46 protein-coding genes, 1 pseudogene and 1 other annotated feature (1 of these 48 running past the window's edge) are annotated in these 57,671 nt (G+C 28.1%); of the genes and pseudogenes, 1 reads left to right on the top strand and 46 read right to left on the bottom strand.

The genetic code is table 11. The features are described 5' to 3' along the window. Nucleotides 1-120: 120 nt before the first annotated feature. The 35 genes and pseudogenes from KGF45_RS17710 to KGF45_RS17880 form a co-directional block, all read right to left on the bottom strand. Nucleotides 121-414 (bottom strand): annotated as a pseudogene (locus tag KGF45_RS17710) (fumarate hydratase C-terminal domain-containing protein); the annotation flags it as partial. Between the two features lie 13 nt (nt 415-427). Then, nucleotides 428-1,267 carry a fumarate hydratase gene (locus tag KGF45_RS17715; protein WP_227829822.1) on the bottom strand — a complete coding sequence of 280 codons (840 nt, stop codon included), beginning with the start codon at nt 1,265-1,267 and terminating at the stop codon, nt 428-430. Between the two features lie 184 nt (nt 1,268-1,451). After that, nucleotides 1,452-1,931: a Cys-tRNA(Pro) deacylase gene (ybaK, locus tag KGF45_RS17720; RefSeq protein ID WP_227829823.1), complete on the bottom strand. Its 480-nt coding sequence runs from the start codon at nt 1,929-1,931 to the stop codon at nt 1,452-1,454. A 120-nt stretch (nt 1,932-2,051) separates the two neighbouring features. Beyond that, entirely contained in the window at nt 2,052-2,750 is a 699-nt protein-coding gene (locus KGF45_RS17725) for an ABC transporter ATP-binding protein (protein ID WP_227842966.1), read from the bottom strand. Then, entirely contained in the window at nt 2,738-3,523 is a 786-nt protein-coding gene (locus KGF45_RS17730) for an ABC transporter permease (protein ID WP_227842967.1), read from the bottom strand. Before KGF45_RS17730 ends, KGF45_RS17725 begins: the two co-directional genes overlap by 13 nt. Further along, nucleotides 3,495-4,490: an ABC transporter substrate-binding protein gene (locus KGF45_RS17735; protein WP_227842968.1), complete on the bottom strand. Its 996-nt coding sequence runs from the start codon at nt 4,488-4,490 to the stop codon at nt 3,495-3,497. Before KGF45_RS17735 ends, KGF45_RS17730 begins: the two co-directional genes overlap by 29 nt. Before the next feature lie 115 nt (nt 4,491-4,605). Beyond that, nucleotides 4,606-6,540 carry a YgiQ family radical SAM protein gene (locus KGF45_RS17740; protein WP_227829827.1) on the bottom strand — a complete coding sequence of 645 codons (1,935 nt, stop codon included), beginning with the start codon at nt 6,538-6,540 and terminating at the stop codon, nt 4,606-4,608. 233 nt (nt 6,541-6,773) lie between these two features. Then, nucleotides 6,774-10,319, bottom strand: coding sequence for a diguanylate cyclase domain-containing protein (locus KGF45_RS17745; RefSeq protein ID WP_227842969.1), 3,546 nt, complete (start codon nt 10,317-10,319; stop codon nt 6,774-6,776). 719 nt (nt 10,320-11,038) lie between these two features. Further along, complete coding sequence (locus tag KGF45_RS17750; protein ID WP_227829829.1) at nt 11,039-12,289, bottom strand: DUF1015 domain-containing protein; 1,251 nt, start codon at nt 12,287-12,289, stop codon at nt 11,039-11,041. Between the two features lie 31 nt (nt 12,290-12,320). Next, nucleotides 12,321-13,262, bottom strand: coding sequence for a D-2-hydroxyacid dehydrogenase (locus KGF45_RS17755; RefSeq protein WP_227829830.1), 942 nt, complete (start codon nt 13,260-13,262; stop codon nt 12,321-12,323). A gap of 239 nt (nt 13,263-13,501) precedes the next feature. After that, nucleotides 13,502-14,578: a pyridoxal-phosphate-dependent aminotransferase family protein gene (locus KGF45_RS17760; RefSeq protein ID WP_227829831.1), complete on the bottom strand. Its 1,077-nt coding sequence runs from the start codon at nt 14,576-14,578 to the stop codon at nt 13,502-13,504. A gap of 354 nt (nt 14,579-14,932) precedes the next feature. Then, nucleotides 14,933-15,448: a PaaI family thioesterase gene (locus KGF45_RS17765; protein WP_227829832.1), complete on the bottom strand. Its 516-nt coding sequence runs from the start codon at nt 15,446-15,448 to the stop codon at nt 14,933-14,935. Nucleotides 15,449-15,756: 308 nt separating this feature from the next. Next, the gene (gene leuB, locus KGF45_RS17770) at nt 15,757-16,827 is read right to left on the bottom strand and encodes a 3-isopropylmalate dehydrogenase (protein ID WP_227829833.1); all 1,071 of its coding nucleotides are present in this window, start codon (nt 16,825-16,827) and stop codon (nt 15,757-15,759) included. Nucleotides 16,828-16,833: 6 nt separating this feature from the next. Then, on the bottom strand, nt 16,834-17,325 hold the full coding sequence (gene leuD, locus KGF45_RS17775; RefSeq protein ID WP_227829834.1) for a 3-isopropylmalate dehydratase small subunit: 492 nt from the start codon (nt 17,323-17,325) through the stop codon (nt 16,834-16,836). 14 nt (nt 17,326-17,339) lie between these two features. After that, nucleotides 17,340-18,617: a 3-isopropylmalate dehydratase large subunit gene (gene leuC, locus KGF45_RS17780; RefSeq protein WP_227842970.1), complete on the bottom strand. Its 1,278-nt coding sequence runs from the start codon at nt 18,615-18,617 to the stop codon at nt 17,340-17,342. Further along, on the bottom strand, nt 18,574-20,316 hold the full coding sequence (gene leuA, locus KGF45_RS17785) for a 2-isopropylmalate synthase (RefSeq protein WP_227829836.1): 1,743 nt from the start codon (nt 20,314-20,316) through the stop codon (nt 18,574-18,576). Before leuA ends, leuC begins: the two co-directional genes overlap by 44 nt. 129 nt (nt 20,317-20,445) lie before the next feature. Next, nucleotides 20,446-20,690: a binding site (T-box leader), on the bottom strand. 156 nt (nt 20,691-20,846) lie between these two features. Further along, nucleotides 20,847-21,293 carry a hypothetical protein gene (locus KGF45_RS17790; RefSeq protein ID WP_227842971.1) on the bottom strand — a complete coding sequence of 149 codons (447 nt, stop codon included), beginning with the start codon at nt 21,291-21,293 and terminating at the stop codon, nt 20,847-20,849. A 20-nt stretch (nt 21,294-21,313) separates the two neighbouring features. Then, nucleotides 21,314-22,033 (bottom strand): phosphatase, encoded by a 720-nt coding sequence (locus KGF45_RS17795; protein ID WP_227842972.1) that lies wholly within the window; start codon nt 22,031-22,033, stop codon nt 21,314-21,316. A gap of 117 nt (nt 22,034-22,150) precedes the next feature. After that, nucleotides 22,151-23,416 (bottom strand): 30S ribosomal protein S1, encoded by a 1,266-nt coding sequence (locus KGF45_RS17800; RefSeq protein ID WP_227829839.1) that lies wholly within the window; start codon nt 23,414-23,416, stop codon nt 22,151-22,153. Between the two features lie 212 nt (nt 23,417-23,628). Beyond that, nucleotides 23,629-24,996 carry an MATE family efflux transporter gene (locus KGF45_RS17805; protein WP_227829840.1) on the bottom strand — a complete coding sequence of 456 codons (1,368 nt, stop codon included), beginning with the start codon at nt 24,994-24,996 and terminating at the stop codon, nt 23,629-23,631. A gap of 242 nt (nt 24,997-25,238) precedes the next feature. Then, on the bottom strand, nt 25,239-25,676 hold the full coding sequence (locus tag KGF45_RS17810; protein WP_227829841.1) for a COG2426 family protein: 438 nt from the start codon (nt 25,674-25,676) through the stop codon (nt 25,239-25,241). A 31-nt stretch (nt 25,677-25,707) separates the two neighbouring features. Next, nucleotides 25,708-26,337: an HAD family hydrolase gene (locus tag KGF45_RS17815; RefSeq protein WP_227829842.1), complete on the bottom strand. Its 630-nt coding sequence runs from the start codon at nt 26,335-26,337 to the stop codon at nt 25,708-25,710. Between the two features lie 21 nt (nt 26,338-26,358). Next, on the bottom strand, nt 26,359-27,246 hold the full coding sequence (locus KGF45_RS17820; protein ID WP_227829843.1) for a decaprenyl-phosphate phosphoribosyltransferase: 888 nt from the start codon (nt 27,244-27,246) through the stop codon (nt 26,359-26,361). Nucleotides 27,247-27,274: 28 nt separating this feature from the next. Beyond that, a complete protein-coding gene (locus KGF45_RS17825; RefSeq protein WP_227842973.1) occupies nt 27,275-28,498 on the bottom strand; it encodes a DUF6080 domain-containing protein in 1,224 nt (407 codons plus the stop codon). A 488-nt stretch (nt 28,499-28,986) separates the two neighbouring features. After that, nucleotides 28,987-30,129, bottom strand: coding sequence for an aldo/keto reductase (locus KGF45_RS17830; protein ID WP_227829845.1), 1,143 nt, complete (start codon nt 30,127-30,129; stop codon nt 28,987-28,989). A 139-nt stretch (nt 30,130-30,268) separates the two neighbouring features. Continuing rightward, the gene (locus KGF45_RS17835) at nt 30,269-31,135 is read right to left on the bottom strand and encodes a cation diffusion facilitator family transporter (RefSeq protein WP_227829846.1); all 867 of its coding nucleotides are present in this window, start codon (nt 31,133-31,135) and stop codon (nt 30,269-30,271) included. Between the two features lie 253 nt (nt 31,136-31,388). Further along, on the bottom strand, nt 31,389-32,936 hold the full coding sequence (locus tag KGF45_RS17840) for a glycine betaine ABC transporter substrate-binding protein (RefSeq protein ID WP_227829847.1): 1,548 nt from the start codon (nt 32,934-32,936) through the stop codon (nt 31,389-31,391). Then, nucleotides 32,929-34,065, bottom strand: a complete 1,137-nt coding sequence (locus KGF45_RS17845) for an ABC transporter ATP-binding protein (protein ID WP_227829848.1) — start codon at nt 34,063-34,065, stop codon at nt 32,929-32,931. Before KGF45_RS17845 ends, KGF45_RS17840 begins: the two co-directional genes overlap by 8 nt. Before the next feature lie 271 nt (nt 34,066-34,336). After that, nucleotides 34,337-35,434, bottom strand: coding sequence for a DNA polymerase IV (gene dinB, locus KGF45_RS17850; RefSeq protein ID WP_227829849.1), 1,098 nt, complete (start codon nt 35,432-35,434; stop codon nt 34,337-34,339). A 396-nt stretch (nt 35,435-35,830) separates the two neighbouring features. Then, complete coding sequence (locus KGF45_RS17855) at nt 35,831-37,336, bottom strand: DUF1846 domain-containing protein (protein ID WP_227842974.1); 1,506 nt, start codon at nt 37,334-37,336, stop codon at nt 35,831-35,833. A gap of 261 nt (nt 37,337-37,597) precedes the next feature. Continuing rightward, nucleotides 37,598-37,948, bottom strand: coding sequence for a DUF6483 family protein (locus KGF45_RS17860; protein WP_227842975.1), 351 nt, complete (start codon nt 37,946-37,948; stop codon nt 37,598-37,600). A gap of 222 nt (nt 37,949-38,170) precedes the next feature. Beyond that, complete coding sequence (locus KGF45_RS17865; protein ID WP_003418667.1) at nt 38,171-38,362, bottom strand: hypothetical protein; 192 nt, start codon at nt 38,360-38,362, stop codon at nt 38,171-38,173. Nucleotides 38,363-38,482: 120 nt separating this feature from the next. Then, the gene (locus tag KGF45_RS17870) at nt 38,483-39,397 is read right to left on the bottom strand and encodes an MBL fold metallo-hydrolase (RefSeq protein WP_227842976.1); all 915 of its coding nucleotides are present in this window, start codon (nt 39,395-39,397) and stop codon (nt 38,483-38,485) included. A gap of 170 nt (nt 39,398-39,567) precedes the next feature. Then, the gene (locus KGF45_RS17875; RefSeq protein ID WP_227841404.1) at nt 39,568-41,064 is read right to left on the bottom strand and encodes a 4Fe-4S dicluster domain-containing protein; all 1,497 of its coding nucleotides are present in this window, start codon (nt 41,062-41,064) and stop codon (nt 39,568-39,570) included. 262 nt (nt 41,065-41,326) lie between these two features. Beyond that, nucleotides 41,327-42,817, bottom strand: coding sequence for a 4Fe-4S dicluster domain-containing protein (locus KGF45_RS17880; protein ID WP_227842977.1), 1,491 nt, complete (start codon nt 42,815-42,817; stop codon nt 41,327-41,329). 466 nt (nt 42,818-43,283) lie between these two features. Between KGF45_RS17880 and KGF45_RS17885 the strand changes: the two genes are divergently transcribed. Continuing rightward, on the top strand, nt 43,284-43,484 hold the full coding sequence (locus KGF45_RS17885) for a cold-shock protein (RefSeq protein ID WP_227436749.1): 201 nt from the start codon (nt 43,284-43,286) through the stop codon (nt 43,482-43,484). Nucleotides 43,485-43,645: 161 nt separating this feature from the next. Here the strand turns inward: KGF45_RS17885 and speB are convergent, their stop codons facing one another. The 11 genes from speB to glgD all read right to left on the bottom strand — a co-directional run. Next, nucleotides 43,646-44,524, bottom strand: a complete 879-nt coding sequence (gene speB / locus KGF45_RS17890) for an agmatinase (protein WP_227829855.1) — start codon at nt 44,522-44,524, stop codon at nt 43,646-43,648. After that, nucleotides 44,514-45,365, bottom strand: coding sequence for a polyamine aminopropyltransferase (gene speE / locus KGF45_RS17895; RefSeq protein WP_227842978.1), 852 nt, complete (start codon nt 45,363-45,365; stop codon nt 44,514-44,516). The genes speB and speE overlap by 11 nt, the downstream gene beginning before the upstream one ends. A gap of 35 nt (nt 45,366-45,400) precedes the next feature. After that, the gene (gene speD, locus KGF45_RS17900) at nt 45,401-45,814 is read right to left on the bottom strand and encodes an adenosylmethionine decarboxylase (RefSeq protein WP_227436754.1); all 414 of its coding nucleotides are present in this window, start codon (nt 45,812-45,814) and stop codon (nt 45,401-45,403) included. A gap of 60 nt (nt 45,815-45,874) precedes the next feature. Continuing rightward, entirely contained in the window at nt 45,875-47,350 is a 1,476-nt protein-coding gene (locus KGF45_RS17905) for an aminotransferase class I/II-fold pyridoxal phosphate-dependent enzyme (protein WP_227842980.1), read from the bottom strand. A 533-nt stretch (nt 47,351-47,883) separates the two neighbouring features. Beyond that, on the bottom strand, nt 47,884-49,188 hold the full coding sequence (locus tag KGF45_RS17910) for an MATE family efflux transporter (RefSeq protein ID WP_227842981.1): 1,305 nt from the start codon (nt 49,186-49,188) through the stop codon (nt 47,884-47,886). Between the two features lie 97 nt (nt 49,189-49,285). Further along, a complete protein-coding gene (locus tag KGF45_RS17915) occupies nt 49,286-50,098 on the bottom strand; it encodes a MerR family transcriptional regulator (protein ID WP_227829867.1) in 813 nt (270 codons plus the stop codon). A 170-nt stretch (nt 50,099-50,268) separates the two neighbouring features. After that, complete coding sequence (locus tag KGF45_RS17920) at nt 50,269-50,907, bottom strand: GntR family transcriptional regulator (protein ID WP_227829859.1); 639 nt, start codon at nt 50,905-50,907, stop codon at nt 50,269-50,271. Nucleotides 50,908-51,141: 234 nt separating this feature from the next. Next, nucleotides 51,142-53,007 carry a glycoside hydrolase family 13 protein gene (locus tag KGF45_RS17925; RefSeq protein WP_227842982.1) on the bottom strand — a complete coding sequence of 622 codons (1,866 nt, stop codon included), beginning with the start codon at nt 53,005-53,007 and terminating at the stop codon, nt 51,142-51,144. A gap of 6 nt (nt 53,008-53,013) precedes the next feature. Beyond that, nucleotides 53,014-55,434 carry a glycogen/starch/alpha-glucan phosphorylase gene (locus KGF45_RS17930; protein WP_227842983.1) on the bottom strand — a complete coding sequence of 807 codons (2,421 nt, stop codon included), beginning with the start codon at nt 55,432-55,434 and terminating at the stop codon, nt 53,014-53,016. A 13-nt stretch (nt 55,435-55,447) separates the two neighbouring features. Continuing rightward, nucleotides 55,448-56,890, bottom strand: coding sequence for a glycogen synthase GlgA (glgA, locus tag KGF45_RS17935; protein WP_227829862.1), 1,443 nt, complete (start codon nt 56,888-56,890; stop codon nt 55,448-55,450). A gap of 28 nt (nt 56,891-56,918) precedes the next feature. After that, nucleotides 56,919-57,671 carry the 3' portion of a glucose-1-phosphate adenylyltransferase subunit GlgD gene (glgD, locus tag KGF45_RS17940; RefSeq protein ID WP_227842984.1) on the bottom strand. 378 nt of this gene lie beyond the right edge of the window, so 753 of the gene's 1,131 nt are visible here — the last part of the coding sequence; its start codon lies beyond the right edge, outside the window — the gene reads right to left on this strand; the stop codon is at nt 56,919-56,921.

Genomic DNA, 57,671 nt, shown 5'->3' on the forward strand with positions numbered 1-57,671 from the left:
CAGCAATTCAAGTAGTATTGGATAGGTTCTATCCTATCTCTACATATAAGTTTCCCTATATGCTGACTATTTTAGCTACTAACTCATGACTAAAGTCACGAGTGTGCGTAGCTATTTTTTAATCAATCTAAGACCTCTCTCTAAAAGAGGTATAGTTAAATCATCCATTCTATAACTCGTCGTTGGACCTGCTGCTCCTATAACTTCTCCTGGTTTTGTTGGAGTAGGACCTACATAGTATATACCTTGACCATTTACATCGAATGGTAACTCTTCACCTTTATTTATACAATCTATCAATCTTTTATGAGCTGCATCTCTTGCTGTATAAAGTATACCGCTTAGACTAATTGTATCTCCACAATTTAATTTAGCTATATCAATCTCACTTACAGGTGTAGTTATCTTTATCATTTTATTTTTCCTCCTAAATTACTACCTTTTTATGTCTCGATGCATGGCAGTTTATATTTACAACAACAGGAAGACCTGCTATATGTGTAGGAAAAGTCTCTATATTTAAACCTAAAGCTGTTGTAGTTCCTCCTAACCCCTGAGGTCCTATACCCAATTTATTAATAGAGGCTAATAATTCACTTTCTAATTTTGCAATATTTTCATCTTCATTAAATTCACCTAGTTCTCTAAAAAGTGCTTTTTTAGCTATTTGAGCACATTTATCTACCGTTCCACCTATACCAACTCCAATTACCATAGGAGGACATGGATTAGGTCCAGCTTCTGAAACTGTATCAATAATAAATTTTTTAATTCCTTCTAATCCATCTGATGGCTTTAACATCTTCATTTTACTCATATTTTCGCTTCCAAATCCCTTAGCAGCAAACTCTATTTTAATTTTATCACCTTTTACCATTTCATAATGAATAATGGCAGGAGTATTATCCTTTGTATTTATTCTACTAATTGGACTTACAACAGATTTTCTCAAGTATCCTTCCTCGTATCCTTGTCTTACTCCCTCATTTATAGCGTCAGTAATTGTATCTCCTTCAACTAAAACCTCTTGTCCTATCTCAACAAAAAATACAGCCATACCAGTATCTTGGCATATTGGTATATTTTTTTTCTTTGCTATTTCAGCATTTTCAACTAATATATTTAATATGTTTTTTCCAACTTCACTTTTTTCAGTTTTAGCTTTCTCTTTTATACAGCTTAAGACATCATCTCCTAAGTATAAACTAGCTTCTATGCAAAGTTTTTTTACTTGTTCAACAATTTGTTCAGATTTTATCTTTCTCAAGCGAACATCCCTCCATTACTTTATAAAAAATATTCGTAATCATATTTACACTTTACCATCATTTTTAAAATTTCTCAATATTTTTATGTCAATTACATAATAGTAGTTAAATGTTTATTTTTAAGTCATTATTTATTTTATTAATTATATAATTTTTTTGTCATTAATTTTCTATCTACAATACCTATTTTTTTATTAAATCTGCAAACTCTACTTTTATAAGTTTCTGTAAGTCAAGTGGTGATAATTCTATTTGGTATCCTATTTTACCAGCACTTACTATAATTGTATCTAATTGTTTTGCACTTTCATTTAAAAAAGTCTTATAAAGCTTCTTCATCCCTACAGGAGAACAACCACCTCTAATATATCCTGTAAGCTTATTTATATCTTTTACATGAATCATATCCACACTTTTTTCTTTAGCTACTTTTGCAGCTTTTTTTAAGTCTAAACTTTCATGTACTGGTATTACATATACATAAATATTCTTACTAACTCCTTGAGTTACTAGAGTCTTATATACTTCATTTACATCTCTTCCTATATCATGTGCTACCTCAACACCATCTACATGTTCACTTTTGACTTCATAAGATAGTACCTTATAATCAATTTTGTTTGAATCTAAAATTCTCATAGCATTAGTTTTTACTTTAATCATACATTCACTTCCTTTCTATAAAATACGAACATTATCTATATTTTCGAATATTCTGTACTATTTTAATAGAGTATTATAGTTAAAATAATTATATTTTAAAACAACAATATTATTATAACTCTATATTAACTTCAAAACTTCATTTTTTTCCAATTCTCTAGAATTTTTTAGTTCTTTTTTTATTATCATAGGAGAATCTCCTAAAATAAATATATTATCTGCTAAAAATAATGCTTCTTCAATATCATGAGTTACAAATAACACAGTTCTTTTTTCTTTTTTAAGTATATTTTTAAAATTATCAATTATTATTTGTTTATTCTTTGCATCAATTGATTTAAAAGGTTCATCCATTATAATAGTCTTTGATGGATAAATAAAAGCTCTAGCAATGTTTACTCTTTGTCTAATGCCCCCACTAAGCATCTGAGGATAAAATTTTTTATATTTAATAATTCCAACCAAATCTAAATATTCATCACAAATTTTATCTAGTTGAGTTTTACTGTAATATTTATTTACAACTATCTTTATGTTTTCTTCTACAGTTAGCCAATCTATTAGCCTGTCTTCTTGAAATATGTAACTTACCTCTAACTTACTCCCAATTTTATTTGAACTTTCTTTAATATTTAAATTACGAGTATCATTTTCTATAATACCACTTATTATATTTAAGAGAGTAGTTTTCCCACATCCAGACTTCCCAAGTATACAGTTAACATTATCTATGTAAAAATCAATATTAAAATTTTTAAATATAATATGATTATCATATTTTTTATTTATATTCTCAATACTTAACCTTATCTTTTCCATAAAAAAGCTCTCCTTGACAAAAATTTTTGAGCTACTTGTAAAATGGCTGAAATTAAAACTATTATAATTATCCATGCAAATATCCCAGATGTATTAAAATTAATTTTTTCAGTTTGTATCATAGTCCCAATACCATATGTAGGTTGACTATATACCTCTCCTGCTATAGCAACTTTTAAGCTTAGTGAAAATGTCGATACTAATATAGATATAATTTGAAATTTTATAGCTGGTAAATAAATTTTCAATACCTTATCTATAAACCTTATCTTATACACACTTGCCATTTCTAATAAATTCTTATCAATATTCAATATTGCTCCTAAAACACTATCGTATAAGATTGGAAAAACTATAGCAAACCCAACTATAAAAGGTGTACTATCTTTTTCAAACCAAATTAGTGCTAGTACTACTAATATCATCGTTGGTATTGAACGTGCTAGAGCATTAATTGGCTTTAATAAATTTCTAAAAATCCTGCTTAAATATGCTATTATTGACAATATGATAGCAAAAATCAAAGCAAATAAAAAACTAAAAAAACATCTACCTATTGAATAAAGTATGTCTATATAGAAATTAGAATTTAATACGATTTCTTTAATACTATCAAAGACTTGATTTATTGTTGGTAAGAATATATCATTGTTAATTTTTAAAGCAATAATTTGCCACAAAAATAAGAGGATAACACAAGAAAGTGTTACCTCTAATTTGTCTATAAATTGTTCTTTAATTTTCTTATTTTTCAACAAAGTATATTGCTTCATCTGGTACTTTGCCTCCTACCGTCTTATCATCAAAATTAGCTAATTTTTCATAGTAGTTTTTGTAATCATTAATCATATCTTTAACTGGAATGTACTTTAAATTAGCCCTTTTAAGAGCTTTTCCTATTATTTTAGGTTCAGTAGATATCTTTATATTCTCAGAATATTTACCTAATTCCTCAGGATTTTTATTTGCCCAATCTACACTATTTGATAATTGTCCTAAAAAAGAATCTACAAATTCTTTATTGTCTCTTAAAAAATCAGATTTTATAATTAATGTAGATTGAGGATATCCATCTTTTGAACCACTTACTTCTTTCCATGAATCATTTAAACTTTTTATAATTTTTATATCTGGATTCTTGGACATTAAAGTACTAAGTGCAGGTTCTGGAACAATCCCTGTTGTAATTTTTCCTGCAGCCAATAACGGTACTAGTTCACTTGCAGAATTTACATAATTAAAATTTATATCTGCTGGACTTATATCCTTTTGTGATAAAAGACTTCTTATCGTTATATCTGGAGTAAGACCTTTCCCTGTACATCCAACTTCTTTCCCAATTAAATCAGAATAATCCTTTATATCATCTGTTGATACTAAATAAAGCGACCCCATACCTACAGTACCAACTATATTATAACTTGAAGTTTTATTATACGCTATTGCAGCCATATTTGAAGGAACTATAGCTATATCTACATCTTTTTTCATTACTCTAGTAGAAATTGCTTCTGGTGTTTTCTCAATGCTATACATTGTTTCATATCCATCTTTAATTGCTGGATTTTCATTTGCTAATTTAGCTACTGCTACCGCTGGCAATCCATCTGGAACAGCCACCTTTACTTCTTTAACAACTGCTGGTTCTTCTTTTGGCTTTTCATTTTGTCCTTGTGAACACCCCACTAAAAAAATTACACTTAATGCTACTGATAATATTATATAAATATACTTTTTCATCTCGTCCTCCCAAAACTAACTTTTTATAAAATAATTATATTTATTTATATTAATTTCTGTTAATTTATCGAATAATCCTTTTTATTTAAATCTTTTTATTTACCTATGCTTTATTTTAATATTTTTTCTTTCTCTTACTTGGACTTTTTTGTTGTTTTTTATTGTTTCTATTATTTGCATTATGTTTTTTATTTTCAGTAGAAGTCTTAGACTTATTTTTATTAGAATTATTTCTATTAAAATAAGGCTTCTCATCCTTAGGTTTTATTAGACATCGATGTCCAAAACCTATCAAATCCTCTCTTCCAGCTTCAACTAATGCAGAATATACCAAATCATAGTTTCTAGGTGCTCTATACTGTAATAAAGCTCTTTGCATTGCTTTGTCACGTTTTGATTTTGGAACATAAACTGGCTTCATTGTAAGTGGGTCTATTCCTGTATAAAACATTGTAGTTGATAGTGTTCCAGGAGTTGGATAAAAATCTTGAACTTGCTCTGGTTGATAATGAGTATCTCTCAAATATTCAGCTAACTCTATAGCACTATTTAATGTAGACCCTGGATGACTAGACATTAAATATGGTATCAAATATTGTTTTTTACCTAATTCTTCATTTATAGCAAAAAATTTCTGTCTAAACTTATCATAAGTTTTTCCTGCTGGCTTTTGCATATATTCTAAAACTTCTTCTGATATGTGTTCTGGAGCCACCTTCAATTGACCACTTACATGATGTTCTATTAGCTCTCTAAGAAACTTATTATTTTTATCTGCCATTACATAATCATACCTAATACCAGAGCGTACAAACACTTTTTTTATGTTAGGTAATTTTCTTACAGCTCTAAGTAAATGTAGATACTCACTATGGTCTGCATCTAAGTTTTTACATGGTGATGGAGATAAACATTGTCTATTTTTACATGCACCCTTAGTAATTTGTTTGTTACATGCTGGTCTTCTAAAATTAGCTGTTGGCCCTCCAACATCATGTATATATCCTTTAAAATCATTTAATTTTGTTATTCCTACTGCTTCATCAATAATTGATTTCTCACTTCTACTTTGAACAGCTCTTCCTTGATGAAATGTTATTGCACAAAATGAACAACTACCAAAACACCCTCTTGAGCTTACTATGCTAAATTTTACTTCTTCTATAGCTGGTATACCACCAGATTTCTCATATACAGGATGATATGTTTTTTGATATGGTAATCCATAAACTTCATCCAATTCTTCTCTATTTAGAGGCTTCTCTGGCTTATTTTGAACTAAATACTTACTTCCATGAGGTTGAACAATTATATTTCCTCTAAATGGGTCTTGTTCATCATATTGAATTTTAAAAGCCTCTACATATTTCATTTTATCTTCACATATTTCTTTATATGAGGGAATCAATATATAGTTATCATATATTTCTTCTAATGTATCTGAAACATAACATGTCCCATCAATATGTCTAATATACTTTGGGTCATATCCATCATTAAGTGCATTAGCTACATCCACAATCTGCTTTTCACTCATTCCATAAACTAATAAGTCTGCTCCACTATCTATCAACATTGACTTTCTAACCTTATCACTCCAATAATCATAATGGGCAAATCTTCTTAGACTAGCTTCAATTCCTCCTATTACTATTGCAACATCGCTATATGCTTCTCTTATTTTATTACAATAGACTATTGTGGCTCTATCTGGTCTATAACCCATTTTTCCACCAGGAGAATACATATCCTTATCTCTATGCTTTTTACTCACTGAATAGTGATTCACCATTGAATCCATATTCCCTGCATTAACCAAAAATCCAAGTCTAGGCTTTCCTAATTTCATAAAATCATCTGTCGTCTTCCAATTTGGTTGTGCTATTATACCTACCTTATATCCAGCATTTTCTAAAACTCTAGATATTATTGCTGTACCAAAACTATGATGGTCTACATATGCATCACCTGTAACCAACACAAAGTCTAGCTCTTCCCATCCTCTATCTATCATATCTTGTTTACTTATTGGTAAAAACCTATTTTCCATATCATCACCTGCTCAATATATATTTAACAAATACTTTCTTAAAATTAAAAGTATCTTTTAATTTTGTTCTTAACGCTTAATTATAACACAAAAAATACTTAAAACCACAACTTAAATAATTTATATGAACGTTTTAGGTTCAATAAATCAAAATTGTGATTTTAAGTAAATCTATAATACAGTAATTTAAACGTTTTATTCAATTAGTTAGGAAATCTTTACAAGAAGCTCATTTAAATATTTGCTTCAAACTCAACACTATTTACTTCACTACCAAATATTAAGCATGCATCTTTACCATCAAACCATTTTAAAGCAGTTGTCGTTATGTTTACATTTACACCAAACTTTCTGTTACGCATAAATGATTTATAAGTATCAGTTCCATCTTTTAAACAGCTCATAGGGCATTTCCTACATTGTTTATTCTGATTGTTCCATAGTGCTTTATAACATAAATCACCTACATGTGTATCTGGGGCTGACTCAAGCATCTTTTTATTGATAAATAACAGTTCATATGTGTTTCTGTCAACAACATAAGCCCATATGTCCATGTTATCCATTACAGACTTTTGAACTTCTAAAGAGTCCTCTAGTTTACTTTGGATACGCATTTTTAATAAAAACATACTGAGCATCTTAGAAATAAATGTCAATGTATCCACTTCATCACTAGTCCACATACGATTATAGGAACATTCATCAAATCCTACAAAACCTCTAAATTCATTACCTTCTAAAATTTTACATTGTAATATTGAACATATCCCTTGTGCTTTAAGCAAATTTTTTAAATCGCTATTGAGATTATCAACATCATTACAATAAAACAATCCATCTGCATTGAAATTTAAAAGATAATTACCTAAATGACCATAGTAAATATTCTTAAGATTCTCAATTTCTGCTGTTATTCCTTCATTACACCATTCAAATGTATTTTTACAGTAGAGGTTATCATCCGAGTTTTCAAATATATAGACACGACTCACATTAAAATGTTTACCCACAATATCAAGAATCAAATTTACAGCCATTTCTATATTATTTGCTTCATACAGTATATCAAATATATAATTTGTAATATGCTCCTTAAAAGACCTTTCTATATTGGTATTTTCATCTGTATTTCTTGTATTTGCTATGTATTGTACTTTATCAATTTTTTTATCATACAAGGCATAACGATTCTTTCCTTTACCCTTAGCTGAATAAAGAGCTATGTCTGCATTTCTAAACAACTGCATGTACTCTGTGCCATCTTTTGGAAATCTAGCAATTCCTACACTCAAAGATATTTTATAATTATATCCTTTACCTACAAAAGACCTCTCAAACGTTTTGACCAATTCCTCTGCTTTGTTCATAATATCTCTTGTTTCAGAAATATCTTTCATAAAAACAATGAACTCATCTCCACCAATTCTTCCTACTATATCAGATGCTCTAAATAAATTTATTAAATCACTTGCAATTTCACTTAATACAGCATCACCATATAAATGACCTAAATTATCATTTATACCTTTAAAGTCATCAATATCAATAATCATTAAAGTCCCTTGTCTGTTTTTATCCAATGTTATATATTCTTCTATAAGTGCTTGTGATGCTTTTTTATTATATAAGCCTGTTAGTGGGTCTTTTTCCGCTCTCTCTTTTAATTTTTCAGCTTCTCGCTTTGATTCATCAATATCAGTTAAACTACCTACAACTTTATAAGGTATTCCATTATCATCAAACAGTGTCGTTGCTTTTATACTAAACCATGCATAAGTAGTATCTCTAACTCTAAGTCTAATCTCACACTCCTCATATTCACTGCCTGATGAAGTAAGCTTGGTTAATGAAATAAACTTATCTATATCATCATGATATATGTCAACTGATTTGATTATATTTTTAGTTGCATTTTTAGTTATAGGGTCATAGCCAAATTTATTATACCAATTAGGAGAAATACTCATTTGGTCTTTTTCTATATTCCATTCAACTATAATATTTTGTGTCTGCTTTATAATAATCTCATGACGTTCTTCACTCTTTTTAAGCTCTTGTTCTAATAATTTAGCAGAAGTAATATCGACAATTACACTACATAGTACTGAGTTTCCACTTTCATCAACTATTTTTCTTCCTTTTAATAAAATCCATATAATGCTACCATCTCGTTTTTCAACTCTTCGTTCACATGCAAATGTATCATTTACTTTAAGTTGCTTATTTATATCATCAATCATTCCAGCTCTATCATCTTTGAAAATCAGCTTGATTAATTTATTATCTAGTTCATCTTCTAACTGTTTACGTGTGTATCCAATCATATTTAAATAACCTTCATTTAAATATATACTATCAAAATCATCATTTATCTCAGTTATCACTATTCCACCAACAATGCTATCATTGATAGTCTCTATTTCAAACATTTTTGAGTCTAATTCTTCTTGTATTTTCTTGAGTTCTGTTATATCAGTTAAAACTCCCTGTATATATTCATTCCCTTTACTATCTTTTATAGATTTGCTTCTATCTAAAACCCAAATTATACTTCCATCTTTTTTTACAATTCTATATTCAACTTCAATTTTATCCTGTCTTTTTAATTGATTCAAAACAATACTATTAACCTTGTCTACATCTTCTTTATAAATCATATTTTTAAATTTATTTTTAAAAACTATATCTAAATCCTCTTCAGAATAACCTGTAAGTTCCAAAAACCCCTGACTTACATAGGTCATAGTCATATATTTATCTTTCAAGCAGTTTTTAACACCACCTAATATATTATCAGTAAGTGCCTTGAATTTTTCTTTTTCATTTATAATAGTCTTAGTATTGTTATTTATAATATAAGCTATATATACCACAAAAATTAATATAACTAATAATATTTCTAGCGCAAATATATATACATCAAATGAAATATTATCTGACTGAATAGATACTACTTCATTTGGTACAACAGAAAAAATATACCAATCATTAATTCCAAGTGGTTGATAATTTAACATAAATTTCTTATTATCTAAATTATAGTTAGAATATCCAGATTTATTATTTTTCATATTTTCTTTTATAACTTTTAAACAATTTACTTCATCACAATTATCATTATTAAAAAGTTTAAATATACATGATAATATTTTACTATTTTCATTTGAATTTTGAGCAATTACATCTCCATTTTTTTTGGCAATATAAACGTGTGCTTTTTTATCAAATGCATATAACCCCAACAATTCATTTAATTTTGTTGAATCATAAGCTCCACTTAAAACACCTGCTACTTTTCCATCTTTATAAATAGGGGTAGCTAAAACTATTATTTCTTTTTTATCAATAATAGATTTTAAAGATTCTGATATATTTCTTTCACCATTTTTAGCTTTTTTAAAATAATCTCTATCTTTTACATTACTAATGATTCCATCATTAGAATAACTTTTTCCATCTAGTGCAGAAATAGACATTCTAATTAAAGAACTTCGCTTTACTCCAGACTCCATTAAATTAATCATCATCTCATTATTTATATTATCTAAATTTCCCATAAAACTAGCAATAGATTCAAGCATGTCAAATTGACCACTAAGTTTTGTCTTAAGATTAATTATATTATGCTCTGTAAATTCTGACAAATATGTATGTGTAGTCTCTTTCAATGTATTATCCAATTTAAACTTAAACTTAAAAATAGCCCCACAGGTTAAAATAATTATAATAATAAACAAGACACTAATACCTAAAAGTTTTGGCTTTAGTCTGTTCACCCATACTCACATCCTCATTATATATAATATATTATATGTTTATATTATTTAATTCTTCAATAGGAAGTGATTTAAAGAAAAAATAAACCTCTCAACCATAAATCAAATTATTGTTAAGCTATTTTGTAAACCCTTGCACTTATTTATATTATCTCTTCCTATTTTAATACATATTTTATTTCTTCCTATATTAGAATCAAACAACATATATTTAAATTTATCTATAAAATTTTTATTTTACATTCCTTACAATTATATATTAATTAATATATAAAAATTATTCTCTTTTATAATACTTATATTAATAAATTCCTTATAATTCTTTTCATGCTTATAAACACCTCAAACAATTTAACTAAGTATAAGTTTCATACTCATACTTGAAACTTAGTTTCCGAATAATAATTCTAGCCTGTCACTTTAATATCCTTTTATTTTTCCACTTTTGCTCATATAACAATATAGTCTATAATAATAAAAAATAGCTTTCAAGGTTTGTCATAAATACTATCTATACAAATTTCCATTCTAAATTATAACACACAATATTGCTGTATTCCTGTCAAATGTAAATTTTTTCCATATAGAAATCTAAAAAAAAGATAACTTTTTTAGAAAAATTATCTCTTATAATTTACAATTAATATACTATTATTTTTAATAAAAAATTAAAGGCCAAAAAGTAGTAAAGTTTACTTTTTAGCCTTTAACTTTATTAATTATTCATTTATTTCGTGTAAGAATAGTCCACATCTTACCTTAGGTTCAAACCATGTTGACTTAGCTGGCATTATCTTGCCTGCATCTGCTACGCTTATTAAATCCTCAATACTAGTAGGATACATTGCAAACGCTACCTTCATATCTTCATTAACTCTTCTTTCTAATTCCTCAATACCTCTAATTCCACCAATAAAATCGATTCTCTTATCTACTCTAGGGTTTTCAATTCCTAAAATAGCATCAATCACATAATTTTGTAGTATAGAAATATCTAATGAGTCAACTGGGTCTTCTATGTCTAACAAATTCTTATTTGCCTTCATTTTGTACCATTTATCACCTAGATACATCCCGAAAGTTCCTTTTTTGTCAGGTTTATATTTTTCTTTACCTTCCATTTGTTCTATATCAAAATTTTCTTTTATTTTATTTATAAATTCTTCTTCATTTAAACCATTTAAGTCTTTAATAACTCTATTATAATCTAAAACCATTAGATTTTCATCTGGTGCAATCATTGCTATAAAATAATTAAATTCTTCTCTTCCAGTATAGTTTGGATTTTTAGCTCTCATTTCTTTAGCTACATTTTCTGCTGAAGCTGTTCTATGATGACCATCTGCAATATATAAATAATCTAATTTTCCAAATTCATTTACTAAATTGCATATTATATCATCACTATCAATCTTCCACACTGTATGCTCTATCTTGTCATCTGTTACAAAATCATATAAAGGTTCATGATTATCCATAAAATCATTTATCATATCATCTATTAATCTTTGATGTTTGTAAGTTACAAGTATAGTTCCCGTATTAGCATCACAGTATTTTATATGATTAGTTCTATCAACTTCCTTTTCTGGTCTAGTGTACTCATGTTTTTTTATTGTTCCATCTAAACTTTCATCAACTGATATACATGCAACTATACCAACTTGAGCTCTGCCATCCATAACTTGTTTGTATATATATATACAATCTTTTTCATCTTTTACTAGAATTTCTTGTTTTCGAAATTCATCCAAATTTTCTCGTGCTTTTAAATAAACTTTTTCATCATATAAATTTATATTTTCATCTAAATCAATTTCTGATTTATCTATATGCAAAAATGAATATGGATTCCCTTTTGCAATTTCTCTAGCTTCTTCACTATTCATAACATCATAAGGAAGTGCTGCTACTTTATCTACTATATATTTATTTGGTCTAATCGCCTTAAATGGTTTAATCGTTGCCATTACTAAATTCCTCCTAATTGTATAAAATATTTTATAATGCTACCCCTATTAGATTGTTGAAGTCAAGAAAGTAGTCTTGAATCACATTTACAATTTCTTCTCCAATTCTTTCTTGAGCTTCTACTGTAGATGCACCAATATGAGGTGTAGGAGAAACTCTTGGGTGATTTACTAAATCTAGATTTAATGTAGGTTCTTGCTCATAAACATCTATAGCTGCTGCTGATAATTTCCCCTCATCTAATGCTTTTAGTAAATCTTTTTCGTCAACCAAACCTCCTCTTGCACAGTTTATTAAATAAGCTCCATCTTTCATCTTATTTATTTCTTTTTCAGTTATTACTGCCCCCTTATTCTTATCAAAAGGTATGTGTAAAGATAAGAAATCTGCTTTTTGTAAAACTTCTTCCATATCACAGAATCTATATTTGTTAAAGCCTTGCGCTTCACCCATTATATCAGTATATATAACATTCATACCTAATAGTTCTGCCCTCTTTGCAACTTCTTTTGCAATTCTTCCAAAACCTACAAGTCCTAATGTTTTTCCATTAATTTCTGTACCTTTGTATTTTTTCTTCTCCCATTTTCCATCTCTCATAGTTACATTTGCAGTATTTATGAATCTTGCAAGTACAAATAATTGACCTATTGTAAGTTCTGCAACAGATATACTACTTGCATTTGGAGTATTCATAACTTTTATGCCATTAGCTTCTGCATATTTAACATCTATATTGTCTAATCCTACTCCACCTCTTACTATCAATTTTAACTTTTTACCTTCTAATGCTTTGTCTATTACATCCTTAGTAACCTTAGTGGCTGAACGTACTACAAGTACATCAACATCTTTAAGTTTATCTCCTAAAACATCCTTTTCATAAAACTCCTCTATCACATTAAAATCTAACTCTCTCAATTTTCTCGCTGCATCTTTCTCTATTCCATCAGTAATTAATATATTATACATAACAAACGCCTCCAATTATATTCACTTAATTTTTCCAATTTTTATTTTTTAAAGTATTTTCATCACTAAAAAACTTTATTTAATTACACTTTCTATTTATATAATTTTCAAAATATTTTTTATTAAAGTCATATCAAATTTTATTAATATTTGTTAAAAATTTAATATGTAATTTTCATAAAACACATTTTATTTTATATATTTTAAATTTAACTTAAAATACACATAATTTTGTAATATTACTTATTAAAACCTAATATATCATCAATATTATTTAATAATTCTTGTACATCTTCGACAGTATAGTCACCCATATGTGAAATTCTAAAAGTTTTTTCTTTTAAATTGCCATAACCATTTGCTATTTGGAATCCTCGTTCTTGTAATTTTGAATTTAAATTTGATACACTAATACCTTGAGTATTTTCTATAACAGTAAGTGTATTGGATAAGTGATTTTCATTGGTAAAAATTTGGAAGTGTTTTTTAGCCCAGATTCTAACTAAGTTTGCCATGTCTTCATGTCGTTTGAATCTGTTATCTAGGCCTTCATCTAATATATTATCTAATTGGAAATCTAAAGCGAACATGTGAGAAAGAGATGGTGTTGAAGGGTATTGGTAGTTTTTCTTGATTAAGTATTCATACATTTCTAACAAATCAAAATAAACTCCTCTAAAAGGTACTTGCTTAGCTCTATCGATTGCTTTTTGAGAAAATGTGCAAATAGACATTCCTGGTGGTAATCCCAGTGCTTTTTGTAATGATGTTATACAAATATCTATTCCAATCTTATCAACCTCGACTTTTATTCCACCGGCTGAACTTACAGTGTCTACACAGTAGACCACATCTTTATATTTTTTAACAACTTCTCCAATTTCTTCTATTGGATTTCTTATTCCAGTTGAAGTTTCATTGTGAGTTACGGTTATTAAATCATATTCTCCAGTAGAAAGCACCTTATCAACCATTTCTGGTGTTGTTGCCTCTCCTAATTCAACTTTAAATATATCCGCTGGGACATTATTAGCCACTGCCATTTTGTACCATCTATCACCAAAGGATCCACAGGAAAATACTGCTGCCTTTTTGGATGTACAGGAACGAATGGAGCCTTCCATTAAACCAGTTCCGGACGACGTGGATAAAAGTATCGTGTTGTTGGTATAGAATAATTTTTGCATTTTTTCACTTATACTTTTTTGAAGTATAGATGCATCTTTCCCTCTATGCCCTATCATTGGTGTAGCCATCTTTTCCAAGACTTCTGCTCTAACATCAATAGGACCAGGAATAAATAATTTCTTACTCATTATAATTCCCTCCTTTTTTAGTTTGTAATATGGATAGTGTGTTTACTGTCCTTATTTTTAATATCTATAATATCAAGCTAAATTAAGTATGTCAACATAAAAATTATTTTTTATATATAATTTATTTTCTATATTTTGTGAAACCATCCATTTTGCACCTTATCATTAGTTCGAATTTTCTGAATTTATGTACTAAAAAAAATACACTTTTTAAATATATAAATTATTTTTTTTAGCATATAAATTTAACGCTATTATAAGATTTTTTTTAAGTATAGCTAAGTTATTTTTATCTTATATTTTTTAATTTTATATTTTTTGATATATCATTTGACATAGTAAATATGTAATTACTTAAAGTTCAATATATTCAACTTTTTCTTCTGATTCAGCAAAAAACCATTCTTCATCAGAAAAATCACCTTCTGCTATTTGACCAATAGGCATCTTCATATATTTTCCAGTTGCTGTTACTGCTATCTCTCCATTTGGCAAAATTATTTCCCCTGTACCTTCAAATAATTTTCTATTTTCTTTAGTTATCCTTCCAACTACTCTTATAGTAGCATCTGTTGGTACTGGTTTTTTATATTTCAATTCTAAAGATACTGTCACACCCCATATTTGGTCATCATTTATACTTACAGCTCTTCCAATAGTCTCATCTAATATTGCAGCAGACATACCTCCATGAACTCTCCCTGGATAACTCTGATGCCAATCTTTTGTATTACAAATTGATACAAGTTCTCCATTTTCAAGTTCATAAAAATCTGCTTTTAATCCTAATTCATTTTGTGTTCCACAAACTAAACAAGATTTACTACTATTTTGCTTTTTTAAAACCTTATACTTTCCCAAAAACTCCATCTCCTAACTAATATTGATAGCCACTTAATATTCATAATACTAAAATATATTATATAATATTAATTAAATCCCTGCAAATTTCTAATAAGCAAAAATAGGCTATTTCAGCATTAAAATCTTAATCCAAAGTATTATTTTCTAAAAAAAGCACAATATGATTTTATGTAATTAAAATTACCTAAAATCACATCATGCTTTAAAAATAAAATATATCTTATACCCTAAATATAAAACTATGCCACAATAAATTTTTTACTAATTCCCCCAATTATATGACCCAATTGTATTATATAAATTAAACTATAATTCTAAATTTCATTTACTATTAATTCTCCCATTTTCTTTGTCCCAACAACAGTTCCTATACTATTATATATATCACTAGTTCTGTATCCTTTTCTAAGTACATTTTGTACTGCATCTTCAATGCATTTAGCTTCATCTTCTAGATTAAAGCTATGTCTTAACATCATTGCCACAGATAAAATAGTTGCAATTGGATTTACAATATCTTTTCCAGCTATATCAGGAGCACTCCCATGTATTGGCTCATACATTCCAAAGCTATCTTCTCGAAGTGATGCAGATGGTAACATACCTATAGAACCTGTAACCATGGATGCTTCGTCAGATATTATATCTCCAAATATGTTATTAGTCACTATTACATCAAATTGGCTAGGGTCTCTTACAACTTGCATAGCAGCGTTATCAACATACATATGTGATAGCTCTACATCATCAAATTCTTTAGCTAAGCTCTCCATAATACCTCTCCAAAGTCTTGAACTTTCAAGCACATTTGCTTTATCTATACTGACAAGTTTATACTTTCTATTTCTAGCGATTTCAAAAGCCCTTCTTCCAATTCTTCTTATTTCATTTTCATTGTATACCTCTACATCATAAGCCTCTTCAACACCATCAATAATCTTTCTTCCACGTTTTCCAAAATAAATGCCCCCTGTTAACTCCCTCACAACAACAAAATCAATGCCTTTTTCTACTATATCTGCTCTAAGTGGTGAAGATTCCTTTATACTTTCATATATAGTTGCTGGTCTCAAATTTGCAAATAAACCTAAGGATTCTCTCAATTTTAAAAGACCTGCTTCTGGTCTTGTATCTCCCTTACATTTATCCCACTTTGGACCTCCAACAGCTCCAAGTAATACCGCATCGTTTTTTCGACATATTTCAACAGTTTTATCAGGTAGAGGTTCTCCAGTTTCATCAATTGCACATCCTCCAGCCAATACATATTCACAATCAAATTTATGATTAAATTTATAACAGATTTTATTTAAGACCTTTATACCTTCTTCTATAATTTCTGGCCCAACACCATCACCTTTTATGACTGCTATTTTACAATTCATACACCATTACCCCCTGTTTACCTTTATTGAGTTAATTAGACCTTCATTTGTTATGATATTTTGCATAAACTCAGGAAATGGTTCTGCCTTATATTCTGCTCCTTTTGTTATGTTTTTTATTACACCTGTTGAAAAATCCACTTCTATAGTATCGCCTTCTTCTATACTATTAGCAGCTTCCTCACATTCAAGTATTGGAAGCCCTATATTTATAGAATTTCTAAAAAATATTCTAGCAAAAGTTGATGCAATTACACATGATACTCCACTTTCTTTTATTACGATTGGAGCATGTTCTCTTGATGAACCACACCCAAAATTTTTAGTTGCAACTATAATGTCTCCAACCTTTACTTTAGATACAAATTTATCATCAATATCCTCCATACAGTGCGTTGCTAATTCCTTATAATCAGCTATATTTAAATATCTAGCTGGTATTATTACATCTGTATCTATATTATCACCAAATTTAAAAACCCTTCCATTAGCAATCATAAACTTTACCTCCCTTAAATTATTTCTGATGGTTTTGATATTTTTCCAGTTATAGCTGATGCTGCTGCTACAGCTGGACTAGCAAGATACACTTCTGAATCAACATGACCCATTCTTCCTACAAAGTTCCTATTTGTTGTTGAAACTGACCTTTCTCCTGCTGCAAGTATACCCATATGACCTCCAAGACATGGTCCACATGTTGGTGTAGAAACAGCTGCTCCTGCTTCTATAAAGGTAGTAATATAGCCTTTTTCTATTGCTTCAAGATATACCTTTTGAGTTCCAGGAAATATCATTACTCTAACTCCATCTGCAACTTTTTTACCTTTCATGATTTCAGCTGCAATTTCAAGGTCTGATATTCTTCCATTTGTACAAGAGCCTATTACAACTTGGTCTATCTTTATATCTTTCTCAATCTCATCTACTGTTTTAGTATTTTCAGGAAGATGTGGAAAAGCTACTGTTTCTTTTAATTCAGCTAAGTCAATTTCATATATTTCATCATAAATTGCATCTTCATCTGCTTCGTATACATTTACAACTTTTTCTGTTGTTGTACACTTATGTGAATTTATATATTCTATAGTTTTATCATCTACTGGAAAAATTCCATTTTTAGCTCCTGCTTCTATTGCCATATTACAAATAGTAAATCTATCATCCATAGATAGATTACTTACTCCATCTCCACAAAATTCCATAGATTTGTAAAGTGCTCCATCAACACCTATCTTCCCTATTATATGAAGTATCACATCTTTTCCAGTTATCCATTTATTTGGCTTATTCTTTAGGACAAATTTTATTGCACCGGGTACCTTAAACCAACATTTTCCTGTAGCCATCCCAGCTCCCATGTCAGTTGAACCTACGCCAGTGGAAAAAGCGCCTAATGCTCCATATGTGCAAGTATGAGAATCGGCACCTATGATTACATCTCCTGCTGTTACTATACCTTTTTCAGGAAGAAGAACATGTTCTATTCCCATATCTCCTACATCAAAGAAATTGACCACTCCTTTGGATTTTGCAAAACTTCTTGTAAACTTACACTGCTCTGCACTCTTTATATCTTTATTAGGTGTAAAATGGTCCAAAACTATTGCCACTTTAGACTTATCATAAACCTCTTCAATTCCTAACTTTTCAAACTCTCTAATAGCTACTGGTGATGTTATATCATTTCCTAAAACTATATCTAGGTTTGCTTCAATCAATTGTCCTTTCTTAACCTCATTTAAATTAGCATGTTTCGCTAAGATTTTCTGCGTCATAGTCATCCCCATTTTCTGCTTCCTCCTCAATATAACTTTTATTTATTGCATTCATAAGAGCATTAATAGCTGCTGTGTTTATATTTTCTGATATGCTTACCCCAAAATAAACTTTATCATTATGTTCTATTCCAACATAGGCTACACCTCTTGAATGTGAACCTTCCTCTAATGCATGTTCCCAATAATATCTAAATTTATAATCTTTCATGCCACATTGTTTTAATGCGTTGTTAAATGAATCTACAGGACCATTTCCTATTCCAACAATTCTTTGTTCATTACCCATATAGGTTACTCTTGCAGTCATCTCAATCATATTAGTATCATCAGAATCATCATTCTCATAATTTATTTCATCCATCGATTTTATCTTATACTTCTTAACTTTATAAGGACTCTCAACATCAATATATTCCTTCTTAAATAAGTTAAATATTGATTCACTACTAAGTTCCTCTCCTATTCTATCAGATTCCATTTTAACTACATTTCCAAAATGAGAATGCATATTTTTAGGTATCATGAAACCATAATCTGTTTCCATTATATAAACAGCTCCGCCTTTTCCTGATTGACTGTTTATTCTAATAATTTCTTTGTATTCTCTACCTATATCATGAGGGTCTATTGGTAGATATGGAACTTCCCAACAACCATCATTTCTAGTGTTAATTGCTATCATACCTTTTCTAATAGCATCTTGATGAGAACCTGAAAAAGCACAATGTACAAGATTTCCTGCATATGGATGTCTGTCATGTACTGTAAGTTTTGTACAATCTTCATATATTTCTATCATTTTATCGATATTACTAAAGTCTAACTCTGGATTTATTCCCTGTGTATAAAGATTAAGACCCACATTTACTATATCCATATTTCCAGTTCTTTCACCATTTCCAAATAATGTACCTTCAAGTCTATCTGCTCCAGCTAATAACCCAAGCTCACTTGCCGCTGTACAAGTCCCCCTATCATTGTGAGTGTGTAAGCTCATTATAATAGAATCTCTACAGCTTATATTTTCACAAAACCATTCTATTTGGTCTGCATATACATTTGGTGTTGCCATTTCTACTGTTGATGGAAGATTTATTATAACTTTCTTTTGTGGTGTTGGTTTCCACACATCTATAACTGCCTCACATATTTCAAGTGCATAGTCCATTTCTGTACCTGTGAAACTTTCAGGTGAATATTCAAAAATAAAATCTGTTTCAGGATATTTTTTTGCTTCTTCATTGAATAATTTTGCTCCCCCAACTGCTATATCTATGATTTCTTGTTTACTCATATTAAAAACCACTTCTCTTTGAAGAACAGATGTAGAGTTATATAAATGTATTATTGCTTTCTTACATCCTTTTACTGATTCAAATGTTTTTTCTATAAGATGAGCTCTGGATTGTGTAAGTACTTGTATAGTTACATCATCTGGAATCATATTTTCATCTATTAACTTTCTTAAAAATGTATACTCTGTATTTGATGCTGATGGAAAACCTACTTCTATTTCTTTAAATCCTGTATCCAAAATCATTTTGAACATTCTGACTTTTTCTTCTACATTCATAGGTGTTGGTAGTGATTGATTTCCATCTCTTAAATCGACACTACACCAAACTGGAGCTTTTGTTATTTCATTATCTGGCCATTTACGATTTGTCATTTTCATTCTATTATATTTTTTATACTTTCCATATTTCATGTTATTCCCCCTCTTCTTTGTTTTTTGTATTCAGTATACCTTGTATCGACGCAATTCTTCCCCTTTTTAATTCATAAGTACAAATGTTAAATTTATCATTAGAATAAAAATAACCTCATCTCTAGTAAAACTAGAGACGAGGTTTTGCTCGCGGTACCACTCTATTTAGCTTTTTAAAAAGCTCCCTTAGTAATAGTTACTACTAATTATTATAATAACTATTTTTCCTGTAACGTGGAAATACGGTTAACCTAAATTTTAAAACTTAGGAAACAGCTCCTAGACAAGTTCAGAATTATCAACTGCTAAATCACACCATACTTTAGCTCTCTGGAAGTTTCATGATTCTTACTACTTCTATTCATCGCTTTTTAAATCATTTAAATTTTCTAAATATTTTGATTTAATAGTTATTATATACACATTAAAATGTATTGTCAACACAAAAAAATAATTATCTGTATTTTTTTATTATTTATTTTTGTCAAGCAATCTTCTAAATCATGCTAACGATTAAAAATAGTATGGTATTACTCCTTAAATTTTTTTATCTTTTCATCTATTATACTCAATAATTTTTTTTCATCTTCCAAACTCAACGCATTTAATCTAACTTTGTAATTAAAATTATCAGCATATACATTTAATATATTTTTTGTCACTTCTATTTTTTCTACTACTTTATAATTAAATTTTTGATTTTTTCTAGCTTTTATACTGAAGATACATTGATTATTTATTGATATTGAATGATTATCAAGAGTAAGATATACTTTTCCCTTATATCTATTTGAAAAATCACGACCTTGTTTAAAAAGAAAAACTGCTGTTATTATACATAAAAGATACAAAAATGTTGTTGAATATATAAAAATTGTGGCCAAGATTATAAGGGCTAAAACCATATTTATAACCATTCCCTTTTTGAAATAACCATTGTCATAATAATTCATATAGATAAACTTATTTTTACTCAAATTTTCTCACTCCTAAAACTCTAAAAATTTATATTAAAAAACTCTACAATTTCATCTTCATGATAATTTATTACTAGTTCTTCTGGAAAATTTACTGATTTTAAAACTTTCTCTGCACTTTCAAATTCACCTATAGAATAACATATATGAGAATCTGTACCAAGAATAACTCTTACACCATATTGTTTACATAACAGCAACATTTCACTTGCATTTTCCCAAGTTCCAGTTCTATGAGAATTCAAACTTAATGAAGAGTTATTTATCTCTAGAAGAATATTTTTATCCTTTGCTTTTTTTACTATAGACTCATAATCTAAAGGGTATCTACTATCATCTGGATGCCCAATTATCTTTACTCTAGGTTTATCCATCACTTTTAAAATAGCATTTGTATTTTCTTCTTTTGTACCTGAAGCTATACAAGGTCTATGCAAACTTGCAATTATATAATCTAAATGTTGTAGCATATCTTCTGGAACATCTAAGTTTCCATCATAATCCATGATATTTCCTTCTATACCTCTAAGAATCTTTAAATCTTGTATTTGACGTGGAAGTAGATGTAAATTATAGAAGTAAAATGGATGTGGTCCTCCTGGCATATTAGGACCATGATCTGATATACCTAAATATTTTATATTTTTTTGAATTGCTTCTTCAACGTTTTCTTTAAAAGTACTATGTGCATGTCCACTTATTAAAGTATGACAATGTACATCTATAATAGCTTTTTTCATTAAATTTCCTCCTAATATCTTATATAAATTTTGTAGATAGTTAAAGGGCTATTTTAAAACTAAAGCTGTCAAAATAGACAGAGTAATGTTTTAAAACAGCCCCCCTTTTTGATTATTTTATATTTCTAAGTCTTTAAATTTATCTTTAAATAATTCTCCAATACTTCCTAGAGATTCTTCTACTTCTAAAAACTCTGTTATATCTTCTTCTGGTTCTCTAGTTGCCTCTTTTATTGAAACTAACATTCTCTTAGTTTTTGGTTTAAAATCAAGAATTTTAACTTTAATTTCGTCTCCAATATTAACAACATTAGTAACTTTAGCTACTCTAGTATCACTCAATTCAGAAATTGGTAAATAAGCATCTACACCTTCTTTGATTTGAACAAAGGCTCCCTTTTCTATAATTCTAAGAACTTTAGCATTAACAACATCATCAACTTGTAATTCTTTTGCTATTAAATCCCATGGGTCATTGTTTATATCTTTTAATGCTAGTGCAATTTTTTTAGTTTCTTGATTTACATCTAATACATAAACTTCCACTTCTTGGCCTTCAGAGACAACATCTTCAACACTTTCAACTCTTGCCCAAGCTAGGTTATTTATATGTGCTAATCCTTCAATTCCACCAATATCTATAAAGGCACCATAAGGCATTATCTTCGTTACTTTACCATCTCTTTTTTGACCAACTTCAAGAGAATTAAATAATTCTTCTTTAGCTAATTTAATACGAGCTTTTTCTTCTTCTCTTTCATGTTTAATTCTAGCTCTTTCGGCTTCTTTTTCTGCCTTAATTTGAACTCTTCTTTCTTCTCTCTCTTTATTTATACGTTCTTGTAATACATCTCTATGAGATGCTACAAATCTATTTTTTCTAGCATCCATTTCTTTTATATATACTTCTAAGTTAAGACCAACAAATTTAGACGTATCTGTAATAAATTTTGTGTCAAGCTGAGAAATTGGTATAAAAAATGTATATGTATTGTAATTAGCAAATACACCTTTTTCTATATTTTTTTCAACATTTACAGTTATTATTCTATGTTCATCATAAGCTTTGTGTAAATCAGCAAAATCTTTTTTTCTATCTAACTGTAACTTAGATAAAGTTATTGTTCCATCTTTTTGAGATACTTTTGTTATTATAGCAGTTATTTCATCATCTATATGATACAAATCTTCTATAGGTTGATTTTTTTCTATATTTAATTCACTTATAGGTATTATTCCATCAAACCCATAACCTAATTCTAGTTGTACTTCGTCATTTCTCACTGCAGTTATTTTTCCAGTTATCAATTCCCCAACTTTCACTTTGCTGAACACTTGCTCTTGTTGCTCAAGTAGCTCTTGCATTGTTAAATCATTTTCCATTATATAAACATCCTTTCCTCTTATTGATTATCATATCTGTAAATATTATACCATTAATATTGCAAATACTTACATTTTTCTTACTATAATTTTAAATTTTAATTCTAGTTTATATCTTTGTAAATTATAAAAAATATCTTCTTAAATTAAAATACAAATTTTAATTTTTATCTAATAAGATATGCTCCTAAAAACCTTATACTATTTAGATTTTACTCCTGTATTGCTTTAGGTTTTGATAGAGAACCTTTATAAAATATAAAGAAACAAATTGCTGTAATAGTAGCTGCTGTTATATCGGCAACTGGCTCTGCTAAAAGTACAGCAAAAAGTTTTTCATCAAAAAACATTGGAAGTATAAATATTAAAGGTATTAAAAGCACAACTTTTCTAAGAAGAGCTAAAATTAAAGATATTTTTGCTTTTCCAAGCGCTAAAAATGTTTGCTGGCAAGCTAATTGTATTCCAAACATAAAAGAACCAGCAAAATATATTTTTATACTCCAACTAGTCATACTAAGTAATTGTGGATTTTTGTTAAATATACTGACAAAAACCGTAGGGAATATCATAAGTAGAATCCACAAAATTGCAGAATATGTAAAACATGACAATAAACATAACTTAAAGGTCTTTTTTACTCTATCAATCTGTCCTGAACCATAATTGTAACTTATTATCGGCTGTGCCCCTTGTGTAAATCCCATGTTAGGAAGCATAAGAATTTGCATTATACTACTCATTATTGCCATTGAACCTACTGCTAAATCGCCTCCATACATCTGTAATTTGCTATTTAATGCTATAAGCACTAAACTCTCTGTAGATTGCATTATAAAAGGAGAAATTCCTAGCCCCAATACCGGTAAAATAATACTTGCTTTAGGCATCATGTATTTCTTTTTTATCTTAAGTATACTTTTCTTTCCAAATAGAAATACCAATACCCAAATAGCAGAAACTCCTTGTGCAATTATAGTGGCTAATGCAGCTCCTTTTACTCCCATACCAAATCCAAATATAAAAATTGGGTCTAGTATTATGTTTATCAAAGCTCCTATAGCAACCGTAATCATACCCGTTGTCGCAAATCCTTGAGTATTTATAAAAGTATTCATACCTAATGAAATTTGAACAAATACTGTACCTATTAAATAAATATTCAAATAATCCATTGAGTATCCAATTGTAGATTCGCTTGCTCCAAATAGCCAAAGTAAGGGTTCTTTTCCAATCTGAAAGCCTATAGTCAAAAGTATCGCCAAAATAACTAACACAGAAAAACTATTACTCATTATTTTCTCTGCTCCATCATTATCCTGTTCGCCCATTTTTATAGCAGCTAGAGGACCTCCCCCCATACCAATTAAATAACTACATGAAGTTATTATAATTATTATAGGAAATGCTACTCCGACACCTGCCATAGCAACTTCTCCACTTTCCATTCTACCAATAAAGATTCTATCTACTATGTTGTACAAAACATTTACAATTTGTGCAATAATAGCTGGTGTAGCCAATTTAAAAAGCAATTTACCCACATTCTCACGACCTAAATCAGTATTTGAATTTTCCATCTTAAAACCTCCTTAATAATTTAATATTTAAATCTATTACTATTAAAAATACATTTTATATAAAAACTTTATTTTATTGATAGACAAGTTTAAATTAATTTCCTCATAAATAATACTATACTATATTTCTTTTATCATAGTAAATATTTTAATACCAAATGAATTTAAATATTTTGCCTAAATAAAAAATATTTTTCACATACTTTCATAAAAAAACTATCCAAATATACTATTGGATAGTTTTATATTATATGTAGAGAAAGGGCTGATACTATAACTCCAGACAATAAATTGCCCAAAAATACCCCTATAAAAGCATCTTTTATTCTCATTTTTAGGATTGAGGCTATCGCAGATGCAGTCCATGTTCCTGTTGTTGGAAGTGGTATACCTACAAATAGTATTATACCTATTATTGAAACGCTTTTTAATTTCTTCATTCTTGAATTTATTTTTTTATCAATTGTGTTAGCAAGTCCCTTAAATAACTTTTTCCCTCTCAAAAACTGCAAGATGTGTCTAAACGTCAATATCAAGGGAATTGATACCAAGGTAGAACCAATCACACTAAATACATAAACCCATATAGGATTTAAGCCCATTGCAATGCCTATAGGAATGGCTCCTCTTAATTCTGTTACAGGAACCATAGACAAAATTAATATGTGCAAATATCCCAAACTATCCCCTCCTATTCTAAGTGATATAAAGCTACGAATTTATTTGTTCTATAACCTCACCATTTTTCTTGTTAACCAAAAATGCATTTTTAGCTAAGGAAAGCATAGGTAAATCACTTTTGGAGTCTGAGTATGCATATGAATTTTCATAATCAATCTCAATTCCAAGTTTATCTAATACAGCATTTATTCTCTGTATTTTTTCAATTCCCTTGCAGTTTTCGCCAATAAATTGGTTTTTGTATCTTGAATTTTCACAAAATAGTTCCGTACCTATAACCTCATCTGCAAAATCATAGTACTTAAAGTACTTCATATATGCATATGGAGATGCAGTTATCATAATTACAACATTATGTTCTTCTTTGTTTTTATATATTACTTTTTTCATAGACTCATTAATTTTTTTCATTATACAACTATCAAAAAAATCTTTTAACTCATCTTCGCTAAAATCTACTATTGGATAAAAGATTGCCTCTTTGGCTTTTTTCAAAGGGACTATTTTAACCAAATACATGATTAGAGTAAAAATTATGTATGGCAATTTTATAATAGTCTTAAGTGTTTTATTTTTTAAAGAATAAATAAAAAAGTCTACCATACTATCAGTATTTATAACAGTATAATCTATATCGAGCAATAATACACCTTTTTTCATAAGTATTTCCCCACCCTATCACTAAAAAATTAATATTATTAAACATGCAATTACCCATAAAATTACGTTTATTTTTAAAGCATTATCTTTTAGTACAATGTCAGTAGGATTTCCTTCATTTGTTTTATTAATTATATAATTATATCTAAGTACACCATAAACTACAAATATTGTTGTAAATATCATATCTGGCTTTTCTGGATTACTTGTAGAATATAATGCATAACATACAATTGTAGAACTTAATATAACTATCATCATTTGATTTAAATTTTCTATATCATAATCTTCTAGTATTTTTCTATGCTCAACTGCATCATCTTTTAAAATTATTATTTCTTTTTTACGTTTTCCAAGAGCTAAATACAGAGATAAAAAAAATGTACATAATATTATCCAGTTTGATAATCTAACATCTATAGCTACACATCCTGCATAAACTCTAAGTATAAAACCAAGAGATATAGAAAACACATCTAATAGAATTATATTCTTTAACTTAAGAGAATATAATATATTATTTATCAAATATAAAATGAGAATTATAGTCAGTTTGAAATTAATAATCGTTGACAAGCAAATTGAAATTAGAGCTAAAACAACAAATAATATATTCGCACTTCTTTTACTTATTCTTCCACTTGCTACTGGTCTATTACGTTTTTTAGGATGTTTTTTATCTTTATCCATATCTATAGCATCATTTAATGCATATGCTGATGATGATATCAAACAAAAACACACAAAAGCTATAAATGTATTTAACAATAGACTTATATTTAGTATATTGTTTGAAAATATTATAGAAGCAAATATAAATAAATTCTTTATATACTGCTTTATTCTCATTAATCTTATATAATCTGAAATTTTAGTAAGAAGATTAATTATTGTATTTGTCTGTTTCATAAACTTACTACCCTTTCAACATTATTTTTTAAACAGGATATGATTTTATCCCAATATTTAAAATTTCTATAAATCCATTGATATTACTAATTATTATAGTGACTAGCAACAATGATAAAAATATATTGTACATGCTTTTTTCATTTTTTCTAAGTGCTTTAGTAAAGTAAGCTAATAAAACTATAACTGCAAAACTAAAATTTATAGTCATTATACTTGAATTAGTCAGATTGTACCCTATTATACCATGTAAAACTAAATTAAATAAAATTATTCCCATACACAACTTAGGAACTCTTTTTTCTGAGTTCTCAATAACTGCTAAAACACAAAAACAAAATGCTAATAAAGTAAGAATAACTGGTATTGTTGCAACTTCTCCATTTTGCAAAAATAGTCCTTTTTTAATCTCCGCTCCAGGAAAATAAAAAACTGAATACAATAATCTTTCTATAATCATTGCAACTTTTTCTAAAATAGGCTCTCCACTTATAAACTTTGTATCATATTGTATTACATTTCCAAGATTCATAAAACTTTCATAAGATTTTGTTGAAACTACACAAATATATGCCATTAAAATAAATGTAATTAAATGCTTTAATATTTTACCTATTTTCAACTTAAATTCAAATATTATGTTAAGCAAATACAAATATATATTACTAATAGTTATTCCAAATAATGGTATAGCTGCTAATTCTACTAAATAAGAGTTTTTTCCATTCATTTTATTTGCAATAAATATAAAAAATATTAATGTAAACTGACTATATATAAATCTTTCTACATTCAAGGTCATAAATAGTTGTGGAAAAGAAAATATCATTATCATAGTAAGTAAAATTAAAGTTAATCTTTGCATTTTTATTTTTTTAATATGATTAAAAACTAAAGTTATAGATGTAGCACTAGTTACTATTTGTAGACAAATCAATCCAAATCCATAAGCACTATTAAAATCGGTTGTCCCTGGATTTGCTATCGAGGTACATAGTAAATATATTGGATATGCAAAAATTGATATAATAGCTGAAAATAATACATGCTTGCTATTATCTTGATTTATAGCAAATACATTTAAATTGAATAGTACACCTGTATCTGTATCTAATAATACATCATAAGTGTTGTTCAAATCATAAAATATTGTAGTTTTAGAAAAGAATGCTATCGTTATTATTAAATAAGTTATTGTGACTAATATAAATAAAAACATCTCATTTTTATATTTAAATATATTATTTTTCAATATATATCACCCTCCATTCATTATATAGGATTTGTTACTACCTACAATTTATTCTTTTAACTATAATAATCATTTTTATAATATCCTTACTTGTTTTATTGTAATTGAATAATTCCTTATTTACAACCACAATATTTACTTTATTAAAAGCTATAATTAAATAAAAATTATTTGTGTAATATATATTGGAAGCCTATAAAATTAGAGTTTGCAAGTGATTTCAATGTAAAATATTGGAATGATTCAATATAAAAATAGATGCTGTCAGTTAGTGTAGATAAAATTTCACTACAATAAATCAAAGCATAATATAAGGTGCTGTATCAAAATAGAGATAAGCCTCTTTTTCATTGTTGAAATGATGAAAATATATTTGATTCCCTACAAAAAAGAGTGCCTCATGAACTAAAAAGTTCATTTTGAGACACACCCTTATAAATTAAGCTATTATTAAATACTATACAAATTTTAAGTACATTATAAATTGATTATACTGTAACATTATTAACTCCATTTTCTTCCCATTGTTTAATTTCTTTTAACCTAGCAATTATCGGCAAATGCTGAGTACACTCAATTTCACATTTTCCACAAGCTATACATTCTTTAGCTTTTGCTTTACTATTCATTGTATAATTCCAATGTGCTAGCCCATAAACCGATTTTATCATTTCTTCATCACTCTTTTTAAACATCTGTTTTTCATTATAGAAAAGCATATATGCTGGAGTGTTTATATCTTTTGGACATACTTTACAGTATCCACAACCTGTACATATTTCATTCATGTTTTTACTTAATCTAGTTTCAATATCATGTATATCTTTATCTGAATATATTTTGTTCTCATCTGCAATTTTACAAGCATCATCTATATCCTGCTTTTTATTAACTCCTATTAACGATATATTTATTTGTGGAATTCCTATGTTAAATCTTAAAGCTGATTCTACAGTACTTTCACCTTCTCTTGCTAGAAAAGAAAGCTCTTCATTGTACTTTGGAATAGTTCCACCACTTAATGGATTCATAGCGACAACACCATATCCATTTTCAACAGCATGTTTAGCACCCTTTAATCTATATGGAAAGTTTAATATATTAATTCCCATAGTAACACCTTCAAACTTATTTTCATCAAGAACTTTTATGACTTCATCTCCTGGCTGATGAGATGAAAATACTATGTGGTCTATCAATCCTTCTTCTTTACATTTTAATAGACCCTCATACTGACCTCCAGGTCTCATTGCAAATTCATAATGTTCCATTTTTCTAATATTCCATATATGATAGAAATTTATTTTAGATACGCCCAATCGCTCTATTGACTTTTTTACAGCATCAATTGCTTTTTCTGCTGTGTCGTATTCTTTTGGCTTCCCTTTTGTAGATACGTAAAAATCTGTTTTACCACCTTTTATCATTTGTCTAAATGCTAGTCCAAATATATCCTCGCTTCTATCATCACAATACCCTGGTGCTGTATCAAAATAATTAATGCCTTTTTCATATGCATATTTAATTAAGTCAGCATTTTCTTGGTCGCTTTTCTCTAAATCAAATCTTAATCCTCCATATCCAACTACTGAAACCATTTTCCCAGTCTTTCCATATTCAACGTATCTCATAATAAATTCCTCCTTAGGTATATTAAGACTTAATTTCTCTATAAAAAATATTATACCATAAATATTTTCAGAAAATATTTATGGTATAATATTTTTTTTATGAATTATAAATTTTTATACTTAGGTCTTCATAGTCAAATTAAAAACTATAAAAAGGTTCAATATGCACTATTACTTGAGCATTTTCATTAATTTCTTCTTGTATTTGTTTCTCAATTTTATGCGTTAAGTCATGAGATTGCTCTACACTTATAAATGGGTCTACCATTACATGCATATCAATATAAATAACACTCTTACTACCTCTACTTCTAATATTATGCACATCTCTCACTTCATTAAATTCAAATACAATTTCCCTTACATACTCTTCATCTACAGCTACTCTATCAACTAAAATTCCAATAGATGGTTTAAATATTCCATAAGCTGAATAAATTATAAACCCAGAAATAATAATAGGAACTACAGATTCTATTATTACTGGAAATCCTAACTTAACACCAACTAAAGTAACCAATACTCCTAAAGACACAAATATATCACTTCTTGTATGCAATGAATCTGAAATCAAGACATAACTATTCAGTTTAGTTCCAACTCTATATTCATATATACAGACAAAAATATTTATAAAAAGAGTAATGACTAAAGCGATTAAACTTTCTATAGTTATAGAAGGTGTAACTGGGTTTGCTAGTCTTGATATAGAACTAAGAATTATCTTAACTGCTATAACAAATAACATACCACTAATAAATAAACTGGTTATAATTTCAAATTTTTTATGCCCATAAGGATGATCTTTATCTTTTGGTTTAGATGCAAAAAAAATACCTATTAATCCTACTATATTAGATGCTCCATCTGACAGAGAATGAAACCCATCTGCTGTCATACTATAGCTTTTAATTTTATTACCAATAATTATTTTTAATAATGCTACAGCAAAATTGGCAAATAAAATTATCCATAACACTTGCTTCACTTTTTTATAATTATCCATAACTGTATACCTCCTCCCTTCGACTTAATCGAAAAAAGACTATGTATCAATATCAATTGACTAGATAAGCAAATTGTATATAAGCACACTTACTATATTTATATTCAAAGTTGGTTGTACTTGTTCATTCAATTTAAAAATTAATTATGAATTAAAAACTATAATATAGGTTTTGTATACAAAAAAAATAAGTTATAGATAGTATTTAAAATACTATCTATAACTTAAGTTCATAATATAAACTATTAATTTTCTATACTAAACCTTCTTTAACTAAGAATGAATGAGCAACTTCTTCTGGTGATTTTCCAAGCTCATCAACTTGATAGTTAAGTTCTCTCATAGTTTCTTCATCTATTTTTCCTGAAAGCATATTCATCACTTTCTCTAACTCAGGATATTTCTTTAGAGTATCTTGTCTCACTAATGGAGCTGCATAATATGGAACAAAGAAGTTTTTGTCATCTTCTAATATCTTAAGATTAAACTTTTTAATAAGACCATCAGTTAAAAATGCATCTACAACCTGAGATTCATCATTGTCTAAAGCTGTATATCTTAAACTTCCATTCATAGCTTTTACATCTTTGAATTTTAGACCATAATCTCTAGAAATACCTACAAAACCATCTTCTCTATTTTCAAACTCTAAAGTTGGTGAGAAAGTAAAGTCACTACTATATTTAGTTAAATCAGAAATAGTGTTTATTCCATACTTCTCTGCAGTTTTAGGCATCATGGCCAATGTATAAGTATTGTTAAATCCAATAGGGTCAAGTAAAGTTAATTGATTCTCTTTTTCCATAGTATCTTTAACAACTTTATATGCTTCATCAGCATCTTTAATTGGTGCATGCTTCATTACATTTACTAAAAGTGTACCTGTATAATCTACATACATATCAAGTTCACCAGACTTAATAGCATTAAATGCAACAGAAGAACCACCTAGATTTAAATTCTTTTTAACGTTAAGGTCTGTATTTTTCTCTATCAATTCAGCATAAACATTACCAAGAATAAGTTGTTCTGTATAATCTTTAGAGCCTATAGTTATTGTCTCTTTTTTGCTTGAAAAACTTGAACCAAAAGTAACAAATAACATTGCAATAATTATTATAGCAGACACTACTTTAAGTCCTATATAATTTTTCTTTGGAACCTTTGGATTTAACCCTTTTGGAGTAACTGCAACTTCAATCTTACTAAATAAATAATCAACTAATAATGCAATTATACATGATGGAATTGCTCCTGCTAAAATCATATTGTTATTTACAGTTTGTACACCTGAAAATACTAAATATCCCAGACCACCAGCACCTATAAATGCTGCAAGAGTCATAAGACCAACCGCTGTAACAGCAGATATTCTAACCCCACCCATTATTATAGGCAAAGCTAAAGGAAACTGTATTTTAAATAAAGTTTGGTTTCTTGTAAGACCAATACCTTTAGCAGATTCTAATACTACTGGGTCAATACTTGTTATACCTATATATGTGTTCTTTACAATTGGTAATAATGAATATACTACTACCATAAATATTGCTGGTTTGCTTCCTATACCAAGTACTGGTACAAGAAGACCCAAAAGTGCCATTGATGGAACTGCTTGAACTAAGTTTACAAATCCAAGCACAATTTTTCTAAGAGATGAGATTCTTGAAATAATTATTCCTAGAGGGACACCCACTAGTATAGCTATCAAAATGGATGTAACAGTTAAGCTCATATGTTGTATCAAAAGCTCTATAATCTTATCTTTTTGCAATAGTATAAAATTGAAAAAATTACCCAAGGACACTCACCTCCATTTCTAGGAATTGCTCACTTAAAACAGAAAGTAAACTACTTCTAGTAATCAGTCCTACTAGTTTATTTTCACTTGAAACAACTGGAATATATCCAACTGAATTACAGTTCATTATATTTAGTATTTCCACTAAATTATCACCTTCATTTACATGCAAAGGCTCTCTTGACATAATATCACTAAGCAATGTCGATTTATCATGAATATCTTTCATATCTTTTACAGTAACAATACCTTTTAGTGTTCTAGCTCTATCTATGATTAGTAAGCTATCAACCTTACTGCTTCTCATAATTTCTATACCTTGAGTTACAGTTCTTGTTGAATTAACAGCAATAGGATTTTTTATCATAATATCTTTTGCTTTTATATATTCTGGATTATCCCAAACTCTATCTTCTCCAATAAAATCTTTTACAAAATCATTTGCTGGATTTCTAAGTATGTTCTCTGGAGTATCATACTGTGCTATTCTTCCATCTTTCATAATACAAATCTTATCAGCTATCTTTAAAGCTTCATCCATATCATGAGTTACAAATATTATAGTTTTTTTCAGTTCATCTTGAAGAGAAAATAATTGTTCTTGTAAAGATGTTCTTGTTATTGGGTCTAAAGCACTAAAAGGCTCATCCATTAATATTATTTCAGCATCAGTTGCAATGGCTCTTGCAACACCAATTCTTTGCTGTTGACCCCCACTAAGCTCTGAAGGATACTTATTTAGAAAATCATCACTATCAAGACCTACCATTTCAAGTAGTTGTAAAGTTCTTGCCTCAATTTCTTCAACTGACTTTTCCTTTTTTAGACGTGGAATTAACTCTATATTCTCTTTTATTGTAAGATGAGGAAATAGACCTGTGTTCTGTATAACATATCCTATTTTCCTTCTAAGTTCTATTTCATTTTCTTGAGAAATTGGTTTACCATTAATATATATTTCACCAGATGTAGGTTTTATTAATTTGTTTATAAGCTTCAAAGTAGTAGTTTTCCCACAACCACTTGAGCCAATTAAAACCACCAATGTGCCTGTTTCAACGGCTAGAGAAATATCATCTAATACTACATTATTTCCCATTTTCTTGGTTACGTTTCTTATCTCTATCATAATTTATCATCCCCTCTTTCGACAAGCAACCTTTGTCATCGCAATAAGTTGTTTTTATAATTATATCACAATATCCCCTTTATGTAAACAAAGTACGACTTTTGGGTTAATACATATTAGTAAACATTACTGTAAATACCAAGCATTTGTATACAATATTCAAAATCAAAAAATATAAAAAATAATAAAAAAATCTCGATAAAATAATACAACACTAGCCTTAATTATATATAATTAAAACTAGTGTTAATTCATTCATTTAAACAAATAGTTATAGTTGAATACTATCCATATACTCAAATAAAGTAATGTCTTTATAAGTTTCTTTTTTATCACTTAAGTTTGATATTGTGACTCCTAATAGTCTAATTTGTTTTCCATTCATTTCAACATTTCTCAATAAATTGTCAACACCACTTCTTATATCATTATATTCATCAATATAATGTTCTAAACTAAGACTTCTAGTTATCTGTGTAAAATCCTCATACTTAATTTTTAATGTCAACGTCTTTCCAAATTTCTCAGAGTTTCTTAATCTATGGCATACTTCCTCACAAAGTTCATCAAGGATATTACGTGTTTCCTCTTCGTCAATATCTAAGTTATGACTTAGTGTGGTCTCTGCTCCAACAGATTTTCTAACTCTATTTGGCTCTACTGGTCTGTCATCTATACCCCTCGCAAATTTATATAAGTCATATCCTCTCTTCTTAAATATACTCTCAAGTTCAAATAAATCTAAACATCTTAAATCATATCCTGTTTTTATACCTAAATTTTTAAGAGTATTTGAAGTGACTTTTCCAACACCAAAAAATTTACTTACAGGCAATTTATCTAAAAAATCCTGAACATTTTCTTCATTTATTACAGTCAGTCCATTAGGCTTTTTTAAATCTGATGCTATCTTAGCAAGAAATTTATTATATGAGATACCTGCTGAAGAGGTAAGTCCAACTTCCTTAAATATATCTCTTTTAATTTGCTTTGCTATTTCAATTGATGAATCAATATTCTTTTTATTTTTCGTTACATCTAAATATGCTTCATCTAAAGATAGTGGCTCTACTAAATCTGTGTATCTATAAAATATATTTCTTATTTGATTTGATACACTTTTATAGACCTCAAATCTAGGTCTTACAAAAACTGCATATGGGCACCTATTATAAGCTACAGCGGATGGCATAGCTGAATGTATGCCAAATTTTCTAGCCTCGTAAGAACACGTTGCAACTACTCCTCTGCTTTGTGGATTTCCACCAACAACCACAGGTCTACCTTTTAATTTTTTATTGTCTCTTTGTTCTATAGACGCATAAAAAGCATCCATATCTATATGAATTATTTTTCTATGAAGCTCCATTATTATCACCTTTTAAAGTATAAGTAGATTAAATTTATTTACATCACTGTTTTAATTATACCAAACTTATGTTTCTTTATGCTATTTTTTCATTTATTTTATTTATATATCAATATTTTCTCTTACTAAAATAGTTTATAATCAACTAATTCAATATAATTTATAAAAAATCATAAAAAACACTTGCAAAAACTAGGTAAAAGCTTTACAATAGGTATTCCAAGGAACTAAATTAAAATTCCTTATGGATAACAGTATATATATTAATTTAAATGGGATGTTTTAAAAATAAAAGACTGCCTTATACAAGACAGTCTACTGATTTTATTATAATTGTAATGGACTGCTCAAACTATTACTTTAAAACAGCCCATATTTTTTTGTATAATTATATTTTTAGCTATAGTAAAGATTTTGTGAAGGATACTCTGGGTCACAAGTTACATCTATACCAAGCTTTCTAAATGTTTGTTCATCATCTCTATTTAATATAGTAGTAGAATGAGCTTGACACCCTTTTAATAAAGCTAACTTTTCCATAGCAAATTGTGCAGTTGGATTAGTTACAGCGCAAATACTAAGAGCAGTTAAAACCTCTTGACAGCTAAGTGAAACATTTCTACTTGCTAAAGTTTTTGTTTTTAAATTTATAATAGGCTCTAATATTACAGGTGATATTAAATGCATATCATCAGATATATTGGCTAAATGTTTAATTGCATTTAGTACTGCTGCTGCTGTTCCATTCATTAAGTCAGAACCTTTACCAGTTAATATTGTCCCATCTTCTAATTCTAGTGACACTACAGGACAAGTATCATTTTTATCAGCATTTTCTTTTAACTTATTACTGTAATTTCTAGCAGGTAAAACAACGTTTCTATCTTCTGGCTTTAAGTTAAGTTCTTCCATAATCATTTTCATTCTATCATAAGCACCTTTATCAACTTGTCCCTTTTTATACTCACAGGCAGTTTTAAAGTATCTTCTTATAATTTCTTCTATAGAAGCTTTTCTTATTACTTCATCATCTATTATTCCAAAACCAACTCTATTAACACCCATGTCAGTTGGAGATTGGAAAATTGATTCTTTTCCAGTTATTTTTTCTATTATTTTTTTAAGCACTGGGAATAACTCTAAATCTCTATTATAGTTTACTGACATTTCACCATAAGTTTCAAGATGGAATGAATCTATCATATTTACGTCTTTTAAATCTACTGTAGCTGCCTCATAAGCTATATTTAAAGGATGTTTCACAGGTATATTCCAAACTGGGAATGTTTCAAATTTAGAATATCCAACTACATTTCCTCTTTTATTTTCATGGTATAACTGACTTAAGCAAGTACCAAGTTTTCCACTATTAGGTCCTGGTGCTGTTACTACTACAATTGGTTTTGTAGTTTCTATATACTCATTTGCTCCATATCCTTCATCACTAACTATAGTTTCAACATCTGAAGGATATCCCTTTGTTGGATAATGTTTATAAACTTTGATTCCTCTACGCTCTAACTTATTTATAAATACAGTCGTTGCAGGTTGTCCCTCAAATCTAGTGATTACTACACTATTTACATCTAGTTCATAACCTCTTAAATCATCTATTAATCTTAAAACTTCCATATCATAAGTGATACCAAAGTCACCTCTTATTTTATTTCTTTCTATATCTCCTGCATACACGCAAATTACAACTTCAACTTTTTCTTTCATATGTTGTAATACTTTTATCTTTGCATTTTCATCAAAACCTGGAAGTACTCTTTTTGCATGAAGGTCTCCCATTAATTTTCCTCCAAACTCCAAATAAAGCTTGTCAAAATTATTTACTCTCTCTAAGATATATTTAGACTGCTCTTCTAAATATTTTTTGTGGTCAAATCCTATTTTCATCTTAACACCTCACTAAATTAAATTTCTTTTTGATAACAGTATGTTTATATATATTTTTTTAGTAAAACATCTTATAAAAAAATGTTAATACTTTTTCACTCAAAGTAATATTATACATTTAAGATTAATTTTTTTCAAGATAGTTTTATGGTAAATAAGATATACTTATATTATTAATAAAATAAGAATATTATATTTTATATATTTAAATATAATATTCTCATCTTAACGTTAATTTATTTTAATATTTTTATACATACTTTATTCTAAATTTAAAACCTTCCTAATATCTTCTATACCTTGATAAACTTCTTGTTTAGAAAAATTCATAGACTCTAATTCTTCATCAGTTTTTTCCATAAGCATAGTATAAAATTCTATTGCTATATACTGCATATTTTCACTATTTACAGTTTTAGCTTTATCAAATAAAATTTCTTCTGCTTCATTCACATTTCCCTGGAAAACTAATCTTTTTAAAGTTATTAATATAACTTCTTCTTCAGTATTATATACTAAATCTTTTTCTTCATATTCACTGTATTTTTTCCCCAATAAGAATCTTGCAACCATAAGTTTTATCTCATTGAAAATCTTATCCACTATAGCCATATTTACATCTCCTATAAATAAAATTTATTTTCTTTTTAATTATACCAAACTTTCTAGAGAAAATTATTGTATGTAAATAAAATAATGAATAAATAATTTTTGAATAATAAAAAAAGAAGGTAGCGGGGGATATCCGACTACCTTCAAACACTAGATTGTGATTGGTTTGGTATTTTGTTTATACCCACCATAAGCTTCTTTAAATCATTTAAATTGATTTTTTTAGCATCCACATCCTCCATCAAAAACGTCACCACATTCGCAAAGTATTAATAATAATATTAAGAAAGGTATCCATGCACATAAGTCCATTTCAGCCCAACAGTCTTGGAATGCTAAGAATAAGAAAAATAATATTATTATCCACCAAGCACATCCGCCAAATCCGCCTTCACCAAAAAATCTATCCAACATAATATGTTACCTCCTAGTTATTTTGTATGTGGAGTTTCAGCTCCTAAAATATACTATGTTTAAGGTCTCATATTTGCTAATGATTTTTTTAAATTTTTTTATACAATTTTTCAGAAAACACTATTGACTTACACTTAACTTATTTCCGTCACTATCTATAACTATGTCTCCATTAGAAGTAAGAAAAGTTTTTATATCTAATTTTTTTAATATTTCTAATACTTCTTCATCAGGTTCTTTTTTCTGTGAGCAAGTAATAGCAGCATATTTTGGTGAAATAGATTTTAAAAATGCTTCACTTAATTTATCATACCTTCCATGATGAGGAATTTTCACAAAATCGTATTTTAAAGTATTTTTACTTATAAATTCAGCTAAACGTTCTTCTTCTGCATCTCCTGCAAACAAAAAGTTATGTGTTCCATAATTTATACTAGTGATTATCGAGTAATCGTTTGAACTCTCATAATTACTTTTTAAAGCTGGCTGTATGCTTATTTTTGCTTTATTGATTACAATATTCATTTTTTCTTTCAATACTGTAGGCTCTATACCAGTTTTTTTAAGCGAGTTAATATATTCATCATATTGTTTACTATCTTTTTTATAATTTGCTTGTATTAAATTATTCACTTTAACACTGGACAACACACTATCAACTCCACCTATGTGGTCTTTATCTAAATGAGTTAAAATTAGATAATCAAGCGTATTTATACCTTTTTCTTTTAAATTATTAACTATTTGTTCACCATCTTTATCTTCTCCTGTATCAATCATTATAGCTTTCTTGCCTATCTCAATTAATATGCAATCTGACTTTCCAGTATTTAGTATAGTAGTTTTAAATGCAGTATTTTCTATATCATTTTGAATATTATTTTGACTCATACTATTTTTCTCACTATCTAAATAAGATTTACTTGTTGATTCTGTCTTACCATTAGCAGTTACATTTACTACAATCAATAGCACTGCAATCAAAGATACCGTTGTAATTAAAAACATGATATCTTTTAATATTATTTTCTTCATCCAAAAGCTCCTATAAATTTTATTTATTACATATTTATAGTATAGCAATGCTGACATAATAAAATACACCTAGAAAAAGGGCAAATTCTAGGCATATTTGTGGCATTAAATATAACAAATAGTTTAGTTTTATAATTGTAACTAAGTATTTTTTAAAATATCAATTAATACTATCTTTCTAAATTTAAATCTTCAAACTCTTTTATTTTATCATTAGATAAAACACTCTTCTTAGTTGATTGTCCATTTTTTCTATCAAAAGTATTTTTAGCTTTTACACCTGATAAGAATTTACCAGCTCCATTAATACAGCCTTCTTCGCACATCATTCCTTCTATAAAATTACCTTCTAATCTACCTAATTTAGCCATTGTCATTGTTTTCTTAATTTGTCTTGGTCCAGAAACTTTTATAGGCTCAAAATCAAAACTGATACCTTTTTCAGCAATATAATTCTGTATTGATTTTGTGAGCCCACCAGACGCTCCAAATCCCCTTCCAAAAATTGAACCATCATTTATATCATCATTTGAGCATTTTGACAAATCTACATTAAAAGCTTCAAATAATGCCATTAGTTCTTCAAAAGTTAGTACATAATCCACTGCATCTTTTAAACATTCCTCAGTTGCCTCACTCTTTTTTGCAGTACATGGACCTATAAATACTACCTTAGCATCAGAATCAAATTTTTTTACGAATCTTCCTGTGGCTACCATAGGTGATACTGTAGAAGATATTTTATCAACTTCATCTGGGAACATTTTCTCTATATATTTAAAGAACCCAGGACAGCATGAATTTGTCATATACTTATCTCCAGATTTTATTCTTTCAATGAATTCATTACTTTCACGAACTGTAACTGCATCTGCTCCACAAGAAGCTTCTATCATATCTATAAATCCTAGTGATTTTACAGCATTTTTTAATTGTCCATATGTAATGTTACTATCAATTTGACCTGTTATTGCTGGAGCTACTATCGCATACATATTTTCTTTTCTTGCAAGTTTTTTTGCAACTGGTACTATCAAACTCTTGTCAGATATTGCTCCAAATGGACAAGCTGACATGCATGCGCCACAATTTATACAATTATCTTCATGTATCATAGCTTTCATAGTATCTCTATTAAAATCTAACGCACCAGTTGGGCATACACTTTTACATGGTCTTATAACCTCTGAGATAGCATCATATTGACATGAACTTTTACACATTCCACAAGCTTTGCATAAATCATGGTTTATATAAGCTCTTCCATTTATATAAGAAATTGCTCCAAACTTACAAGCTTCTTTACATCTATGTGCCAAACACCCTCTACAAAGTTCTGTTACTGTAAATTCATTTATTGGACATCTATCACATGCAGCTTCCACTATATACATAATTTGCTCATTGGAGCCTAAATTTACTGAATCTGGATTTATATTTTCATATTTAGTATTTGGTGTCAAACTCAGTGCAAGTTGTGCTCGTTCAAGAACTACCTCTCTCTCTTTATAAACGCAGCATCTATATCTTGCTTTCTCTCCTTTAATTATTTCATATGGAATTTTTTCTATGTTCTCTTTTGTTAAATTTTCCTCAATTGATAGTTTTGCTACAACTGTTAAAATCTCATGTTTCAATCTTTTTAGCTGTGTTTCAAACTCAAACATAAGTACTCCTCCCTATAAACCACCTATTTCACCTATATTTATACTCTTATGTATATTGTATTTTTTATTTATTTCCATAAATTATTATAACATAGGCATGGTCTTTGTTAAGTTATATACAAAATATTATATATCTAATTTTTATTTTAAGTACTTAAATATATTAATATAAGTCTAAATAAAAATAGAGTTATCCTAATGTTAAATTACAACTTAGAACAACTCTATTCTTCATCTATATTTTTTATGATTATCTATAAATCTATTTTTCTAGATTTATATCACTAAAATCTTTTATTTTTGTATTTGCTAAAATACTTTTCTTAGTTGATTGAGAATTTTTTCTATCAAAAGTGGTTTTAACCTTTGCACCTGATAAGAACTTACCAGAACCATTTATACATCCACCTTCGCACATCATACCTTCTATAAAGTTTCCTTCTAATTTTCCTAAATTAGCCATAGTCATTGTCTTCTTAATCTCTCTTGAACCAGAAATTTTTACAGGTTCGAAATTAACTCCAATACCTTTTTCAGCAAGATAATTTTCTATAGCTTTTGTAAGTCCACCAGCAGCACCAAAGCCTCTTCCAAATATTGATGCATCATCTATATCTTCATTTGAACACTTAGCTAAGTCTATATCAAATGCTTCAAATAGTGCCATTATTTCTTCAAAAGTTAGTACATAATCAACAGCTCCTTTTAATTCCTTTTTAGCCGCTTCATTCTTTTTAGCTGTACAAGGACCTATAAATACTACTTTTGCATCAGGTTCATAATTTTTTATAAATCTTCCACTAGCTATCATAGGAGATACAGTAGAAGATATTTTTTCTACAAGGTCTGGGAATGTCTTTTCTATGTAACCAACAAATCCTGGACAACAAGAGTTTGTCATAAAAGAGTCTCCTTCTTCCATTCTTTCAGCAAACTCTAAACTTTCATGAACTGTAACTGCATCTGCTCCACAAGCAGCCTCTAGTACATCGACAAAACCTAATGATTTTATAGCATTTTTTATTTGACCATATGTAACATTTGCTTCAACTTGACCTGTTATAGCTGGAGCTACTACTGCGTACATTTTTTCTTTTTGTACTAATTTTCTAGCTACTGGAGCTATCAAACTCTTATCAGATATCGCTCCAAATGGGCATGCTGACATACACGCACCACAGTTTAAACATTTATCTTCATGTATCATAGCTTTCATATTTTCTCTATCAAACCCTAAAGCATTAGTTGGGCATACGCTCTTACATGGTCTTACAACCTCTGAGATGGCATCATATTGGCAAGCTTTTTTACACATTCCACAAGCCTTACATAGTTCATGATTTATATAAGCCATTCCCCCAACATGTGTAATAGCACCAAATTTACAAGCTTCTTTACATCTATGTGCTAAACAACCTCTACATATATCAGTTACTGTAAATTCGTTTATTGGGCAACTATCACATGCTGCTTCTAAAATATATATTATTTGTTCATCTTCTCCTACATCCATTGTATCTAAATCTATTTTATCTTGACCTGGCAATAGTCCCATACTTACATTTACTCTTTCAGATATTATAGCTCTTTCTTTATAAACACAACATCTGTATGTAGGTTTCTCGCCTTTTATTATTTCATATTGAATATTATCCATTGCTTCTCTTGTAAGGTTATCTTCTTTTCCAAGCCTAGCTATTGCAGTTAAAACATCATGTCTTAATTTGTGTATTTGTGTTTCAAATTGAAACATGTTAATACCACCCCCGTAAATAATTTTATACGGTACTATTATAGCATAATATTTCCTTTTATTAATATATATGTAAAACATTATATATTTAATTTTTATTTTATCGAATTTATATACTGTTTTTTTGTTTTATTATATAATAATAGTGATATTTCTGAAATTTCACTATTTTTAAATTTTATTTTCAGTCTATTTTATAATATTTTTTATTATTTTTTTATATTTTACTCTTTATTTTTCAATTTATATATTACATTTTTTGATATTAAATTTGCTAAACCTCATCAGATTTCTATTTTATTTTCTTTCATTGTTAATATATTTTTTAGCAAAATTTTTTAAATTCTAAAATTGATTAACTTTTTTTAAAATTTTAATTGCTTTTTTTTAAAATTTATGCTATATTAATAGAACAGACTTAATTTATTTAGTTTGTATTTTTTAATAAAGCGGAGGTTTTTTTATAATGAAAAACGGAATAGTAAAATGGTTTAATAGTGAAAAAGGATTTGGATTCATATCAGTAGAAGGAGAAGACGATGTTTTCGTACATTTCTCAGCTATACAAACTGATGGATACAAAACTTTAGAAGAAGGCGAAAAGGTTAGCTTTGATATAACTCAAGGTAATAGAGGACCTCAAGCTGAAAACGTAAATAGAATATAATTATTTAATTTAAATATATATATTTTAGAAAAGGAGCTACATAAGGCTCTTTTTTGTTGTCTAAAAAAAATAAAGAAGTTACCTTAAAAAAGTGCTAAACTTAAAACAACTTATTTAAAGTAACTTCTTTCTATTATAGTATATTATTCATATAGACTACACTACCTAAATTTACTTGATATTATTAAGCACAATTCTCTCAATACTTTACATGCTATAACTGTTGATACTCCTGTTGTATCATAATCAGGGCTTAGCTCTACAATATCACAACCAACTATATTTATATTAGATTTTTTTATAATCTTAAAAATATCTTGAAATTCTCTATAATTTATACCACCAGGTTCTGGTGTACCTGTTCCTGGAAATACAGATGCATCCAACACATCTAAATCTACAGTTAAATAAACATTTTTCCCATTCAATTTATTAATTATCTTTTCAAATGTATTTATTCCACCAACTTCCATATAAGTATGTTTTTGTTCTATTGCAAATTTAAATTCTTCTCTTGTTCCAGACCTTATTCCAAATTGAAATATTTTATCATCTCCAACAATATCCCATACTCTTTTAATTACTGTTGCATGAGAATTTTTATTATTATTATATTCTTCTCTTAAATCTGTGTGTGCATCAAAATGAATTACATACACATCATTATACTTCTCATAGACTGCTTTAAAAGCTGGTAAAGTAACTAGATGTTCTCCACCAATCATAAATGGAACCTTTAAATCTTCAACTATACTAGCAGTTTCATCATATATTTCTTTCAAAACTTGTTCTGTATCTCCAACACTAATTTCCAAATCTCCATAATCACATATATTATAATCTTCTAAATCCAAGTCTAAAAAAGGACTATATGTCTCAAGACCATAAAATTCTTTTCTCATCGAGCTACTTGCAAATCTAGCTCCAGGTCTATTTGAAGTAGTTCCATCAAACCCTACTCCAAACACTATCAAATTTGATTCTTCATAACTTTTATCCATACCCATAAATGTATTTATATGATAGAAATTACTCTTCATTTAACATCTCCTTTACATATTGAGGTAGCATAAATGAACCTAAATGGATATCACTATTATAATACTTCGTTTTTAAATTTAATTTTTCCCAACCATCTCTATCTTGATTTTTTATTGGGTCTAGTTTTTTTGAAGCAAAACCAAATAACCAGTGTCCAGATGGATATGTTGGTATATGTGCTTGATAAACTTTAGATATTGGAAATATACCTTTTAACTTATCGTTGGCTCTTTTCATTTCTTTAGCATTAAACCCAAAATAAGGACTTTCACTTTGATTTACTAAAATTCCATCATCAGTTAGTATTCTATAACAATCTCTATAAAAATCATTTGAAAAAAGTCCTTCTCCTGGTCCTATTGGGTCAGTTGAATCTACTATTATTAAGTCATAAGATTTGTCATAAGCCTCTTTAACAAACTTAACTCCATCTTCAAAATATAAATTTACTCTTTCATCGTCTAATTTACATGAACATATATCTATATACTCTTTAGACACATCCACAACCATTTTATCTATTTCAACCATATCAATTTTTTCTATTTTAGGATAACGACTTAACTCTCTTACTGTACCACCATCTCCACCACCTATAACTAAGACTTTTTTGATATTTAAATTTGTAGCCATAGGAACATGAGTTATCATGTCATGATATATAAACTCATCTTTATATGTCACCATCATTAAACCATCTATTGTCAGAAACTTTCCAAACTCCTCACTATCAAACACATCTATTCTTTGAAACTCAGACTTCCCTTCAAATAAATGTCTATCTACTTTTATAGAAAACCTTACATTTTCTGTCCATTCCTCTGTATACCAAAGTTCCATATAATAATCCTCACTTTCATTTATCTATTTTATGTTTATACTGCTTCAGGTTTATGAGTGATTTTACCTAAATCTTTCTTTGAATATTTTTTTATTTTTGTTGTCAATCCTCTTGGAATTTCTGTGGACTCACTTCTTTCTGATTTTAGAAGTTGTTCCAATAATTCGAAACTTTTCCATGGGTCTATATCACCACAAGTAAAAAAATCCGCCGCTGCATAACCATATTCAGGCCAAGTATGTATTGTCAAATGAGATTCAGCAATTATGACAGCACCCGAAACCCCCCAAGGATTAAAATGGTGAAATACAGAATCAACAATTGTAGCCTTTGCATTTAATGCTGAATCATTCATAAAATTTTCTATAAGATGTGGGTCTTTAAGTATGCTCTCATCACAGTTATAGTATTCTACTAGTATATGTCTTCCTAGTGTTTCAAATTTCATTTCAATCTCAACTCCTTTTACATATTTATATATACTATTCTATTTATCCAATAACACAATTTATTTTATAACGAGTATTGTATCTAAGTTTTTATCTTGCATATCAGTCAAATACGCATTACTCTCTTTTAAAAAAACAATGTACTCCATAATTTCTTTTGTTATTAACTCTCCTGGAGTAACAATTGGTATACCTGGTGGGTATGCCATTATTGATTCTCCACAAATTCTACCTATACATGACTTGATTTCTACACTTTCTTTAGATGCATAAAAAGCTTCTCGAGGATTAAGCTCAATAGTTGGATTTATTTGAATCATATTAAACTCATTTAACTTGGCTTCTTTTCTATAAGTTTTTTCAATTATAGAAAGAGCCTTAACCAATCTATCAATATCTGATTTATTAGTTCCAATAGACACAAGTGCTAAGATATTGTACAAATCTCCTAGTTCTACTTGAATTGAAAACTTTTTATACAACAAATCATACACTTCAAAGCCAGTTAAATTTAACCCTTTTACATTTATACATAATTTAGTTTCATCTATAAATTTAACACCTTTTCTTTTTAATATTTCGGTAGACAAAACATCTATTCCATCTATTTTATTTAATCTAGCTTTTGCGTATCTCGATAAATTTAATGCTTTTGATAATTGTTCTTCTCCATTTTCAACTAGGTTAACTCTCGCTCCATCTATACTTGCCATAAGCAAATAAGATGCAGATGTAGACTGTAACATATTGATTGACTGAAGTACTTTTTCAACTCTTATATTTTCTCTATTCAATAAAAGTGCTGAAGATTGTGTCAATGCTCCTCCAGTTTTATGTATACTTACAGCCACCATATCTGCTCCTAAACTTATTGCAGAAGGAGGTAAATCTAAATGAAATGGAAAATGAGCACCATGAGCTTCATCTACTAACACTAAAAGATTATTTTTATGGCATAATTCTATGATGTTCTCAAGGTCTGCACAAGCACCATAATAAGTTGGATTAAGTAAAAATAAAGCTTTTATATCGCAACTTTTTTCTATTTCCTCTTTAACTTTCTCAATAGTAATATTTAAACTTATACCTAGTTGCTCATCAAATTCTGGTTGTATAAATACTGGTATTCCTCCACAAAGTATTAAAGCATTTATTACTGACTTATGAATATTTCTTGGGAGCAATACTTTTTCTCCTGGATTTATTACACTTAGAATCATTGCATGTATTGCTTGTGTAGTACCATTAGTTATAAAGAATGCTTCATCAGCCATATATGCCTGCGCTAATAAATCTTGTGCATTTTTTATGACTCCAGTTGGATTAGATACATTATCCATAGTGGGTGATGAGTTTATATCCATTTTCATGAGATTTTCACCTAGATATTTATTTAATATATCTACACCTCTATTTTTCACATGTCCAGGTACATCAAAACAAGCTATATCTCTTTTTGAATATTCTTTTAATGATTCCAATAAGGGAGCACATTCATAGCTCAATTCAACTGCATTTGCGAATTCACTGTCCATGACTTTAAATTCATCTCCTCTCTATTTTAATATTTTTATTGTTTTTATTTATTATTTCTATTTTTTATTTTTACTTTTATTAAACTCATGATATTTATTATATTAACAAACAAGTCTTTTTACAAGTATTTTTTTATTCCACACCAAAAACCTATACCTTAGTATTATCAATATTTATAAACTTTCATATTTTTTATTGTTTATATTAATTTTTTTATAAATTAGTATTTGTAAACTTTATCACTTTTAGTCAATTTCATATTTTTATTTTTTTCAAGTTTTACTAACGCTTTAAGTTTAATATTTTTAATTTGTATGTATTCTATTACTAAACTTTCATACTATTTTTATTTTATATATTAAAATCTATAGTTTAGTGTAACTAAATAATTTTCATATTTACACATTTAAATTTTTTATAAAAATTATTAAAATTTAATCTAGTACTATAGAATAAATTCTATTTGTACAAACAAAAATAGAGTAGTGAATAAATTCACTACTCTATATAAATAATTTATGGTATCATAACATTATAAACTTATAGCATTTTTTGTACATTCCTTTACATTTACTACTTTACTCATAATTAGAACTGTCAAGAGTTCTGAAACAGCCATACTTACCCATATTCCATTTATTCCAAATAACTTAGAAAAAACAAATAGTATAATCGGCAATAGTAAGATTGAACGTAAAACTCCTATAATATTAGAATGTACTGGCATTTCTATCGCTTGATAATACATCATAGTTGTTAAATTTTTTCCAATCATAAGATAGGCTAAATTAGCCATGTTAAGTGCAACATAAGCCATTAAAATAATTTCTTTATCACTCGTAAATATTTTTATAATTTCTTTTCCAAATAAAAAACATATTACTGTGAATATTATAGATACACAAAAACTCATTTTTGTTGCCATATTATAATAGCCTAACATTTTTTTAATTTCTTTAGAGCCAAAATTATAACTTATAAGTGGTTGAATACCTAAAGTTATCCCCATTAAGAGATTATAAATATTAGTAGTTACATAGTTTACTACAGCATAAGCAGAAAGACCTACATCTCCAACAACTCTTGTCAAAACTATATTATGTGCAAGTATAATTATTGAAAAAGCACTCTCTGCAAAAAATGAAGGAAATCCTATATTAAATAATTCTTTTAAAACATCCTTTTCTATCTTTGCTGGCCCAAAGGATAACTTACCTTTTTTAAACATAAAATGAGGTAACATTATTATAAGTGTAGATAGTTGACCTAGGCCACTTGCAATTGCTGCACTTTTTACACCAAATCCAAGCTTAAATATAAATATATAATTTAAAGTTATATGAAATATTGTTCCTGACACAGTAGCTATCATGGCAAGTTTTGGTCTTCCATCATTTCTTAAAAAACTACAAAAAACAAGACCTAGCAAATTTGGAAAACAGAAAGCAGCATAAAATGTTAAGTATTCAGAAGATAATCCGACTAAACTTTCTGTTGCTCCCATAATTCTAACTATATGCTCTGAAAAAAGTATACAAATTATTGTAAGAGATAAACTACCTATTATTAAAACTTTTATTACTTGCCTAAATATATTTACAGCCCTTTCATCATCTCTAGAACCAAATTTTTTCGAAACTAGTGCTCCTCCTCCAACTGCCATTAAACTGGATAATCCTAAAAATACCATTACAAGAGGCATCACTATACTAACAGCTGTAAGTGCTGAATCGCCTAGTCCTTTTCCCAAAAATATTCCATCTAATATTGTATTAAAGGATGATACAAACATAGCAAGAGCTGATGGTATAGCATACTCTAAAAATTTTTTTGACATTAAAAATCTCCCTCCCATAGATTATTATAATAAATATTATTTCACTATATAAAATACTAATCTATCCTCTGAGGGTAGAGTCAAGTTTTTTTGTATACTATTTTTTTCTTATTTCTAATTGAACCAATGTCTTTTCTTTTGTGTCTGAATCCACTCTAGAAAGCATCCATATTTCATTAAAGTTTCCAACAAGTTCTATATTATTATCATTTGCATAATCGATTATTTTTTTATAATAATCATAGGCATTATTCCAATTATCATCATATATAATTGTTAAATATTCACCTGCTGGTAAAATGTGCTGATTTTCATATTCTTCTCTTTCTGTAAAATCTACTATATAATCATATAATAGTGCTTTACCTTCTTTAATTACTTTCTCATATGAAATACTACCTGAAATTATAGGATATACATCATTATACTTATCTTGAATGTGTAAAATAATATGTCTCAGATACATCTCAAGTTCAACTTCATCCTTTGAATTACATTTATAGACATTTACTTTTCTTTCTTTATTGTATTTTATAAATACATTATTTAAATCATATTTTAACAATTCATTTACTTTAAATTCTATATCATTTAGATAATTTTTCACATCTGATAGTTCTTTTATTTTACTTTCTATCATTTTATTTTGCCTATCAATTGTATTCATCATAGACTCAATTGAGCTATCTGAATCAATTAATTTTTTTATATCTTCAAGAGCCATACCCATAATCTTACAGTACTTAATTACATCTATACTCATAAACTGCTCTCTTGAATAATACCTATATTTATTTTCTTGGTTTACATATGCTGGTTTTAATATCCCTACTTTATCGTAGTATCTTAGAGTTTTTATTGACAAATCAAAAAGTCTAGATACTTCTCCTATCGAAAAATATGTTTTTATATTATCCCCTCCTTTATATTTTGCATTAAAATGGTACTACATTAATCTATAAATATCAATATAAAATTAGTTGTATTTTTAATTAATTTTATATTGATATTTATAGATTAGAAATAATAAAATAATGATAGAATTATATAAAAAATAAGAGAAGCTTTTAAAAGCTTCTCTTATTCCATCTCTGCTATAGGTATCGTTTTCCAATGTTTTCTTAAAATTGCTTCAACATTTTCTGAATCTTTCGCTCTCATAAACTTCACTGCCTCAATATGTTGATTATTGCTGTAAGTTAACATTTTATACAATTCTTCTTCATTGTCGCTAGTATATGACTTTGACATAAAATTATATCTAAGAGAATTCAACATATTTATTAATACTTGATTATCTGATTTTGCTATGTATATATCGTGAAATTCATTGCTTAGTTTTAAGTAGTTATTGTAATTTTTATACTTTATAGAGATAGCCATCATTTCTGTTAGCTCGTCCATTTTTATTAAATCTGATTCAGTTAAATTTTCTAAAGATGAAGAACCTGCTAACGCATCTAACACACCAATTACAGAATATGTGTCTAGTTTTTCCTTTTCCTGAAACTCTTTTACCACAAATCCTTTATTAGGTATCTTTTCTAGTAAATTTTCACCTGCCAACCTCGTTAGTGCTTCCCTTGCTGGTGTTCTACTAACTCCAATAGAGTTGCAAATTTCAGATTCAGTAATTCTCTGATTAGCTTCATACTCTCCATTTTGGATTTTTTTTGATATATAGTCATAGACTTGAGTTGTAAGTGGATCTACTTTCATAAGACACTCCTCCATATTAAGATTATAAAAGTTAAATCTCCCTACAACTTCAGTAGAGAGGTTTTGTTTTATCTTACTTATCTATATAATATCATAACTTCTATATTTTTTACACTTCTTTGTAATATTTTGAAATACTAAAATTTTTATGATAATTTAAAACAAAAATGTAGCAAAACCTTTGATAAATCAAAACTTTTGCTACATTTTTACTTTTAATTTAAATTATTGTACTTAAAATACACTAAAAATAATAAATGATTTAGAATCCATATGGATTTTTAATTCGTTATTTTCTATCGGTATATTTTTATTTACATTTTTAGAATTATACTTTATAGGTATTTCCTCTATAAAGCTACCCTCTATATTTAATGACATATTTTCAGGATTGTTACTTCTGTTTATTAAAATTAGTATCCTATCATTATCTTCATTAAATCTTATAAATGCAAACACATTATCATTTCTAGTATATATAAATTCTGTTTCTCCTGAACTTAAAATTTTATTTTTATTTCTGATTTTTATAATATTTTTATAAAAATTTAACATATCTTCATCTTCATTTTTCCATGGATATGTTCTTCTATTGTCTGGGTCTACATCTCCGCAAAGACCTGCCTCATCTCCATAGTATATATATGGTACTCCTTCAAATGTCATTTGTATAGCTACAGCAAGTTTCATCAAATCTATATCATTATTTAATTCAGTTTTAGCTCTTGTAACATCATGTGTTCCAATTAAATTTAAATTAGACTTAAATGATTCTTTTGGATAATTTTCTTTAATTTGTATATATCTATTGCTAAGTTCATATGAATTAATTTCTCCTTTTAAAAAAGAAAACATATTATTTCTAAATGGATACCCCATAACAGAATCTAATTCTTCACCTAATAAATAGCTTCTTCTTTGACCATAACTAATCTTATTTGAGGCGTCTTCCCATACTTCCCCTATAAGTATCGAGTCATTATCAGCTTCTTTTAATTCCTTTTTCAGCTCTCTTATAAACTCAGTTGGAAGTTCATCTGCAACATCCAATCGCCACCCTTTAATCCCCATATTCATCCATTTGTTTACGACACTATCCTTGTCATATATTATATAATCCATATAGCTTTTTTCTAATTCATTTGTATTTGGCAAGGTCTTTATATCCCACCAACTTTTATATTTATGAGGAAATTCTTCAAACATATACCATGAATAATATGGTGATTCCTCTGATTGATATGCACCTAAACTATCATAATTTCCATACATATTAAAATACTTACTATCAGCTCCAGTATGACTAAAAACACCATCAAGTACTATTGATATATCTTTTTCTTTTGCTTTATCAATTAATTCTTTAAATGTATCTTCATCTCCAAACATAGGGTCAATATTTTTATAATTTCCTGTATCATACTTATGATTACTAGAGGCTTCAAATATAGGACTTAGATATAATATACTCACTCCTAATTTTTTTAGATACCCAAGTTTATTAATTATTCCTCTTAAATTTCCACCATGAAAATCCCACCTTATAATATCCCCTCTACTGTCCTTTATGTACATAGGTATATCTTCCCAATTACCATATATAAAGCTGTTTTTTTTAGGATTATCAACCTTCCCATTACGATTTCCATTGTTAAATCTATCTACAAATATATGATAAAGTACTCCTTCTTTATACCAGGTTGGCACTTTAAAGTCTTTATAAACAGTAATTTGATATTTATTGATATCATTATAATTATATTCACAAGCGTATCCATTTTCTCTATTCTTTCCATAGAATACAGTCTTTTTCTCACCATCTATTTCAACAATTACTTTAAAATAATAGAAATAAACACCTGTTATATCAAATTTTTCAACCTTACAATAAAAATACTTTCCAAGTGTATTATTGTTTAATTCTTCATTTAAAATTATTGTCTTTGTTTCATCTTCTTTGTTTATTTCTAGGGAAATAGACTCAACATTATATCCTTCATTTACTTTAACTTTAATTATCAATTCTTCATTAAATTTTAAAGCTCCAAACGGAGCCTTAAAATTTTTATCCCAAGAATTATATTCTATTATGTTTTGCATTTATAATCACACCCTTTTAAACCAAATGTCTTTTGCATATTCAGAAATTGTTCTATCAGAAGAAAAAAATCCTGAATTAGCTATATTAACCAAAGACATTGTATTCCATTTTTCTTTATCACGATATAGTTTGTTTATATTTGCCTGAGCTTGACCATAATTTTCAAAATCCCTCAATACAAAGTACTCATCATTGTAAGTGGTAAGTGAATTATAAATACTTCTACCTTCTTCACCTAGGTTAGGAATAAATCCATTTATTAAATCATCTACTACCCTTTTTATATTCATGTTAGAATGATACAAATCAAGTGAAGAATATCCACCAAACTTATTGTAATTCAGTACTTGCTCTGCACTAAGTCCAAATAAAAACATATTTTCTTTTCCTACTTGTTCACATATTTCTACATTTGCACCATCTAATGTGGCTAAAGTTATAGCACCATTCATCATAAATTTCATATTACTTGTTCCTGATGCTTCTTTTGTTGTCGTTGAAATTTGTTCACTCACATTTGCTGCTGGTATTATTATCTCTGCTAATGATACACCATAATTCTCTATAAATACTACTTTTAACTTGTCCTTTACTCTAACATCATTATTTATAGTACTTGCAACTGAATTTATAAATTTAATTATACACTTGGCTAAATAATATCCTGGTGCGGCTTTTGCCCCAAATATAAAAGTTCTTGGGTCAATATTTAAATTAGGATTGTCAAGTAATTCATGATACATATGGAGTACATTAAAAATATTCAATAGTTGCCTTTTGTAAGCATGCAACCTCTTAACCTGAACATCAAATATAGAATTAGGGTCGATATTTAAATCGTATTTATCATTTATAAAATTTGCTAAATTTACTTTATTATTGTATTTTATATCATCAAGTCTTTTTAAAACAGAAGAATCATTTTTAAATTTTTCAATATTCTTTAGCTGTAAAGTATCTGTTTTCCATGAGTCACCAATTAAATCTGTTATTAAATTGCTAAGTTGAGGATTTGAACTTATAAGCCATCGTCTATGTGCAATTCCATTAGTTTTATTGTTAAATTTATTTGGTTCGTCTTGATAAAAATCTTTTAAAACTTCTGTTTCAAGAATTTGAGTATGAAGCTTAGCAACTCCATTTACACTGTGACTTGTTACAATACATAAATTTGCCATATTTATGTTGTCCCAATCTATTATACTCATTCTTCTTATTTTATCTTGGTCATATCCTTTATTATTTAACTCTTCTACATATCTTCTATTTATTTCTTCTATTATCATATAAATTCTTGGTAATAGCTCTTTTATCATGCTTACAGGCCACTTTTCCATTGCTTCTGACATTATAGTATGATTAGTATAAGATACTGTTTTTTTAGTTATCTGCCATGCTTCATCCCAAGATAATCCCTCTTCATCAAGTAGAATTCTCATAAGTTCTGGTATACATAAGGTAGGATGTGTATCATTTATATGAATTGCCACCTTATCAAATAAATTCCTGATATTTAGCTTATTCTTTTTACACTTCCTTATGATATCTTGTACACCTGCACTTACAAAGAAATACTCTTGCTTAAGTCTCAATAATTTTCCTGCATAATTTGAATCATCAGGATACAACACTTGTGAAATTTCTTCAGTATAATACTTGTGTTTTAAAGCTTCTTCATAACTTCCTGAATAATTTAGAGCATTTGAGGTAAGTTCTCCAAAGTCTCTTTTTGGTATCTCACTTTTAAATAATCTTAAAGTATTGATACATTGATTTTGGTATCCAATTATTGGTATATCATAAGGCATTGCCATTACAGGAAGATAGTTTTTATGGACTACTTTTAAATGAATTCCTTCCTTAATCAACTCTACTTCTCCACCAAACTTCACCATTGTTGCTTCATTTGGTCTTACAGTTTCCCATGCATAACGTCCTTCTGTAAGCCAGTTATCAGGTACTTCGACCTGATAACCATTTACAAATTTTTGTTCAAACAAACCGTATTTATATCTAATTCCATATCCTTGACCACTTATATTCAAAGATGCCATAGAATCTAAAAAACATGCTGCTAATCTTCCAAGACCACCATTCCCTATGGCTGGGTCTACCTCAGCTTTGATTAAATCATCTAAGTTAATTCCTAATTCTAGTAATCCTTCTCTAACTTCTTCTTCAATATTTAAATTTAATAAATTAGATTTTAATTGTCTTCCTATTAAAAACTCTAGACTAAAATAATAAACTTCTTTTTTCTTATCTAACTTCGTAGCAACCCATTTTTTTGCTATTTCATCTTTCAGTAGACTACATAGTACATTTAACAATTGTTCATCAGTAGCTTCCTTGATAGACTGTGCATATAAGCTATACATTTTCACTTCAAATTTTTGCTTGAATTTCTTTTTGCTTATTGTTACCAAAAAAACCACTCCTTTAATCACATATGTCTCTATATGTTTCTATATACTCCTTAGCTGATTTTTTCCAACTATTATCGGTATTCATTGCATTTTCAACTAGTTTCATCCATTTTTCTTTATCTCTAAAAACCTTAATTGCATTTTTCAAACAGAAAAACATCTCATGAGCATTGTAATTTTTAAAACTAAATCCATTCCCTTCTCCAGTAAATTGATTATAAGGTATTACAGTATCTTTAAGTCCTCCAGTTTCTCTAACTACTGGCAAAGAACCATATCTCATAGCTAGCATTTGACCTATACCACAAGGTTCAAATAGTGATGGCATCAAGAATATATCACTTGCAGCATAGATTTGTTGAGCCAACGATGCATTAAATGTGATTCTAGCTGATACTTTACCTGAAAAATTAGAATCGTAATAATTAAACATTGATTGATATTGATGTTCCCCAGTTCCTAAAATGACAATTTGTAAATCTTCCCTCATAAGCTCCGGCATCATATAGGCTATTAAATCAAATCCTTTTTGAGAAACTAGTCTTGAAACTATTCCTATTAATGGAATAGAAGAATCTTTTTTTAATCCTAATATATCTTGTAATCTCAATTTATTTTCCAATTTTTTCTCAATAGAATTTACATCGTAATTAACAAATATATCCTTATCTTTCTCAGGATTATTCAAGTCATAATCTATACCATTTAATATACCTTTTAATTTTCCTGATTCCTTTCTAAGCAAACCATCTAATTGTTCTCCATAAAAAGATGTTTGTATCTCATTTGCATAAGTAGGACTAACAGTTATAACTTTATCTGCAAAGTTTATTCCAGCTTTCATAAAATTTATTGAACCATAATACTCTATATCTCCATTATCAAAATATTTTTCAGGTAAATCTAATATATCATCTAAGACATACTTATCAAATACACCTTGATATTGTAGATTATGTATAGTATACATAGTTTTTATATTTTTATACCCCTCAAGGGTTGCATATCTCTCTTTTAAAATTAATGGTAACATTCCTGTGTGCCAATCATTTATATGTATTACATCTGGATAAAAGTCAATTCTACTTATAGCTTCTAAGACAGCATCTGTAAAGAATGTATATCTTTCTGCATCATCTCCATATCCATAAATACTCTTTCTCTCGTCTTCTCTTCTAAAATAAAATTCATTGTCTATAAAATAAAATTTAACACCATCTAGCTCCATTTCTAAAAGACCACAATATTGATTTCTCCATCCAACACGTACACTAAAAACAGCTATTTCTTTTAATTGATCTTTTAAATAACTTGGTATAGTTGAATATTTAGGCATTATTACCCTTACATCTACACCTTCTTTTTTTAATTCTTTAGGCAATGCATAAGATACATCTCCTAATCCTCCAGTTTTAGCAAAGGGCCAACACTCTGCTGTTACATAAAAAACTTTCACTAGCTATTCCCCCTTCTAAAAAATATTTTTATATATTCGTATTTTTTTCTACTACAATAGGATATTTTTCATCTCCTTTTAACTCTTTTCCTTTTGATACACTTGTATTTTTATCTAGTATTGCATTATATAGTTTTGCATTTGACTTTATTACACAATTTTGCATTACTATTGAGTTTTCTATAACTGTTCCTTTTTCAACATTAACTTTTCTAAATATAATACTATCTTTTACAGTACCTTCTATTAAGCAACCTGATGCTATAAAACTATTTTCTACCTTTGCACTATCTGTGTAAATTGTAGATGACTCATTCTTTTCTTTAGTAAATATTTTTCTTTCAGAATACAATAATTCATCAGCCACTTCTATTTCTAATAAATCTTTACTCATTTGAAAATATGATTCAACAGAATTTACACATTTCAAATATCCTGTATACTCATAAGCTCCTATTTTCATATTTTCTGCTTCTTCAACAATAAATTCTTCTAGATAACAATAGTTTCCTTTATTTACAATATTATATATACATTCTACAAAATCTTCACGCTTCATAATATATATTTCCATACATATATTTGCTCTAGGGAATTTTCCTAAATTATTTCCGACATTTATTACTCTGTTATTACTATCTAAGTTTAAAGTTAGATTACCTTCAAAATCTTTATTTGCATTGTTTACATTTTTATATATCATAGTTATATCATTATGAGATTTTTTATGGTATTCCAAAGCCTGAGAATAATCTAAATTGCATAACATATAACTTGGAGC

This window comes from Clostridioides sp. ZZV14-6154 (genome assembly GCF_020657785.1).
Taxonomy (GTDB): Bacteria; Bacillota; Clostridia; order Peptostreptococcales; family Peptostreptococcaceae; genus Clostridioides.

Bases quoted from the DNA above. Each gene is read 5' to 3' on its own strand.
- KGF45_RS17875 (WP_227841404.1), bottom strand. From the start codon at position 41,064: ATGTTTGAGTTTGAAACACAGCTAAAAAGATTGAAACATGAGATTTTA.
- KGF45_RS17820 (WP_227829843.1), bottom strand. From the start codon at position 27,246: ATGAAACAGACAAATACAATAATTAATCTTCTTACTAAAATTTCAGAT.
- dinB (WP_227829849.1), bottom strand. From the start codon at position 35,434: ATGGAGCTTCATAGAAAAATAATTCATATAGATATGGATGCTTTTTAT.
- KGF45_RS17905 (WP_227842980.1), bottom strand. From the start codon at position 47,350: ATGGACAGTGAATTCGCAAATGCAGTTGAATTGAGCTATGAATGTGCT.
- KGF45_RS17860 (WP_227842975.1), bottom strand. From the start codon at position 37,948: ATGGCTATAGTGGATAAGATTTTCAATGAGATAAAACTTATGGTTGCA.
- KGF45_RS17830 (WP_227829845.1), bottom strand. From the start codon at position 30,129: ATGAGATACGTTGAATATGGAAAGACTGGGAAAATGGTTTCAGTAGTT.
- KGF45_RS17815 (WP_227829842.1), bottom strand. From the start codon at position 26,337: ATGAAAAAAGGTGTATTATTGCTCGATATAGATTATACTGTTATAAAT.
- KGF45_RS17750 (WP_227829829.1), bottom strand. From the start codon at position 12,289: ATGGCAACGATTAAACCATTTAAGGCGATTAGACCAAATAAATATATA.
- KGF45_RS17735 (WP_227842968.1), bottom strand. From the start codon at position 4,490: ATGAAAAAGTATATTTATATAATATTATCAGTAGCATTAAGTGTAATT.
- KGF45_RS17910 (WP_227842981.1), bottom strand. From the start codon at position 49,188: ATGTCAAAAAAATTTTTAGAGTATGCTATACCATCAGCTCTTGCTATG.
- KGF45_RS17760 (WP_227829831.1), bottom strand. From the start codon at position 14,578: ATGAGTAAGAAATTATTTATTCCTGGTCCTATTGATGTTAGAGCAGAA.
- KGF45_RS17765 (WP_227829832.1), bottom strand. From the start codon at position 15,448: ATGGAGTTTTTGGGAAAGTATAAGGTTTTAAAAAAGCAAAATAGTAGT.
- leuC (WP_227842970.1), bottom strand. From the start codon at position 18,617: ATGGGGATGACTATGACGCAGAAAATCTTAGCGAAACATGCTAATTTA.
- KGF45_RS17730 (WP_227842967.1), bottom strand. From the start codon at position 3,523: ATGAAGCAATATACTTTGTTGAAAAATAAGAAAATTAAAGAACAATTT.
- KGF45_RS17855 (WP_227842974.1), bottom strand. From the start codon at position 37,336: ATGAAAATAGGATTTGACCACAAAAAATATTTAGAAGAGCAGTCTAAA.
- KGF45_RS17800 (WP_227829839.1), bottom strand. From the start codon at position 23,416: ATGGAAAATGATTTAACAATGCAAGAGCTACTTGAGCAACAAGAGCAA.
- KGF45_RS17865 (WP_003418667.1), bottom strand. From the start codon at position 38,362: ATGTTGGATAGATTTTTTGGTGAAGGCGGATTTGGCGGATGTGCTTGG.
- KGF45_RS17835 (WP_227829846.1), bottom strand. From the start codon at position 31,135: ATGGATAATTATAAAAAAGTGAAGCAAGTGTTATGGATAATTTTATTT.
- ybaK (WP_227829823.1), bottom strand. From the start codon at position 1,931: ATGATTAAAGTAAAAACTAATGCTATGAGAATTTTAGATTCAAACAAA.
- leuD (WP_227829834.1), bottom strand. From the start codon at position 17,325: ATGATTGCTAATGGAAGGGTTTTTAAATTTGGTGATAATATAGATACA.
- KGF45_RS17880 (WP_227842977.1), bottom strand. From the start codon at position 42,817: ATGTTTCAATTTGAAACACAAATACACAAATTAAGACATGATGTTTTA.
- KGF45_RS17725 (WP_227842966.1), bottom strand. From the start codon at position 2,750: ATGGAAAAGATAAGGTTAAGTATTGAGAATATAAATAAAAAATATGAT.
- KGF45_RS17885 (WP_227436749.1), top strand. From the start codon at position 43,284: ATGAAAAACGGAATAGTAAAATGGTTTAATAGTGAAAAAGGATTTGGA.
- KGF45_RS17925 (WP_227842982.1), bottom strand. From the start codon at position 53,007: ATGCAAAACATAATAGAATATAATTCTTGGGATAAAAATTTTAAGGCT.
- KGF45_RS17845 (WP_227829848.1), bottom strand. From the start codon at position 34,065: ATGATAGAGATAAGAAACGTAACCAAGAAAATGGGAAATAATGTAGTA.
- speB (WP_227829855.1), bottom strand. From the start codon at position 44,524: ATGAAGAGTAATTTCTATCATATAAATACATTTATGGGTATGGATAAA.
- KGF45_RS17795 (WP_227842972.1), bottom strand. From the start codon at position 22,033: ATGAAAAAAGCTATTATAGATGTACATTGTCATACTTTAATAAGTGGA.
- speD (WP_227436754.1), bottom strand. From the start codon at position 45,814: ATGAAATTTGAAACACTAGGAAGACATATACTAGTAGAATACTATAAC.
- KGF45_RS17920 (WP_227829859.1), bottom strand. From the start codon at position 50,907: ATGAAAGTAGATCCACTTACAACTCAAGTCTATGACTATATATCAAAA.
- leuA (WP_227829836.1), bottom strand. From the start codon at position 20,316: ATGAAATATGGAAAGTATAAAAAATATAATAGAATGAAAATGACAAAT.
- KGF45_RS17870 (WP_227842976.1), bottom strand. From the start codon at position 39,397: ATGAAGAAAATAATATTAAAAGATATCATGTTTTTAATTACAACGGTA.
- leuB (WP_227829833.1), bottom strand. From the start codon at position 16,827: ATGAATTGTAAAATAGCAGTCATAAAAGGTGATGGTGTTGGGCCAGAA.
- KGF45_RS17740 (WP_227829827.1), bottom strand. From the start codon at position 6,540: ATGGAAAATAGGTTTTTACCAATAAGTAAACAAGATATGATAGATAGA.
- KGF45_RS17805 (WP_227829840.1), bottom strand. From the start codon at position 24,996: ATGGAAAATTCAAATACTGATTTAGGTCGTGAGAATGTGGGTAAATTG.
- KGF45_RS17755 (WP_227829830.1), bottom strand. From the start codon at position 13,262: ATGTATAATATATTAATTACTGATGGAATAGAGAAAGATGCAGCGAGA.
- speE (WP_227842978.1), bottom strand. From the start codon at position 45,365: ATGGAACTTTGGTATACAGAGGAATGGACAGAAAATGTAAGGTTTTCT.